The following is a 57,671-nucleotide window of genomic DNA, read 5'->3' as shown; positions in this document are numbered from 1 at the left end:
TGTCTGCCACTACAGCCGCTTTTTTCACTCCGACTCGGGGAACGCAATTGGGCTTCAAAGCCGGCATCGCGATTACCGTTCGCAGTGGTGTTGTCACGAAGATTGCCTATGGCGAGAACAGCGCTATTCCGAAGGACGGTTACGTGCTCGTCTTCCAAGGGAACGAGAAGTTCCAAGCAAATCGCTTCCATCTCGGCGATAAAGTGTCGTATGAAGTTACGTACGAGGACGACCAGGGCAAAGCGTTGGACTGGAGCATGGTGCATACGGCGATCGGGGCTGGACCCCGATTAGTGAAGGATGGCAAAGCAGCCGTCTCGCCAGATGCCGAGGGTTTCAAAGATCCGAAGATTCTGACTGGCGGCGGCGCACGAAGCGGCATCGGGATTCGCAAAGACGGCTCGATCGTGCTGGCAACGGTTGGAGGCGCCACGATTCATCAGTGGGCGCAAATCATGTTGGGGCTCGGGGCAGTCCAAGCGATGAATCTGGATGGCGGCGCTTCTTCAGGCTTGTATGCGAATGGCAAAACCATAACGACGCCGGGACGTGAGCTCAGCAACGCCCTCGTTTTCGGAAATAAACTGAAGTGGTAGCATGTTCAAAAGGCCAACCAGTGCGCTTCAAGCGTGAATGGATTGGCCTTTTGGCATCAATGTGCGTTCGTCCTAGCTTTGTTGAAGCGGCCGATGCCAGCTAGCATCGCGATAATGAGGATCAGCTCGAACACATTGGTAAGCGCCGAACTTTCCACCGGGATCGGAATCGATCGCCCAATGAACAAGATGGCTACGCCAATAAGCAGCCACGGCCATTTGCGTTTGATGGCCAACGCGAGACCGAGCAGCAACAGGATGCCGGCCACGATAATTACCATAATCGGTGCGCCGCTCTCCTTAACGGGCGTATAACGGAGGACGCCATATTCGCTTACAGCTTTCAGCGCACTGACCTCGTCCAAGGCGACCAGGATACTTTGATACACGATCAGTCCCGCCGTTACAAGCCAAGCTAGTATGAAGGAGAGGGACCCTGCATGCCATCCGCGAATTCGGCTAAGATGCATAATCGCCCAACCTACGATGACCAGTAACGGGGTAAACCAGGCATGAAACCAGAACCGGGGGAGGCTGAGGGTCCGCAATAATTCGCCTTCGCCTACGAATTTCCCAATCGCGATAATGGCATTATCATAAAGCAGCCCAAAGATGACGAGCGCAATCAAATGGTGCAAATGGAATGTGCGCTGACGTATGATGTCCCTCAAGGCAATGACGAACAGTACGGTATAAGCGAGAGTCATCGCCAAGTAAATGTAGATATCGATCCGAATCAGTCCTTTCGTATGGATACCATTAATTTACCCAAGGGTCGGTTTTTATTATCAATAATATGATTGGGATTGGAAAAGAATACGATAATCCGCGAACAAAGCTCGAAGGAAAAAAACGTAAAGCGTGTCCACAAAGTGGACGTTAAGCGAGGAATAACTCGTAGTAGCATTCGTGAAGCAACAAAACAGGTCTGCTCCTCAAGGCATAAAAGCCACGAACGAAGCTCGAACGGAGAGCTTTGTCCACGAAAAATGCTGCGATGAGTAAAACTCATGCAGCATTTTTCGTGGACAAGAGCGGGCCAACATCGAAAGGATACATCGAGGACGGCCGCGTTTCGTATCACGCCAATTACGGGTGTCAAGAGGGCCGTGGCCCTTTGTTCCCCTCGGCGGAGGGGGAAGGGGCGAGGGTGAAAAAGGGTGAAAAAGGGTGAAAAAGGGTTTAAGGGGCAGCCCTCCATCCTTCACCAAAGCGGGTTCCAAGGGGCGGACAGCCCCTAGCACTCCCCGAATGGGGTCCAAGGGGTCATACCCCTTCCTGCTCCAGCCGATAGTCGTCCGTCTTCTCCCCGTCTTCCCAAACCTCGACGAATAAGGCGTCGCAATTTTCGAAATCTTCAGGCTTCAAGGACAATGCTTTTTCCTCGTCCGGGCCGACGTACACATTCTCCATCCCGTCTTCGTTAAACGCAAGTATGACATACAGCTTCATCTTCTCATCCCTCCAGCTCATCATGCATCTACGCATTATACCATACTCGCGGGAGAACAGGAGATTATCGCGGTACGAGAGTGAAGTTGCGCACGTCATCGTAGAAACGCGTGAATTCCTCGAAATTAAGCTGCTGCTGGGCATCGGACAACGCGGTGGCCGGATTCGGATGCACCTCGACCATGACGCCGTCAGCTCCGGCGGCAAGGGCGGCTTTGGCGCAAGGGGCGAGAATATCTTTGCGACCGGTGGAGTGCGTGACGTCCACCAGGACAGGCAGATGGCTTTCTTGCTTCAGAATCGGCAAGGCTGAGATGTCTAGCGTATTGCGGGTTGCTTTTTCATACGTGCGGATGCCTCTCTCGATCAGCATGACCTGCGTGTTGCCTCGCGACACGATGTATTCGGCGGCATGGAGGAACTCGTCAATCGTCGCAGCCAGACCGCGTTTGAGCAGAATCGGTTTGCGGATATCGCCGGCTGCCTTCAGCAGCTCGAAGTTCTGCATATTGCGGGCGCCGATCTGGATGACGTCAATGTATTGGCAGGCAAGCTCGATATGGGCCGGATCGACGATTTCGCTGATCGTGCGCAGGCCGAATTCATCGGCGACTTCCTTCAGGATGCGTAAGCCTTCGATACCAAGTCCCTGGAAATCATACGGCGAAGTCCGAGGCTTGAACGCGCCGCCACGCATCACGGTGATACCCGAGGTCTTCAGATGGGCAGCCACTTGGCGCACTTGTTCATAGCTCTCTACCGAACACGGACCGGCGATCATGATCGGCGAACCGCCGCCAACCTCAACTCCGCGGATAGAGACGATCGTATCTTCCTTCTGCTTCTTCCGGCTGACGAGCAGATGTTTGGTATGGTCGACCTGCTGCAGCTTGAGCGATGCTTGAAAAATGTGCTTGAACAGGTGACGGATCGTCTCATCGTCGAATGGACCGTTGTTCGCGCTCGTCAGCTCGGCCAGCATATGATTCTCCCGTACCGGATCGAACTTCGGCACGCCTTGTTTTTCTTTCTCGATGCCGATCTCCTGGGCAATTCGGGCACGTTCGGACAATAGATCGAGCAGGGACATATTCACCTCATCCAGACGTTTGCGCAATTGATCCAATTTGGTTTCGCTCATGTTCATTCGCTCCTTAACATGCAAAAGTAGAATTAAAATGAAAAACAAAAAGACTCCTCCTCCGCAAGGGACGAGAAGTCGTGGTACCACCCTAATTAGCATGGACAATCCGTAATCGCATCACGATTACGCTGGACCTATGCTCACTTTGAACCTTTAACGCAGGTATACGGGCAGCCCTACTGAATACGCGGAAGATACATGCGTATCCGTTCAGGTACCGGCTTGGGAGTGAACTTCGGCAAGGTGCTTCCAGCGGGTGCTCTCAGTCGGCGGCAACCCGTCCCTGTCTTGGAATCCGTCCTGCTTACTCTCTCCGTCATCGCCTGTGGCTTTATGATTGGAATGACTTGAATGCATTCTATACGATCGCAAAAATGATATGCAAGCACACGATTTAACGCTAGATTGCTGCATCGTGATAAAGCATGCGATAAACCATAATTGTAAGAAAGCGGCCTCTCGTATACAATGGGAAGGTGAATACGACAGTTTTAACCATGCACAATCCGCTTAGAATTTCATCCTCGTAATACATCCATTCTGCGTGATAGAGAAGGAGAGTGCCCCATGTCGTCCTCGGGCAGGCAGCTGATGAAGCTGCTATTCAAATACGCTTGCTTCAGTGCGATCATCATCGCTTGTTTTGTCAGTTTAACCGCACTCATCAACGACGGGTTGCGAATACCCAATTTCCCGACTGCCTATAGCAGTTTGGAGCCTGAGCTTAGAAGCGAGATCTACTTGGGCGAAATCCCCGTAAGCAGCGGGCATGTGCAAGATTCGACAATCGCTTGGCGAAGTTTGACATCCGTGCTGGGGACGGAGGAGGCGGCCCGATTTGCCGGCGAATACTGGGTGAAGTTAAGGCCGCATCAGTTAAAATTGCGCGAGCCAAGCTTATGGATCCGCGGTCTCCAGCACTATGAGGTTTATGTAAACGACGAGCGCGTACAGAGCTTCAACATGCGAATGAACCCTTATGTGAAGACGGACAATCATTTTCGGCTTCAGCCCGTTCCGGCAGAGGGCGAAACTTATATTCGCATTATCCAGCCCGAACCCGGCATAGAGCTCTATGAAGCGACAGTGATGATGACGAGCGCGGAGAAAGCGTACAGTCACATTTTCCGTCAGAATGCGGTCAAGATGATGCTTGGCATTATTTTCGTGTTTATCGGTCTTGTTGCGTTGTTCGCTTACGCGGCCAATAGACGACAGCTGTATTATCTGTTCTTCTCGCTAATGGCCCTGGGGCAAGGGCTAGGATGCGTGCTCAATTCTGAGGCGCTCGATTATTTTGTCGATACGTCTACGGCCAATTATTTCTATCCGCTGGTTCTGCCGCTGTCGATGCTGGCTTACATCGCGTTTCTCGAACAGCTTTATCCGGCTGTCGGCCGAGGCAGCATCCGATTCTGCCGTCGAATCGTGCTTGTTTATTACATTGGCTGCGCCATGGTGGCTTGGATCGATCAGCCGTTATTCCTAGCGCTTACCGGTCAGCCATTCCATCTGATGCTAGCTAGTATCTTGCTTGTCATCTCGGTTTCTCTCGTTCGGAACAGCGGCTTCCAGGTAGATGGCAAAATCGAATGGGTGCTGTTCGGCAACGCGATCATGGTCTTCCTCTGGCTGCACAAATGGATGTTCGCCCAATTCCCGTCCGTCTACGTCTGGATGTACGATCATTGGCCGCTCTATACGTTCTACTGGGCCACGGATATTGTCTACGTAGCCGGATTCGTCTTCGTCCTGTGCATGGGGATGGTGCTCGCATCGCATTTTCGCGAAATTCACCACCAAGCGCAAACGTTTGCGGCCGAACTGTCGCATTTGAATCAATCGCTGGAAGAGCAAGTACGCGAGCGTACGGCGGTGCTGGAAGAGACGCATGCGCAGCTGGAAGCCTCGATGAAGGAGACATTCGAAGCGCTGAATGAGGTTGCCATCTGGGAAGAGCGCAACCGGATTTCGCACGAAATCCATGACATTCTCGGTCATAAACTGACAGGAGCCGCCATTCAGCTCGAAGCGGCCAAACGGCTGATGCCCAAAGACCCGGAACAGGCGCAGAACAAGCTCGATGCAGCGCTGGAATCGGTGCGCAAAGGCCTAGTCGACGTGAGGGCCGCCGTTCGCATGATGAAGGACGACTTCAGCCGGGCAAATCTTCCGGACACGCTTAACGAGCTGATGGATGAGACGGAGCAAATGACGGGCATTACGATTACCCGGGATATTCGACCGCTTCCGGAATTGGACGCCAAGCATAAAAAAATCATTTATCACGCGCTGCAAGAGGGGCTGACGAATGGCATCAAGCATGGCCGATGCCACCGATTCGATTTCAAACTGTATACCGATGGCGATATGATCGCCTTCCTGCTGCATAACGACGGAACGCCTTTCGCTGCGGTCCCGGACGGATTCGGCTTGTCGACGATGCGCGAACGGATCAGGCTGCTCGGCGGATCGGTCGAGATGTCCCGCGCGCACGGTGATCCTGCAGGCGCACTGCTCAATATTCGTATTCCGCTGCAAGAGCCGGCTTGAGCGTAATGCGGTGCAATGCTGCGAATAGCAAGGCAAAGCTCGATCTGATCTAGCCGGCGGATCGGGCTTTTTGATCCCACAATGGTCCGTGTGGATGGTTGTCTTACATGTGAAAGGAAGAAATGGATGTACATGGGAATCTATAGACGCGAAACCAGCATTCATGCTATGATCTGTCCGTAAAACGTCTTTCATAGCTTGCGGTTCGATTGGCAAAATGATGTAAAAGGGTGACAATTTATGAAACCGATTACAGTATATGATATCGCGAAGGAAGCGAATGTCTCCGTAGCAACCGTATCCAGAGTGTTGAACAATACCGCACCCGTAAAGAAAGCGACTAGAGACCGAATTACCGAGCTTATTAACAAGTATCAGTTTCAGCCCAATGCGCTGGCACGCAGCTTGACGAAGAAAGAAACGGGCATGATCGGAATTATTTTGCCTGATATCACGAATCCGTTCTTCCCGGAAATTCTCGCAGGCTTCGATAAGGCGGCGCGCTCGAAAGGGTACACGTATTTCCTGTGCGATACCGTATCCTCGAACGAGGACAACACCGATCAATATGCCCGAGAGTCCCAATACTTAAGTCTCTTGATGGAGAAACAGGTGGACGGAATCGTCATGATCGGCGGCCGGATTGACCTGGCTAAGCCGGGACAAGAGCTGACGAACGAAGTGATGGAATTGGGCAAACGTGTGCCCATCGTGCTAGTCAACGGCAATCTGCCCGGAGCAGGGTTAACGAGGGTCGCTGCCGACGAGAAGCTTGGGGCTGAATTGGCCACGCAGCATCTCATTGACCAGGGGCACAAGGAAATCGCCATCATCGGCGGGTTCAAGCACATGTCCAATACAATCGCGCGAACGCAAGGTTTCACTCGCACGATGGAGAAGAACGGTCTCCCGATCCGCAAGGAATGGATGATCAATGGCGGATTTTCGGTACGGAAAGGATTCCGGTTCATGGAGGAGCTGCTGCAAGGTAAGGTACGGCCGACTGCCGTCGTGTGCGTCAACGATCTGATTGCGTTCGGTGCGCTTAAGGCAGCTACGAAAGCGGGGCTGCGAGTGCCGGATGATCTGTCTTTGGTCGGGTATGACGATATTCCGTTCGCATCCTATACGAGTCCGGAGCTCACGACGATTTCGCTGAAGGCAGAGGAGCTCGGCAGCCAGGCGGCCGATATTCTGCACAAGTTGATTACGAAGAACAAGGTGCCGAAACTGACCAAGATTGTGCCGGAACTACGGATTCGCGAGTCGACCGCACCTCCAGCATCGCTGTCAGCCAATTAGAGGGGAGGACAAATATTCCCAATAAAAAGGTTGACAGCACGGAATACAGCGTATAGAATCACAAGTGAAAGCCCTTACATTACCCGAATGCTATTTATGAAACCCGTTTCATTTCATCTTCGTGCTCACCTTACAAGCTTGGTTCGTCATATGATAACTTGTTTCCAACGATTACCAATAAGTGCTTTGGATATGGTTTTATGATTACCGACGCTTCCCTTCTGTATCAGGCAACTCTAACTGAGTCATGCTGCACCCCACATCACTGACCAAACTTACTTCATCGATCCTGCGTGCTAATACGCAAACCAATTGAACAATGCTGCGATACCCATACTTAATCGCAAACCAAATTCACGCTTGAGCGAGCCTCGTACTAGCTCGCAAACCAAATTCAATCTTGACCAATGCTGCGAGCATCGTACTAGCTCGCAAACCAAATTCAATCTTGAACAATGCTGCGAGCCTCATACCAACTCGCAAACCAATGTTCACCTAGACATCCCATTGACGGTTACATGATCTAACTGCAATTGATGTCCTTATTTTCGCATATAATGTAACGGGTTTCATGAAATGGGTTACACAGATCGACAACGATAGCCAAGGGGGTAGCTCGTATGTCTACATCGGTTAACACAGAACCAGTTATTAATCTATCTGCCCAATCCATTCGCATCCAAGGCGAGCCGGTCCTCCTTATGAGCGCATCCCTGTTCTACTTCCGGATCCCGCATCAGCTGTGGCGAGAGCGAATGGAACAAGTAAAAGAAAGCGGATACAACTGCATCGATGTCTATTTTCCTTGGAACTACCATGAGCGCGAGGAAGGCAGCTGGGACTTTAAGGGACAGCGTGATGTGGCGGCATTCCTCCAATTGGCGCAGGAAGTTGGCTTATGGGTCGTAGCGCGGCCTGGCCCTTATATTTGCTCCGAATGGGATGGAGGCGCGCTGCCGGCGTATTTGTTCGCCAAGGATGAGGTTCAGATTCGGCAGAACGATCCGGCTTATCTGGCGCATGTATCTCGCTGGTTCGATCAAATTTTGCCGATTCTCAAAGCCTATGAGGTTGGAGCGGGCGGCACCGTCATCTGCGTTCAGCTCGACAACGAATTAGATTTCTTCGCGTGTGATGATCCGGAAGGTTATATCGGGGCGCTTCGGGATATGGCGATTGCCGGCAGCCTGACGATTCCTCTAATCGCTTGCGCGGGTCAAGGCGGACTATTCGAAGCATCCGGGCTCGCTGACGGCGTCATTCCGACATGTAATTTTTATCCGAATGACCGCGATCCGGAATTCGAGCATAAAGTGCGCGAATACCGCGACAGGCTGGCGAATCAAGATTATCCGCTGATGGTGACGGAGACGAACCGTTCGCATTACCTGCTGCGCCGTCTGCTATCGGCAGGGGCCAAACTGCTCGGTCCTTATCTGCAAGTGTCGGGCACGGATTTCGGTTTTACGAACGCGACGAACAACTGGGGTAAGCCTCTGGCATTCCTAACTTCCGATTACGACTTCCATGGGATGATCTCCCCTGAAGGGCATGTCCGGAAGGAAGCGTATGAAGGAAGGCTGCTTAGCCGGATTATCGATACGTATGGGCGAGCGATCGCGGAAGCGGCTCCCGTCACGGATGACACTTGGTCGTTACAGGCGGCGCAAGACAGCAAGTGGGTGTATGGACCCCATCTGCTAGCGCTTCAAGGCGGCGGTAAACTGATCTTCCTGACGAATGGCAGCGACGATGCGCAATCGGTTACGCTGGCTCACGATGCTCCTGAATCGGAATCGAAGCAGCTCGAGGTTAACCTGCCTGGTGGCCGTTCAATCATCGTGCCGACGGCAATCCCGCTTACATTGTGGGGCATGAAAGGCGAGCTTGTTCAAGCCGGAGCAGAACTATATGACGCCTTGGCGAACGAGTCCGGTGCGGTGCTCGCATTCCATAGCGCAACTTCGTTCGAGATTGAACTGGACATCAATGAGGTCGCGGCGATCGATACCGACTCCGCACAAGCCAATCGGGATCAGAATCGGATTCGAATCACACTGTCGCCAACAGAGGAGAAGGACAGCAGCGCGACGATTATGCTGCAGGATGGCCGCCGAATCATACTGGTCGGAACCACACTTGGGAAAGCGCTTTACTCAACAGGCATTGATGAAACCGGTTCCATTTACTCGTCGATCCCGGAAGCGTTGATCAGCCTGGAGTCCGAAGCAGACACTGATTGGAGGATAGCTGTCGGAGACGGGGCCGCATCTATGAGCGAAGGAACGGAGTCCGGTGAGGCGATCCGGACCGAACGTGCGGATTTTCTGGAGCGCAACGGAATTTATCGCGGTTATGCCTGGTATGAAGGCGTAGTCCCAAGCCTGGCGAAACCGGCGGAAGGATTGCTCGTGCACAGTGGAAGCGATGTCGTATCGCTCTACGCGGACGGGGAATATGCCGGAACGGTAACGCCTGGCGGCAGCAGTCGCTATGTGGCATTTGACGCACCGCGTTCTTTGTCAGCGCTTACCGCGCGAGTCGAGATTTGGGGGCATACGAATTTCGATGATTCGAGATTACCTGGCCTCAAGCTTCATGCCCTGAAGGGGATACAAGGCCTATCCGCCGTTTTGTCGAAGGTGAATCTTACGTCTAATTGGCGCTTCAAGCGGCAGGACGAAAGCGGGATGAGCGAAGCCGATGTCGGCCAGCTCGACGACAAAGATTGGGCAATCGTCAGCTTCGGAGGATGGCTCTCGCCGGCTAATCCGGCGCATGAGGTGCTCAGACGTTCCTACGTACCTTCATCGGAAGCTAGCAGCTTCATCGTTCAGTTCGACGGCGTGGAAGCAACCGGCCAGTTATTCGTGGATGGCCGCCTCGCCGGTTCGATCAACGAATTCGATCCATTCCTGGACATTACGAACCTGGTGCAGCCTGGCGTGCAGACGCAGCTGACGGTCGTATTGGAACGACCGCTTGGCCGTTCGGCAGGACGCGTCTTCGTCTACGAAACGGTGGAAGCGGGGAACTGGAGAATTACCGCAGCGGAGGAAGAGGGGCTGCTTGCACACGCGGCACAAGCGGAATCTTCAGCTGAGAAGGCCGCGTTCCCGCTGCAGCTTGGAAGCGGCGATGTGGCATGGCTGTATGGAACCGCGATCAATTCGGATTCGAAGAACGGATGGCGCGTGCATGTTGCGGGCGAGCATCTGAAGCTGACGGTATTCTTCGATGATACGATCGTCGGAAGACTATGGCTGCCCGGCGGCTTGGCAAGACCGGTGATGACGGGAGGAGATCCGTGCTCCTTCTACCTGCCGGGACCTTGGTTCAACCAGGAGGCCAGCCGTCTGTCCATCATGCTGGAGGCGATTGATCCGCAGACTCCGGGCGTACTGAGCAGCCTGACGTTCCGATCGGTATAACAACATGTGAAGGAGGGAGTTCGATGGCAACTGCTGTCAAAAGCCAAACAGCAGCGATCAGCACCGCGAAGCCGACGAGAAACAAGCTGAAGCGGTTCTGGAACAACAAAACGCTGCTGATTATGTGCATACCTGCCATTCTCTTTTTTATCGTATTCGCCTATCTCCCGATGCCGGGCTTGTACTTGGCCTTTATCAATTACAACTACTCGGACGGGATATTCAAGAGTGATTTCGTCGGACTGAAGAACTTTCAATTTCTTGTGCAGACCGGCGACTTGTGGCGCCTGACGTTCAACACCGTCGCTTACAACATCGCGTTCATCCTGCTCGGCAATATCTTGCAGATTGTCGTAGCGATCTTCCTGAACGAGCTTCGGGTCAAATGGTTCAAAAAAGTGTCGCAGACGCTCATGTTCCTGCCGCATTTTATCTCGGCCGTTCTGATCGGCCTAATCGCCTACAACGTGCTGAGCTACGATTACGGCCTGCTGAACTCGATTCTCGAATCGCTGGGCTACGATCCGCTCAAGACCTATTCGAACCCGGTGCTATGGCCGTTCATTATCATTCTGACGTTCCTCTGGCAATCGACCGGTTACGGCTCCATCGTCTATTTTGCGGCGATCATGGGTCTCGATAACGAGATCGTGGAAGCGGCGGAGATCGACGGCGCCAATGCGTTCCAACGCATTCGCTACATTATTCTGCCTTGGCTGAAGCCAACGTTCATCATCTTGCTGCTCTTCTCGCTCGGCGGCATTCTGAAAGGCAACTTCGGATTGTTCTTCAACTTGGTAGGCGCGAACAATACGGCACTCTATGCCAGCACGGATATTATCGAGACGTACGTATTCCGCTCGCTGATGACGAACTTCAACTTCTCCATGGGCAGCGCGGTCAGCCTGTATCAGTCCGTATTCGGCTTCATCGTGGTCATTACGGCGAACTGGCTCGTACGCAAGACGTCCCCAGAAAATTCTCTCTTCTAGGAGGTGCAAGCGATGGACGAAACAAATACGCATTCAGGCAGTATCCGGACGGATGCAAGCGGGATTGCGGTCAGATGGATCGGAACGATCTTCATTTCAATATTCTCGATCTGCTGTCTGCTCCCATTCTTGCTGGTGCTCGGCACCTCCTTTACGAGCGAGAATGCGATCAAGAAGTTCGGTTTCAACTTCTGGCCTCGCGAATTCAGTACATTCGCGTACGAGATCGTATTCGAGAATCCGCAGCTCATTATCGGCTCTTACGTCGTCACGATTCTGATCACGCTTGTCGGCACGGCGCTCGGCCTGTTCATCGTCGCGATGACCGGCTATGCGCTGCAGCGTCCGGACTTTGAATACCGGAACAAAATCTCGTTCTTTATCTACTTCACGACGCTGTTCTCCGGCGGACTTGTCCCGTTCTACCTGCTCATCACGCAATATCTGAGCCTGAAGGACAATTACCTTGCCGTCTTGCTGCCGGGGTTGCTCAGTCCGTTCCTCATTATTATGATGAAAAGCTTCGTCCGCTCCATTCCGCATGCCATTACGGAATCGGCGAAGATCGACGGCGCAGGCGACTTTACCATTTTCATACGGCTGATTCTGCCGATGACGACGCCGGCACTTGCCACGATCGGATTGTTCATTGCCCTTGGCTATTGGAATGAATGGTATAACTCCATGCTGTTCCTGTCGGCGGATATGAAATACCGTCCGCTGCAGTTGTTCTTGTACAACGTTATTACGAGCGCGGATTATGTCCGCAACTCGGCCGCTTCATCCAATGTCGCGCTGCGGGATGTGCCGTTGGAATCGATGAAGATGGCTACCGCCATTGTCGCGACAGGTCCTGTCATTTTGTTCTATCCGTTCGTCCAGCGCTATTTTATCAAAGGTATTACGGTAGGCGCTGTTAAGGGCTGATGTGCAGAGAGCCTCAATGAGGCTCTTCACATAGCAACACTAATGAGATACGAAAACAGGGGAGGCAGTACACATGTCCAAGTTCAAAAAAGTCACCGCATTGTTGATGGCAACGACGATGCTCTTCGGTCTGACTGCGTGTTCCGGCAACAACAATGGCAACAATGGAAGCGCTAGTACAAATACGGGCACGAAGACGAACGACGGCGGCACTACGACAGGGACGGATGAAGGCAATGGCGTCGACACGTCCAAGTTCGTCAAGATCAGCTACGTGGTACTTGGCGACAAGCCGAAGAACGGCCAGTTCGAGAAAGTCATGGAGAAAGTCAACGTTATCATGAAAGAGAAAATCAATGCCGAGCTGGAATGGAAATGGGTGGAATGGGCCGACTGGCAAACCAAATATAACCTGCTGCTCGCATCCGGCGAGGCGATCGATCTGATTACGATCGGTACCGACTGGCTGGATACATGGGGCAACGCGCAGCGCGGCGCTTTCATGAATCTCGACGAGCTGCTGCCGAAATATGCGCCGGAAACGTTCAAATCCATTCCGGAAGAAGATTGGGCGCAAAGCAAATACAACGGCAAGATCGTCCTCATTCCAGAGAACGATTACACGCAATGGGTTAACCACGGCTTCTTCTACCGCGGCGACTGGGCGAAGGAAGCGGGTCTGACCGAACCGATCAAGAACTGGGAAGAAATCGGTCAATACCTGCAATACGTGAAGGATAACAAAGAAGGCGTTATTCCTTGGGATGCGGCTTCCGGCGCTCAAACATGGGGCGGCTATGTGCAATCGAATACCGACAACCTGGAGCTTCCGATCTCGACAGGCTTCCTGCCGGTCTTCGCAGCTAAGTCGTTCGACGAGAAATACACGGTTACAAGCCCGATCTTCGAAGACACATTCCTGAACTATGCAACGATGATGAAAGAGTGGGGCGACAAAGGCTTCTGGCGCGAAGATGCGCTTAACAACAAGAACGACAACCGCGTAGCGCTGAAGGCGGGGCTGTCCGGTATGGATCAGCACCATACCCAAACATTCTCCGGTCTGCGCGTCGAAATGGATAGAGAACAACCAGGCTCCGACCTGCAAATGTTCCCGTTCGCCCGTACTCGCGGCACGAACCTGATGGAGCTGTCGATCACGCATGGCGGTACATCGGTAGGCGCACACAGCAAAAATCCGGAGCGCGCGCTCATGGCGTACGACCTGATCCGCAACAACGAAGAAGTGTACCATCTGCTTAACTACGGTCTCGAAGGCGTTCAGTACGAAATCAAGGATGGCAAGCGTGCACGTCCGGCAGGCTATAACGAGGCGGACGACAACTTCTACTCCGACTTCTGGGGCGGCCGCGTAGACAAATTCGAGATTCCAAGCGAAACGACATGGGATCAAATCGAAGAAACGTACTATGCCGAGTATGACAAAATCAAAAAGCCTTACGTCTACGGCCAATTTGTCTTCGATAAAACGCCTGTAGAAGCAGAGCTTACAGCCGTGTCGCAGGTTGCGGGCGAACTTGGCCCGGCAATCACGTTCGGTAAAGCAGGCGACCCAGCCAAAGCGGTCGAAGAATTCCGCAACAAGCTGAAAACAGCAGGCTACGATAAAGTACTCGCGGAGCTGCAAAAGCAAATGGACGCGTACAAAGCGCAAATGGGCGAGTAATAGACGAACATACAAGCGAGCAGTACCTGGCATGAGCTGGGTGCTGCTCGCTTTGCTGTGGAAACAAATGGATGGTGCTGGTGCAGCATGGTAGAATGAATCCATCGTAAGTGAACTACACGGGAGAACGAAGAGGAGGAATAACCTGTGACCATCGGTGAACTTGTGGGCAGAGGAAGAACGGCGGACGTCTACGCATGGGGAAGGCATGAAGTGGTCAAGCTGTTCCACGTTCGCCATCATGCGGAGGAAGAAGCCAGGAACATTGAAGCGGTAATGGCGCTGGGCGTACGCACGCCGAAGATGAGCCGGATCATCGAACATGAAGACCGGGCAGGCATCGTGATGGAACGCGTGAACGGCCATACGTTGCTGCAGCAACTGATGCAAGCATCGAGCGCTGAAGAAGTTTTGTTTTGCGCGCGCATCATGGCTCAGGTGCATGCCGGTCTCCATCAAGCGGAGACTGCCCATCAGCCGAACTTGAAGCAGCAGCTGGCAGGACGGATTCGGTATACGCCGCATCTGTCGGAACAGCAGAACCAAGCGGTTATCGATCAACTGGATACGCTGGAAGATGCGCGGTATTTGTGCCACTACGATCTGCATCCGGATAATATCCTTATCACCACGGACGGACCTGTCGTCATCGACTGGGCGAATGCGCTTATTGGCGATCGGCATGCCGATCTTGCGCGTACCTCCATGCTGCTTACTTCGCACGCGGAACCGCCGGGCGTCACGGAGTCGGTGAACCGGCAGGCACGATTGCTGTTTCATCAAACGTATCTGGATGAATACCGGAAGCTGTGCCCGATTGATGAGGAACTCCTGATCGGTTGGCGACTTCCGACCCTTGGCGCGCGGCTTGTCGAGGTGGAGGGGAATGAGCTGGATGAGATGCTGAGGCTCGTCTCCGAACGTTTGTTGAAAGTCTGAACGTACGCACCCCTCTGAAGGTCGGGTGCTGTCAGCATGATCGTGCATTGTGATTTTGTAACAACTTGTACATCTTTTTGTCATCAAATTTTAATAGTGGTACCGTCAGGATTTTACAAAAACTGCATGTAAGCGGTGTTATACTTAACTTACGCTTAGGGAGCTAGGCGGATATCGGGAGGGATATGCTATGAGCGAGAACGAAGAAGTCGTTGTATCGGCGTCCGAAGAAGTAGAAGAAGAGGTCGCTGTAGAAGCAACAGAAGAAGAATCAGTGGAACAAGAAGAGGTCGCAGAAGAAGCGGCGCAAGAAGCTGAAGCGGCAGCCGAAGAAATCGCCGCGGATTTGGAAGCGGTTACAGAGGAGGAAGCCGAAGAGGCATCCGACGCTGACGAGGAAGAGGCGGCTGATGAAGAAGCTGCCGAAGAAGAAGAAGAGGCCGAGGCGGAACCAGAAGAAGAACCAGCGGACTAATACTCGTCTCAATCCCTTCTCCCAAGCAAGATCCCATTCTACACATCGAAGAGAGCCCCATCTGCATGATGGCGACTCTCTTTTTTTATTGGTCATGAACCTTGCGTTAAGCTTGCACGGCAAGTTCACGGATGAATGCCTGCAAGGCACTGCTTTGGAACGAGTCCTTGCGCGTGATGAAATTCGTCCGCATGTACGTAGGCTCAGCGCTCAGCGGGAATGAGGCGATCGTCCCATCCGCGGTATGGTGATCGAGCAGCGACTTCGGCATCAGCGAGATTCCAAGGCCCGCGCTAACGCCTCCGATGATCGCCTCAAGGGTGCCGAACTCCATCAAGACAGGATTCATGATGCCTTTGTCCCGTATCCACTGTTCGAGAATTGTCCGGTACGAGCAGCCGGGAGTAAAAACGATGATCGGCTTGCCGAGCAGTTGCTCTTGATCCTCATTGGGTGATGCGGCGGCGGCAATGACCATCTCCTCCACGAAGACAGACAGTACCGCGAGCTCAGGATGGTCGCAATCCGCGCTAATGAATGCCCCATCTAGCTCGAATTGCAGGACGCCGTCGATTAGCTTCTGCGTATGCCCCGTCGTTACCGACAGCAGCACTTGCGGATGCAGCTTATGATAGTGGGTGAGCAGCTTGGGCAGACGAACGGCCGCTGCCGTCTGCGTGGAACCGATCCGAAGCGGTCCGCCGGGCTCATCCGAAGCGGAGAGCGCTCTTGCAGCCTCATCGAGCAAGCCGATAACTTTGTCCGCATAGCCTAATAGCATGCTGCCGCTGGCCGATAATGACATCCCCCGGTTATGACGCACGAAGAGCTGTGTCCCCAGCTCTTGCTCCAGTTGTTGAATGCGTGAAGTTACGTTCGACTGGACATACCCGAGACGCTGTGCCGCTCTCGTAATGGTTCCTTCTCTGGCAACCGTCTGAAATACGCGCAAATCCCCGCTCTCCATTCTCATGCCCCCTCCGTCGATCTTGGTATTAAGAAATCTGATGGCAACTATCAATATCAATCATTATACAGAAAACCAACCCTCCGCTACAATAAGGTCATCACATAGAGAGCTGGTGGATGGAGCATGAGTAAGAAGCTATATGTCGGTTTAATCATCGCGACGACTTTCATGATGGGCATAGCTTTCCCCGTTGGCAAAATCGGACTGCACTATGCGCCGCCATTCTTGCTGATGGGCGTTCGCTTCGTCATCGCCGGCGGGCTGCTAGCTTGGTTCGCGCGAAGTAAACCGCAGCCGAAGGGAGGCCGCCAATGGTTGCACATCGCCCTGATCGGATTGTTCCAATCGGCGGGCGTGATGGGATGTGCCTACTACAGCATGAGATGGATTACATCCGGCGAGTCGGCGATTATTACGAGCATGAATCCACTGCTTGTCATTATTATCGGTACTTTGTTCATGGGCGCTTCTTATCGGGCCGTGCAGTGGTTCGGCGTGGCGATCGGTTTCGTCGGCGTTGCCGTCTCATTCGGCCTGCATGTAGGGGTTAATCCCGGCAGTTTGTTAGGTTTGGCAGGCGCTCTGTGCTTTGCTACTGCTACGCTTCTATATAAGCGGTGGGGCGCTGCGTTGGACAGGTCGGTCTTGGCGGGGTATCAAATGCTGTTCGGCGGTGCAGCGCTCCTTCTTCTGAGCATGCTTACGGAGACGCCGCGCTGGGACTTCAATCTAAGCTCGATTGCCGTCCTGTTCACGTTGGTCGCGATATGCTCAATCGCGCAATTTACGCTGTGGTACCGTCTGCTGGCAAGCAGCGATCCGGCCAAGACAAGCGCCTTCTTATTCCTTGTCCCGTTATTCGGCGTCCTCTCCAGCTGGCTGCTGCTGAACGAGCAGCTGCATTGGTATGTCGGGCTTGGCGGTGCCTTGATCTGCGGCGGCATTTTCCTCGTCAACTGGGAAGGGAAGCGCGGCACTATTAGCGTCCACACATCGGCAACGCATATGCACGTTAAAGGAGGAAGTACATTATGAGTCAACAACAAAAAGTAGTTTTAGTCACGGGTGGGGGAACAGGGATCGGAAGAGCCGTCAGCCTTGAACTGGCAAGGCGCGGCGCATGCGTCGTCGTCAATTACGCCCGATCTCGATCCGAAGCGGAAGAAACCGCGACCATGATTCGGGACGCGGGCGGTGAAGCCTTGGCGATCCAAGCGGACGTGGCGGATGACGCAGCCGTCCGGGACATGATCGCAAGGACGATCGAAGCCTACGGCAGACTGGATTGGCTGGTCAATAATGCCGGTATCACGCGCCATATTCCGCTCAATGACCTCGAGTCCGTGACGGATGACGTATGGGAGGAGCTGATCGGCGTGAACGTCAAAGGCATGTTCCATTGCGCTCGCGCCGCAGCGCCATACCTGAAGCAAAGCGAGGCCGGGGCCATCGTCAATCTCGGCAGCATCGCGGGCTCCACGGGGTTAGGATCATCCTTGCCCTACGCGGTATCCAAGTCCGCTGTACATGGGTTGACGAAGTCGCTCGCCCGCGCAATGGCGCCCGAAGTGCGCGTCAATTGCATCGCGCCGGGAGCGGTCGAGACAAGATGGTGGAGCGGACGCGAAGCGCAAATGCGGAAGCTTGGCGGACACCTGCCGCTGCAGCGCGTATCGACGGCAGAGGAGATCGCAGCGATGATCGCCGCGGTTCTCGAGCAGCCGGCAATTACCGGCCAGACGATCACCGTGGACAGCGGCCAGACGATGTGATTTAGATTCCTGAAATTGACAATTTAGTTTGTCCGATGGTATGCTCGTAGAGGTTCTATATCGTTAATGAGGAGGAAAGGTATGTTCTTTTTATCGACTGTTCTTGTACGGAAATTGGCTTAGACGGGATACGTCTGCCCATTTGAGGGTTAACGAGCCAACCGAAGAACAGGAGATACAGAACACGATGCCTTTCATGCCAATATCGGTCCGCGCGGCCAAGGGCAGGGTGTGTTCACCTTGCCCTTTTTGCATTTTCCTATCATTCTGAAGCATCCTTGACTAACATGGGGCTTCGATTGTGCGGAAAACATAACCGAATAGCAATGTGTTCTACTTCCTTCTCTCTTCGGTTGGCTTTCGATTCGGAAAGCAAATAAAGGAGAGAGATACCATGAGTTTGTTACAGGTCGAACAACTGAGCCATACGTATGGCGATAAAACGATTTTTCACCAAGCGAGTTTCCGGCTTCTGAGAGGGGAGCATATCGGTCTCGTCGGCAGTAACGGAGCGGGCAAATCCACCTTGCTGCGCATCTTGGCAGGGGAGCTCATTGCCGATGCGGGGAAGTTGGAATGGCAGGCGCAGCTTACGATCGGTTACCTGCAGCAGCATCTCGGGCTGCTGCCGGGCCATTCGATCAAGCAGGTGCTGCAGAGCGCCTTCTCTTCGCTATACCGCATGGAAGAGCGCCTCTTGACGATCGCCGAAGAGATGACCGCCGCCGGCGGCGACCGGCTCGAGCGTCTGCTCGCCCAATACGGAGAGCTGCAGCAGCGGCTGGAAGATAGCGGTTTTTATGAAATCGAGACGCATATGGCGGAAGTGGCGCATGGTCTCGGCCTGCTCGAGCTCGGGCCCGAACGGGATGTGGCGGCATTGAGCGGCGGACAGAGGACGAAGCTGTTACTCGCGAAGCTGCTGCTGGAGCAGCCGGATGTGCTGCTGCTCGACGAGCCGACGAACTTTCTCGACGATGCGCATATCGAATGGCTGATCGGCTATCTGAAGAGCTATGAACAGGCGTATCTCGTCATCTCGCATGACGAGCATTTTCTCAATGAGGTCACGACCGCGATTCTCCATGTCGACCAGCACGCCATTAGGCGCTATGCCGGCAATTATGAAGCGTTCAGGCGGACCTTCGATCTGGGACGGGAGCAGCTGCAGAGCGCTTATGACCGGCAGCAGAAGGAAATTCAGAAGCTGGAAAGTTTCATTCAGAAGAATAAGGTCCGCAATGCGAAGCAAGCCAAGAGCCGGGAGAAGATGCTGGGCCGGCTGTCGATCATCGAGAAACCGGCGCAAGGGCCGCCGCCTCGGTTCCGGTTCCATGTGCATGCCGAACCTGTCCCTCAGGTACTGCAAGCGAATCGGATCGAGGTCGGGTATACGACTCCATTGTTCAAGCCGGTCGATCTGCGAGTCGCGCGCGGAGCCAAAATCGCCATTACCGGCTATAACGGCATCGGCAAATCGACGATGCTGAAGACGCTGCTCGGCGAGTTGCCGCCGCTTGGTGGTACGGTTAAGCGGGGTGAACGCGTGCAAGGGGCGTATTTTGCCCAAGAGACGGTACCTCCCGTCTGCACGCCGTTCGATCACCTGGCCACCTTAAGGCCGGATCTGACGAATAAGGATCTGCGCCGGTTGCTCGCGAGTGCGGGCCTGAACGAACAGCACATCAGACAGCCGGTCGCTTCATTAAGCGGCGGGGAGCAGGCAAAGGTGAGATTGTGCGAGCTGATGGCAGCCAAGAGCAATATGCTGCTCCTGGATGAACCGACGAATCATCTGGACGCAAGGGCCAAGGAAGCCCTTCGCGAAGCGCTCATCCGCTATGAGGGCACGATCATCTTGGTCTCGCACGAACCGTCCTTCTACGAGGATTGGGTGACGCAGGTGTGGCGGGTGCAAGAGTGGGGGCGGGCATAAGCCTGTAAGTTACGATATAACGCGTGCCATAAAACCAAGGTCAGGGTCATCCTGCCTTGGTTTTATTTTTTTAAACCGGCTCATCCTCCGTAAACGCCAGTCCAAGCACATCCGCCATCTGGAACGCGACGCGGAAACGGAGGCTGTCCGAGATCGAGCGCAGCGATCTGCCGGTCAGCTGCTCGCATTTCTCCAACCGGTAGATGACGGTGTTGCGATGGACGAACAGCTGCTTGGCGGTATCGGCAATATGGCAGTGATGGTCATAGTAGGCGCGCAGCGTCCGCTGGAGCTCCCGTCTCTCCCGCGTGTCGAGCTGCAGCAGTCCGCGGAACGTATCGTGGATGAACTCCGTCATGTCCGCGGGAGGCAGCAGCCGAAGCAGGTCGCCGAATTCCTTCACATGGAAGAATTGCACGAATCGCCTCTTCTTGCTGTTATAACCGGTCTGGAGAGCGTCCTGCGATTCGCCGTACGACTTGGGCAGCTTCGTCAGCCGGTCGGCCGCATTGCCGATTCCGATCGATATCGAGACGCCGTGCGCCGTCCAGATCGTCTCCGCCAGATGGTGCAGCTGCGCCTCCAGCACGCGTTCGGCTTCCTCCGATTGTTCCGCTGTTGCTTCCTGCGGCAGCAGCATGACAAGTCCGTCTTGCTTCACGAACATGAGGAAGGCGAGCCCCTCGACTCTTGCTTGCTGCTTCACGATATCGTACAGCTGTTCTTTCTCAAGCTCGGCGGGCTTGTTATCGCGATAGGGCTTTTCCAACAGCGCCGGATCCTTCTTGATGCTGGCGCACAGATAAGGCGTACTTTCCTTCAGCCCGTATTTGCGCCCACGATGCAGAATTTCCTGCTCCGTCGTCACGAGCCCGTCGATGACATCGGAGAAAAAGTCATACTTGTACCGCCGCGAGCGCTCCTTCACCGCCTGCTGTTTCAACAATTCGAAGCTGATGACATTGACGGCCTGCTCGACCGTCAAGTAGACGAGCGAATCCTCCTGCGCATTGTTCGTGAAGGCGAGCAAATAACCTTGAGGCTGATAGGTCTGCACCGGATAACAGGCGAGATGGGAGTAAGGCAGCTTATCCGAGGCGAGCAGCGGGATCGTGACCGGCTTTTGCTCCGGTAAGCGCGACGGGAGATGGGATTTCAATACATGGATGGTCTGGCGATATTCCGCTTGTTCAAAATGATGCGATTGCGCGAGGCTATTCGCGGCCGAGTCGATCAACAGCACGGGCAGACCGAGCAGGTTGGACAGCGCCTCCATCATCTGCTGCAGGCTTTTGCCCTCCAGTATAATGTCTGACAACTTCCGGTGACTCTCCAGCGCATGGCGCATCTCGTGCGTCCGGAACTCCATAATCCGGCCGAGCAGCTGATGTAGCGCTTCGGCGATCGAGCAATCGAGCGACAATTCCAGCAGCGGGACGTGCAGACGGTCCGCGACCTCCTTCACGTGATCGGGGATGCGGTCGATGTAACGTTTGGTCTTGATGCCGATCCCCGCACAATTCTGCGCCGCCATCTCGGTTACGAGTTTGACCAGAATATCGGGTTGGTCCTTGATCGCATAAGCGGTCGTCAGGACGAGCTCGTGGGGCCGCAGATAGTCGAATATATCCGGGGAATCCATCATGTTCACCGAGTGGACGGTCCGTTTCAGTCCGCTTGCGCCGGCGGTTACTCGCGTATTCTTGAGCATCGGGATTTCCAGCAAGTCTGCCAGGATCATCATTACACCTCCGACATATAGATGACGTCGCATGTCAAATATACCTAGATGAAGCTGAAGTCATTGGTTAAGTTAGCTAAAGTTTAGAATTCTTTTCATCTACTATAGCCAATGACAGTATCGCGATCAATCCCTTATGATGAAAAAAACGAATCAAGTGTCATATTACCTGACATAATGGGAGCGGGGCGAAGACGGTGAGCACAACATTAATTTACAATGGCGTCGTCCTCACGATGGATGCAGACCGCCAGGTGTACCATCCGGGATATATTCGTATCGAACAAGAGCGTATCGCCGAGGTGGGACCTTGGCATTCCGGCGCAGAGAACCAAGCTATGATCGACAAGGCGGATCGCGTGATAGATGCGAAGGGCATGGCGGTCATGCCCGGCCTGATCAACGGCCATACCCATTTGTTCCAGACGTTCCTGCGCGGCGTATCGGACGACATGAAGCTGTCGGATTGGCTGCGTCAGATCATTTGGCCGGGGTCGCTGGCGATGGAGGCGGAAGATTTCTATCTGGCGGCGCTCATCGGCTGCATCGAGAATTTGAAATCCGGCGCGACTTACATTATGGATCATCATTACGTTCATACGGATACCGCGAACACCGACGGCGTGCTGAAAGCCATGATGGCTACCGGCATTCGCGGCCAGCTGGCCAGAGGCGGCGTGGACCTGAGCTACGAGCCGCGGCTGCGCGAAACGGAGGAAGAGATCTTCAGCCGAACGGAAGCGCTCTTGGACAGCTGGCAGGGAGAAGCTTCGGGGAGAATCGAGATCGGCATGGGGCCGCTTAATCTGTACGGCTGCTCATGGGGATTCCTTGAGAAAGCGGCCCAATTCAGCCAGGACCGCAAGCTGATCACGCACATTCACGTGGCGGAGACGAGCGACCAGATCGATAATACGCTTGGCCGCTTCGGCCTGCGCAATCTGGAAGTCGTCGAGGCGGTAGGTTTGCTCGGTCCGCGCACGCAGGTCGTGCACGGCATCTGGCTCGATGACAGCGAGCTTGAGCTGTTGGCGAAAAACCAGGCCTCGGTCATTCATTGCCCGGTCTCCAACATGTATTTGGCTTCCGGCGTTGCGCGGGTGCCGGAGATGCGCCGCATGGGGATCAACGTGGCGCTCGGTACCGACGGTCCAGGCAGCAACAATTGTCAGGACAATCTCGAGGTGCTGAAGTTCACGGCTTGCCTGCACAAGGTCAATCAGCTGGACTCGACCCTGTTACCTCCGATGGAAGTGCTCGAGATGGCGACGCTTGGCGGCGCTAAGGCGATGGGGAGAGAAACGGAGCTCGGTTCGATCGAACAAGGGAAGCTGGCCGATATCGTCATCATCGATATGCAGAAGGCGCATATCGCGCCGATCCACCGCTATTCGTCGGCACTTGTCTATAATGCCAATGGCAACGATGTCCACACGGTGTTGGTCCATGGGCGGGTCGTTGTAGAGAAGGGGCGATGCACCTTGATCGATGAGGAAGAGATCATCCGCCGGGCGCAAGCCAGAGTGGACGCGATGCGTGAGCGGCTCTCGCAGCATTATCCGGTATTCCGCATTCGAGACTAGATCGCCGATAAGGGGGAGAAGGCTATGCCCGGTAACAAACTCGCGGCGCGAGCCGTAACGGTATCGATCGAAACGTTGTTCTACCTCATTGCGATTGCGGTGTCGCTGCTTGCCGGGGCGCTGGTGATGGCGGCGGCCGGCGTATCACCCTGGGAGGCCTACCAGCTGATCTGGAAAGGAGCGGCAGGCAGCAGCGGTGCTCTTAAGGAAACGCTGGTTAAGGCGACGCCCTTGCTGTTCGCCGGATTAAGCTATACCTTCGCTTACCGGTGCGGGCTGTTCAACATCGGAGCGGAAGGGCAGATCTATATCGGAGCGCTTATGGGAACGATGTCCGCGCTTCTGCTGCCTTCCATGCCAATCTATATTCATCTGCCTCTGGCACTCTTCTGTGGATTACTGGGCGGCGCGCTATGGGGCGGCATCGCTGGAGCCTTGAAAGTCGGCCGGGGTGCTAGCGAAATCATCAATACGATCATGCTCAACTATGTCGCGATCTTCCTGATTAGTTATATGGTCACAGGGCCGATGAAGGAAGCGGGCGGCAGCCTGCCGCAATCCGCTAGCCTTCCGGATAGTGCAGTCCTCCCTCAGTTGTTAGGATCCCGGCTACACTACGGCTTCTTCCTCGCCATCCTGACGGCAATCATCATCTATTGGGTACTGGAGCGGACGACGTGGGGCTACCAGATCCGGTCAGCGGGCTATAACAAGCGCGCAGCCGAAGTGATGGGCATGCCGGTCAAGCGCAATATGCTGCTCGTCATGATGGTCAGCGGATCCCTCGCAGGACTTGGCGGCTATGTGGAGATTGCGGGCGTGCAGCACAGGCTGATGCAGAATTTCTCGCCTGGTTTCGGTTATGACGGTATTGCCGTTGCTCTGCTCGGCAATACCCATCCGATCGGCAACGTGCTCTCGGCGCTGCTCTTCGGCGGCATGCGCAGCGGTGCCAATGCGATGCAGCGGGTAACGGGGGCTTCGACCTCGCTGGTGTACGTCATCCAAGCGATCATGATCATTGTGATGGTATGCAACCGATACTGGCTTGGCGGAACGAAGAAGAGGCTGCGGGAATGGCTCATCCGGAAGTTGGATAAGACAACGGGCACGATAGAGGCCGGCGCCGCCGGTTCGCTTGAAATATAGGAATTCGGAATGAAGCGCGCTGCACCATCAAAGACGGCGAAAGCCGTTTCACCTTGATCAGATTGGAGGCCGATAAGATGGAAGCGGAGATGTGGGTAAGCTATGCGGCTGCGGCGATCAGGCTTTCCGTTCCGCTCATGATCGCGGGACTTGCGATCCTGTTCATGTCGCGCAGCGGAATTCTCAATATCGGCATGGAAGGCATGATGCTGATAGGCTCGCTCAGCGGCGTCCTAGGGGCTTATTACACGGGCAATGTATGGGGCGGCGTGTTGACCGCGATGGCTGTCTGCGGCGTGGTCGGCCTGATGTTCGGCTTCCTCGTCATAACGACCGGGGCGGACCAGGTCATCATCGGCACCGCGATGAATCTGCTGGGCCTTGGATTGACGACGGTATTCGGCCGCAGCTTGCTCGGCATGGGGACGGAGGCGGTACAGGTGGATTCCATCCCCGTCATTCGGATTCCGCTGCTCGCCGATATTCCATGGATCGGGCCGGCGTTGTTCGAGCAGAATACGCTCACTTACATGGCCTTGCTGCTTGTCCCGGCCGTTAGCCTGCTCTTATACCGGACGCAATGGGGATTGCAGGTGAGGGCCGTGGGCGAGAACCCGCTTGCAACAGACACGCTCGGCGTGAAGGTACACCGAATTCGTTACATGTGCTGCATCATCGGAGGGATGCTCGCCGGCGTGGCAGGAAGCGCATTGTCGCTCGGCATCTTGAACCAGTTCACGGAGAACATGGTCGCGGGAAGAGGTTTCATTGCCTTATCCGCCGTCATCTTCGGCAGATGGACGCCGACCGGCACGATGATGGCTTCGCTGCTATTCGGCGGTGCGGATGCGCTTCAGCTTCGTTTTCAGAATATTGCGATTCCTTACCAGTTCATGTTGATGTTCCCCTACGTACTGACGATGGCGGCGCTCGCCTGGTTCTCCGGCAAAGCCAAGCAGCCTGCCGCGACGGGCTTGTCCTACAAAAGCGCAGCCGATCGTCATGCTTAATCCGGATTTTCCTTATCACGGCAGGAGGTGGCCGACATATCTGAATCAATCAAGTCTAGTCAAGGGTTCCTATTGGAGACGCGTAATCTGGTGAAACGGTTCGGCTCTTTCGTGGCGAACGACCGGCTCAATCTGCAGATCGGGAAAGGCGAAATACACGCGATACTCGGCGAGAACGGAGCGGGGAAGAGCACGCTGATGAATATGCTGTCCGGCTTGCTGACGCCGGACGAAGGCGAGATCATCTACAAAGGCCGGCCGGTCCGGTTCGGCTCCCCGCGCGAAGCGATGGAGAGCGGGATCGGCATGGTGCACCAGCATTTCATGCTCATCCCGGCATTAACGGTGGCCGAGAACGTCATTCTGGGCATGAAGCAGGGAAGCGGCCCTTGGTACCGCCATACCAAAGCGTGCGAGGATATTAAGCGAATCTCGCATAGTTTCGGGCTCGACGTGGATCCCGAGAAACGGGTAAGCGAGCTGTCCGTCGGCCAACAGCAGCGGGTCGAGATCGTGAAGACGCTGTACCGAGGCGCGGAATTCATCATTATGGATGAGCCGACAGCCGTACTGACCCCGCCCGAGGTTGAGGATCTGTTCCGCGTGCTGAGGTCGCTTAAGGCGCAGGGCAAGACGATCGTGTTCATCAGCCACAAGCTGAAGGAAGTCGAAGCCATCTGCGACCGGGTAACGGTGCTGCGTGCCGGACAGCTCGCCGCTTCATCGGCGATGACGGATTCGAACGCCGCGGAGCTTGCCCGGGTCATGGTCGGCCGGGATATTGCGCCGCCGGCAGCTAGGCCGCCGTTGGAGGGCCGAGCCGAACTGCTTTCAGTGAGCGGACTTTCATGCAGATTAAGCGGGGTGCAAGTGCTCCAGGATCTATCGCTTGATCTGAGAGAAGGCGAGATTCTCGGCATCGCCGGCGTGGACGGCAATGGCCAAAGGGAACTGTGCGAAGCGCTGATGGGACTTAGCGCCGGTCAGGTGAGCGGCTCGATCCGCGTCCGCGGCGAACCGGTCGCGAAGCCCCATCCACGGGCGATGACGGAAGCAGGCGTCGGGTATATTCCGGAAGACCGGCACCGCGAAGGATTGATGCTGCCGATGAGCATCGGCGAGAATCTGATCGCCAAGGAGTACCGGAAGCCGACGTTCAGCCGATGGTTCACGCTAAGCCGCAAGCGAATCCGCCAAGCGGCGAAGGCGGCGGTCGAGGATTACCGGATCAAGACGCCGTCGATCGACCACGCCGTTAGCAAGCTGTCCGGAGGTAACCAGCAGAAGGTCATTCTAGCCCGCGAGCTGATGCTTAGACCCAAAGTGCTGCTCGCCATGCAGCCGACGCGCGGCATGGATGTCGGAGCCGCGGATGACGTGCATCAGCGGTTGCTGGCGGAACGCAAGGACGGCTGCGGAATTCTGCTCGTCTCCACGGAGCTCGAAGAGGTGTTCGCGTTAGCTGACCGGATCGCCGTCATGTATAAAGGCCGGATCGTCCATACGGTTGACCGTGCGGAGGCGGATATGGAGCTAATCGGATTGCGCATGGCAGGGCTGTAACCAACAATGACGATAATGGGGGAATTACGATGAAGAAACGTCTCAATCACGGAACATGGGCCATCATTCTGCTGGTGCTTGCGCTTACGGTATCCGGCTGCGGCAGCTCGAACTCGGAAACGACGGCTGCGAATGAAGCTTCATCGGCGGCCTCCGGGGGCGACTTCAAGGTTGCGCTGCTGACGCCCGGCCCGGTGAACGACAACGGCTGGAACGCGGTCGCTTATCAGGGTCTGCAGCAAATCGGCGAAGAGCTGAAGGCCGAGACCAAATATTCCGAGAAGGTTACGCAATCCGACATGAATGAATTTATCCGCGGCTATGCGGACGATGGCTTCAATGTCATTATCGGCCACGGCTTCGAATTCGCGGACGCGATGATGGCAGTCGCGAATGACTACCCGAATACGTGGTTCCTCGTGACGAGCGCTTCGGTCAGCCAAGAACCGAATGTCGCTTCGATCAGCATCAACAACCGTCAGCAAGGTTATCTGATGGGGACCGTCGCCGCGCTCATGTCCACGACGGGCACGGTTGCAGCAATTGGCGGCATGGATATTCCGCCAATCTCGAATTCGGTGAAGGGCTTCGAAGAGGGAGCCAAGGCTGCGGTGTCCGGCATTAACGTTCTTACGGCGATGACCGGCTCCAATGACGATATTGCCAAAGCGAAGGAAACCGCGATCTCCTTGATCGAGAAAGGCGCCGACGTCGTCATGACCAACGCCAACCAAGCCGGCTCGGGCGGGATCGACGCCTCCAAGCAGAAAGCTGTGCTCGCAATCGGCTCGAACCAGGACCAGAACCCGAGCGCACCGGATACGGTCGTCACCAGCGTCATTCAGGATTACCCGAAAGCGATGACGGTCGTGGTGAAGCGGATTATGGACGGCGAGATGAAGCCGGAAGCGCAGACGCTAGGCGTAAAGGAAGGCGCCGTCTACCTGAGCCCGTACCACGGCTTCGACGGCAAGATTCCGCAGGAGACGAAAGACCGGATCGAGCAAACCGTCCAGGGGCTGGCTGACGGGACAATTGAAGTCAGCAACGAATAAGAGCAGCATTCCGCAGAGCTGATTGGCTTGCGGCTAATTAAGATAAGAAGCAGCATTCCGCTATATAAGGAGGAGAACACGATGACAACCGAAACATTATTGCGAGATACGGTACTAGAGAATGAGTGGCATCCCGTTCTGGCGGAGCGCGAGGTGAAGGATAAGCCGGTGTCGGTAATCGTTCTCGGCGAGCGCGTAGCCATCTTCCGCAATTCGAAAGGCGTTCATGCCCTGCGCGATCTATGTATCCACCGCGGCGCGATGCTGTCCAAGGGCTGGGTCGAGAACGAGAAGCTCGTCTGCCCGTATCACGGCTGGCAATACAACGATCACGGGCAATGCGTCTGCATCCCGGCCCAAGGGAAGGATGACCGGATTCCGGCACGCGCCAAGGCGACGAAGTTTCCCTGCCAAGTCAAATACGGCATCGTGTGGGTCTGTATCGGAGAGCCCAAGCAGGAGCTGCCGTCCTTCGAGGAATTCGAGAATCCGGCGTACCGCCCGCTCGTCTGCGGCCCGTACTACGTGAATGCCGCCGGTACGCGCGTGATCGAGAACTTCACCGATTTTGCCCATCTGATGTACGTGCATGGCGGCCTGCTCGGTCACCCGGACTATTCCGAACTCCCGAACTTCGAGGTATTCAAGGAGGACGACAGAGTGTATACCGGCGACGTGCCGATCTTCCAACCTGTCGCCCATTCCGGATCGGATCACCGCGAAGGAACGACCTATGTATATGTGAAGGAAGTGTTCCGTCCGCTCACGGCCCGGTTGTCTAAGCGCGATGCGGCGACAGGCCAGACGCTGTGGATCATGCTATCCGTCCTCCCGGTATCCGAGAAGGAGTGCATCGTCTACATGCCGGTATCCCGCAACTACGCGCATGACGTCGACGACCAGCAATTCATCGACTTCCAGGATACGGTATTCGATCAGGACAAATGGATTATCGAGACGCAGAAGCCGGAGCTGCTGCCGCTCGATCTGCAGACCGAGCTGAATCATAAGGCGGATCTGTTATCCGTCGCGTACCGCCGCTGGATCAACCAGCTTGGCGTCCGGATCGGCACGACTTAGCCGAACGGAGCAACTGAAGGAACCTTATGCGGTCATCGGAACCAGATGGCGGCGTAAGGTTCTTTTTGTCGCATGATGGACAACCGCTGACGGATCCATGGGATAGTTCTGACGCTGGAGTTTCGCGATGTTCTACCCCTTTTCCAAAATATGCTATATATTACTAGGGCGGATAAATCAGATGAAGGCGAGAGGTGAACGCAAAGTGAGCGGATCGGAATGGGATGAGCGGATCGACTACCTGCGCAATACGCGCTGGATGCTGTACAATGAGGACTATCTCGAATTTCTCGCGCGCAAGGTATGGGCGATCGATAGGCCGGTGCGGCTGATTGATTTTGGCTGCGGGTATGGATTCATGGGGCTGGCGTTGCTGCCCTTGCTGCCGGAAGGATCGACATATACGGGCATCGACGCCGGAACGAAACTCATCGCAGAGGCTAGACGCGTGTTCCGGGAGCTGCCGTATCCGTCTGCCTTCATCGAAGGCGATCTCCTTGAAGTGCCGCTGGAACGGCAGTATGATATGGCTGTCAGCCATGCGGTCGTCATGCATATGGAGCAGCCGAACAGCATGCTGCAGCGGATGATCGATTGCGTCGTGCCGGGCGGAAGAGTCGCCTGCTTCGAGTCGCACTGGATCGCGAACGCAGCGAATCAGCACGTGGATGGCCATGAGCAGTCGGACTTGGTCCAATTGGGCGCGCTGCAGCGTCTGTACGAAGCCGATGCCAGGCGTACCGGCAAAGACGGGAATATCGGGATGAAGCTGCCGATTCTGATGAGCAAGCTGGGACTTCAGCATGTCGCATGCCGCGTAAGCGACCGCGTCAATTTCTTGAACCCGCACGAAGAACCGGAGATTCGTAACCAGCTGCTGCAATCGTTAGGTTTCGGTCATCCGGGAGACCGCGAGGCGTATGCGGCAGGGCTGATTGCAAGAGGTTTGACCCCAGAAGAAGCTTCGCTTATGTATGAGGACGAGCTATTTTTCGCTGAACGGCTGGACGCCGATACATTCATGACATATGCCCCGAATATGAAGATCAGTTATGGCATAGTTGCGAAGGAGTCCGGGCTATGACCGTTGCATCGAGGCACTAATAATTACTCTAGGAGGATGATGAGAGATGTTTGAACATTTGGTCGCTTTCAAATTCAATAAGACGTTGCCCCAGGAGAAGCAGCAGGAATTGCTGGACACGTTGTATGCTTTCAAAGGGCAAATCCCTGGCATCGTGGAGCTCACGGCCGGGATTAACGAGACGGAAGAGACGGGCAATATCCACGGATTCACGATCGGCCTTCGCGTCACGTTCGAGGACCGGGATTCGCTCCAGCGGTATGGGCCGCATCCGGCTCATCAACAGTTCGTCAAGCTGCTGGATGGCATTGTGGACCAAGTCATCGTAATTGACTATCCATTCCAATAAGAGAACGGCAAGGTAACGGACGGAACCGATTACTCGGCTACGCCCATTTGTAGTAGAATAGAGGAGTCATTCGACATAGATGCAAGTAAAGCGAGGGAATCATCATGAAAGTAATCGTTGAGGCAGAAGCGGCGCGTTGGTATAAGAAGGAGATGGCGCTGCAAGACGGCGACCAGCTGCACGTCTTCGTGCGTCTGGGCGGCTGCGGCTCCGTACAGCCAGGCATGTCGCTCGGCATCATGAAGGAGAATGCGACTGGACCGAACATTCACCAGACGGTGGAGGGCATCGATTTCTATATGCTTGAGGAACAACTGTGGTATCTGGACGAAAAGGATCTGCATATCCGCTATGACGCCAAGCATGACGAAGCGTATTTCCATGTGGAATAAGGGCGTAGACGATGTACGCCATTGAAGCCTTTAATCGGGTACTGAACTTGGAGATTGTCGTCTATTTGCTGGCTGGGCTGGCCGGCGTTCTCCTCATTCGGCTGTTTATGAGGGGGCAGGAGAACCAGTCCCGTGCGGTCTCGGAAGCCTGGAATGCGGTCATTCTATGGTTGGCGGTATGGAAGGGCAGCCTCGTCCTATTCGACTGGGAGAGCTTCCGGCACGATTGGCGCTCGCTGCTGTATTTCAGCGGCGGGAGCGCCGGTATGTGGCTGGCAGCCGCAGCAGCTGGCGTCTATCTGATCGTTCGCAGCGGATTGCGGCGAGGCTTGGAGCGGCTGTTCATCCTGTCGCTCGGCTGGACGGCAGCGGTTCAGTTCAGTTACGTCCTTTTCGACGCCGGTTCCGCCGTTCGCCATGCAGCGATCGTCCTATTCGTCTTCATTGTTGGATATGCGTTATGGCGCGGGCGAGAACAAGCCGAATGGAGGCGGACCGTCTCGCTTGCATGCTTGTATGGGTTAGGCATGATGGCTCTTCAGTATGTGGATTTCTCCGCGACAAAGGTGAGCTATAGCGCGACTGGCGGTATCGAGCAGGGGGTCAAAGTCGGACAGCGGGCGGCGGATTTCACGCTGACCAATCTGGAAGGCGAATCGGTCCGGCTATCGGATTATGCCGGCCAGCCGGTCATGATCAATTTTTGGGCTACCTGGTGTCCGCCCTGCAAGGTGGAGATGCCGCATCTTCAGAAGCTGCACGAAGATTACGAGGATGAGGGGCTTACCGTTCTGTCCGTCAATCTGACTTCGACCGAGCGCGGCAGCGCGAATGTGGGCAGTTTCGTCGAGAGGGAAGGCTTGAGCTTCCCTGTCCTGCTCGATGCGGAAGGTCAAGTGCAGGAACAATACCGTATCAAAGGCTACCCGACGTCGGTTTTTGTTGGCCGCTCGGGCGTGATCGAGGAGCGGATCCCGGGGGCGCTCGATTACAACGGCATGAAAGCCGTCATTGCTCGGATGCTGGAATAGGAAGGCAATAGGCTGCGAAGTTCGCGGCCTTTTTTGCATGGGCGGAGTGAAGGGATTGTACTTCCTCGGCGGCTGACGTACAATCTACACGGATGGAAAAAATTACATAAGCGATCGTGTTTCTATGCGTATCTTTTGTCCTTCTCTGTTCGTTTACGTCTCTAGCAGGTAATTTGACCGATTCGGGAGGCTGATAGAATGAACATTCTATTGTTGGGCGGGACGAAGTTTCTTGGCCGTTATTTGGCGGAGGCGGCGCTGGAACGGAATCATGAGGTGACTTTATTCAACCGCGGGTTGAGCAATCCGGGATTGTTCCCGGCGATCGAGCAGCTGCAAGGCGACCGGGACGGGCAACTGGATGCGCTGCGTGGCCGCCAGTGGGATGCCGTAATCGATACATGTGGCTACGTACCGCGCGTCGTCAGGCAGTCGGTGCAACTGTTGGCCGGGCAGACCAGCCATTATACGTTCATCTCTAGTATTTCGGCCTATGCGGATTTTGCGCAAGGTCCGATCGATGAGAATTCCGCATTGGGGCAGCTGGAAGACCCGGATACCGAAGACATCGGCGCCTATTACGGACCGTTGAAAGCAGCGTGCGAGCAGGTGGTGGCGGAACAGTTCCAGAGCGGGACGCTCATCATTCGTCCGGGACTTATCGTCGGTCCGCACGATCCGACGGATCGATTCACCTACTGGCCGCAGCGTTACGCTGAGGGCGGCACGGTGCTTATGCCCGGCGCGCCTGGCCGGCCGATCCAGTTCATAGACGTGAGGGATCTCGCGGAATGGACGATCCGGATGGTGGAAGTGAAGGCAGGCGGCGCGTACAATGCAACCGGCGTTCATCCTTCGCTAACGATGGGCGACTTGGCGGAAGCTTGCGAGCGCGTGACGGAGACGAATGCGAAGACGGAATGGGTAAGTGAAGCGTTCCTTCATGACCAGGGCGTCGGGGAATGGATGGATTTGCCGCTTTGGGTATCGGAGCGGATGAATTGGCTTTATTTTATGAACGTATCGATCCATAAGGCGCTTGCCGGCGGGCTGACTTTCCGACCGCTCGAACAGACGATCGCCGATACGCTCGCCTGGCATCGCAGCCGCCATCCGTATACCGAATGGCGCGCAGGATTACGGCCGGAACGCGAGCAGGAGCTGCTTCGCGCTTATGCTGCCGTCGAGAAGGCATAACCTGTAACGCGGGGCTCAACAGCAGCTGCCAGCGGCAAGCAATCGATAGCGAACTTAAGGAGGATCAGCATGAATCCGATACGGAATTCGGCCAAAGCGATCATTATTCAAGCTGGCCAGGTATTGCTTACGAAGAATAAGGACGCAACCGGGTATTTCTACATTTTCCCTGGTGGCGGGCAAGAACGAGGTGAAACCTTGGTGCAGGCCGTGAAGCGGGAATGCATGGAGGAGATCGGACAGGATGTCGAAGTCGGCGAGCTGGCCCATGTCCGGGAGTATATCGGCAAGAATCATGAGTATGCGGAGTGGGACGGAGCCACGCATCAAGTGGAGTTTTATTTTCAATGTACCCTCAAGTCGTCGATGCCCGGCGAAGCGATCGGCAACGGGATAAACCCGGACGACTATCAGATCGGCGTCGAATGGGTGCCGCTGGATCGGCTTCACGAATACAGCGTGTACCCGAGGGCGCTCATCCCGATTCTGCAAGGTGGCGCCGCGGCGATATGTTACTTGGGAGATACGAATTAAGGAGGCGCGAATGCGATTCGAGGAATATCAAATTTTACAGCTCGTTGACCAGTTGTCGCCACAGGAGCGGAAGGACATGCGCGATCGAGGCCAACAAGCGCTCAACGTTCCGGTTGACTTGTCGGCCGAAACGCTGTCTTCTATGCGAATGGAGCATTTAATTCCGCTGCGGGACATGATCCGCGGCTATATTCTTACGAAACGATATGTCCCGGACATCAAGGGAGCCTATGAAGCGATGAAGTCGACGAAGCTGCCTAACAGAATCGGATTCGGCCGAATGGAAGAAGAGGACTAAGGCGTCCCGTAATAAAAATGAAGAACCCCGGAGCAAGTTTCCTCCGGGGATTTCGTCGCGCGCATGAAATGAGCTGCGCTATGCTTGTCGGCTTATTGCTCAGCCGAGCCAATGCGTTAGTCCGATCATGGTGAGCGTGCCGATGATGAAGGCGAAGGTAGACGGGATCTCGTGCCCGTCGCCGTGGCTCTCAGGAATCAGTTCTTTATACACAATATACAGCATCGCTCCGCCGGCAAAAGCCAGTCCATACGGAATGAGGAATTCGAGCGTGTGGCCGAACGAATAGCCGACGAGGGCGGCCAGCCATTCCGCAGCCGTCACGCCGCATACGTAGAGAAGCGGCTTTAGCAGCCGTGATCGGGCAGAGGCCATGACCAGCGCGATAAGGAAACCTTCCGGCACATTCTGCACGCCGATCGCGAAGGACACGATGGCGCCAAGCTGCCCGTTCTCATTGGCTAGGCTTATCCCGGTGGACAGCCCTTCCGGCAGGTTATGCAGCGTCATGGACATGAGCAGCAGGATGCGGGAGCTGGCCTGAATGGCCGAAGCGGTATCTTCGTGCGGCGGATCGGTATGCGGGACGTATCGCTCGAGCATGGTCAGAAGGACGGTGCCGAGCAGGATGCCGGCGGTCAGCACATAGAAGTTCGATAGCTTGAGCGCCGAAGGAATGAGCCCGTAAGTCGACGCTGCCACCATGACCCCTGCGCTATAGGCGAGCAGCATATCTTTGCCAAGGTGGGACAGATTACGGATGAACAAGGCCGGAATGCTGCCGGCGATCGTGCCAAACGCAGACAGGGCAGACAAATAATAAAAATGTTCCATATAACCTCCAACAATGCGTGCCTATCACAGTATATGTGGCGCGTCGGGAGGCATGTCCGCCTAGGAGTTCAAAAATTTATCTTCGGCTTGCTTGCGCTTATCCAAGCTGAGCTTAATGAATAAATTCGTCATCTCATGCGTCGGGTTATCAATGATCAAGTCATGGTTGTTCATATGCAGATGCTCGATCGCCCAACTGTGGAACAGCAGCTTGCCTTCGCGCTCGAGGTTCTCGAAGGAGAAGTCGCCCGCGTATTGATAGATGCCCTGTTCATCCTTAAGCAGCAAGTCCAGCCGCATCGAGCTGACGTGGACGCTGAGCAGCACCGTCTCTCCCATCTCGATCAGCATCGTTCCGCCCCGGACGCCGAAGCCGAGCTTGTACCACTTGCCGGACAGTCCTTCTTGCATGGAGTAGTTCTCCGGGAATTCGCTCATAACCAAGCCCCTTTAACGTTTTTTCTTATTGTACCTTCGTCGGGCAGGGAAATAAAGGGCGCGCCATTCGGCCAAAAGAACGGTTGACTTTGACGTTACGTAAAGCTGTACAGTTAAGGTGTCAGGAGGCGTTATACATGGAATACACCGTTCGCAAGCTTGGTCAGCTCGCCGGGGTCAGCACCCGAACGTTGCGCTATTACGACGAGATCGGCATTCTGAAGCCGGCCAGAACGAACTCGTCCGGTTATCGTATCTATGGGGCAAAGGAGGTTGATCGGCTTCAGCAGATTATGTTCTACCGGGAGCTGGGCCTTCCGTTGGAACAGATCAAGTCGATCATTACCGACCCCGGATTCGACGGTACCAAGGCTTTGTCCGAACATCGCGACCAACTCCTGAACAAACGAAGACAGCTTGATGCCCTTATCGAAACGGTAGAGAAGACGATCGCTTCAAGCGAAGGGAGAATGGATATGACGGATAAACAGAAATTCGAAGGCTTCAAACAGAAGCTCATTGACGAGAACGAACAGAAGTACGGGAAGGAAATCCGGGAGAAATACGGCGATGAAGCGGTCGACCGCTCGAACGCGAAACTGAAGCATATGACGCAGGAACAACACGAGGAAGTGACAAGGCTCGCGAATGAAGTGACGGAGACGCTAGCGCAGGCTTTCGCGACCGGCGACCCGGCCGGCGAACTGGCTCAGCGGGCGGCTGATCTGCACAAGCGATGGCTGATGTTCCATTGGAACGCGTACAGCAAGGGAGCGCACGCGGGACTTGCGCAGATGTACGTTGACGATGAGCGGTTTACGGCCTACTACGATGCCGAGCAGCCTGGAACGGCCGCATTCCTGCGTGATGCCATCCATATCTATACCGGCGTTACGTCGTCAGCTGAATAGGATCGGAAATGGAGGTCGCGAAGCGGCCTCTATTTTTGTGGATATCGAGCCATTTCGGATTTTACATCCGATAATCGATATGGTATTTTTTACCTAGCATGACGAGATGACTGATCCTTACTTAGCGAAAGAGGGATGCCCTTGCACTTGATCCTCAGGCTGTTGTCGGCAGCGTCGAAATTGAATGGGCGCTGGCTGACGGGAACGGCGGTAGTCTTTTTTTCGTTCAGCTCCATCTTGATTCATCTCATCGAGCCCGAGAAGTATACGACGGTCTTCAAAGGTTTGTGGTGGACCGTTGTTACCGCTTCGACCGTAGGCTATGGCGATTATTTTCCCGAGACGATTCCAGGCATGATTCTCGGTATTTGCGTTATTTTCGGCGGACTCTTCATTATCGGTTCCTCGGTCGGCAAGATCACCGAGCAGATTATTAGGCTTAAGAAGAGCAAGGAGGAAGGCCGCGTGGCGTATTTGGGGAAGGATCACTATGTGATGATCGGCTGGTCGTCGGAGAAAAGCATGGTAACCGTACAGGAGCTGCTGGAGGCGGATACGAAACGGGACATCGTGCTTATTGACCGCATGGCGCATACCCCGTTCGTCCATGAACGATTCCACTACATTCAAGGCGATCCCACGATCTTCGCGACGCTCGATCATGCAGGCGTGGACCGGTGCAGCAACGTCATGATCTTCGCGCCAGACAAGGAGACGGATCCGCTTAAGGCCGACGGACAGACGTTAATCATCGCGACATCAATTGAGAGCTTCGGCCAAGAACGGCAAGTCAAGGACGGCCGCGACGGCAAGGGCATCTACACGATCGTCGAGCTGGTCCATGCGGCGCACGAGCGCAACTTCAAATTCGCAAATGTGGACGAATTCGTGCTGTCCCATCAGTCGACCTCGTTCCTGATGGCCAAATCGTCTCTGCACAAGGGCTCCTCGCAGCTGTTCAAGCAGCTGCTCGATCATGCTTATGGCGAAGATCTGCATGAGCTTCAGCCGCGGGCTGGATGGAGAACCTACGGCGACGCGCACGAGCAGCTGAAGCGGGAAGGGGCCAACCTGATCGCCGACCGCAAAGATCTGACGATTATCCGCAAGCTGAATGAGCCGATTCCGCCCGATGCGCGGCTGTTCGTCATCTGCGACGATGCGACCTACGAAGCGATCAAAGACAAGAAATAACGAACCGGCAAGAATCGAGTTGACATCGGCTGTGCGGATTGGGTAAAGTGTTCATAGCGAAAACAAGCTACAAGCGATGAAAGGGATCAGTAGTGTTCCTCTCCACGATGCAGAGAGCCGGCGGTTGGTGCAAGCCGGTACGTGAAGGCGCATGAATTACGTCCTGGAGCTTCTGTTCTCCGAACCTGCCGCTGCGGCAGAAGGGGAAGACGGCCGTCAACCGTTATCTGACTTTAAGAGGAAGACGCAGCATGACCAATGATGCGCTTCAATTAGGGTGGTACCGCGATGACTCGTCCCTGTCGATGACAGAGGACGGGTCTTTTTTCATTGTGGCGGATGAGGGCTGGAACGATCGTCTTGGAAGCAGTCTCGTAAGCTTGGAAGTTAAGCATGAAGAACGATATTGTTGGAGGGGTTAATCGTGTCGACGAACACTGTAACGAATTTATTAGATGATCTGGAGTACCGCGGTCTGGTTTACCAGATGACGGATAAAGAAGGCCTTGGCAAAAAGCTTCAGAACGAGCGCGTCGTGCTGTACTGCGGGTTCGATCCGACGGCGGACAGCCTGCATATCGGCAGCCTGTTGCCTATTCTCATCCTGCGCCGCTTCCAGCTGGCGGGCCATATTCCGCTTGCCTTGGTCGGCGGCGGCACCGGTCTGATCGGCGACCCCAGCGGACGTTCCTCGGAGCGCTCGCTCAACACGGCGGACACCGTCGCGTCGTGGACGGACAGCCTGAAGCGCCAGCTGTCCGGGTTCCTGGACTTCGACGTGCAAGATAATCCGGCGAAGCTTGTCAGCAACTACGATTGGATCGCGCCGCTTGACGTCATCTCGTTCCTGCGAGACGTGGGCAAGAACTTCACGGTCAACTACATGCTGGCGAAGGACTCGGTCGACTCCCGTCTGGCGAACGGCATATCGTTCACGGAGTTCAGCTACATGATTCTGCAAGCTTATGACTTCCACAAGCTGCACACCGAGCATGGCTGCGCCCTTCAAGTCGGCGGCAGCGACCAATGGGGCAACATCACGGCCGGCCTTGATCTGATCGGCAAGATGGGCGGCGGCGACGCATTCGGCATGACGATGCCGCTCGTGACGAAGAGCGATGGCAAGAAATTCGGCAAGTCCGAGACGGGCGCGATCTGGCTCGATCGCAGCAAGACGTCGGCGTACCAGTTCTACCAGTTCTGGATCAATACGGACGATAATGACGTGATCAAGTTCCTGAAATATTTCACGTTCCTGACGCGCGAGCAGATCGAAGCGCTCGAAGAAGAGCTGAATTCGCATCCGGAGAAGCGTACCGCGCAGCGCGAGCTTGCGCGCGAAGTGACGAAGCTGGTTCATGGCAGCGATGCGGTCGTCAGCGCGGAGAAAATTACTCAAGCGTTCTTCTCCGGGGACGTGACGCAGCTTAGCGAGTCCGAACTGGTTGAGGCGCTGGCGGATATGCCGACGACGGTCGTGCCGGCGAATGAGGAGAGCAAGCTGATCGATCTGCTGATCCAAGTCGGCGCCGCGCCATCGCGCCGCCAAGCGAAGCAGGACATCGAGAGCGGAGCCGTATCCGTCAACGGTCAGAAATTCACGAGCATCGACGATGTGATTCAAGCTGAGCAGCGCTTGCACAGCAAATACGCGGTGCTCCGCCGCGGGAAGAAGAATTACTACCTGGCACGTTTCGAATAATCGACGCGTATATAGACTGTCCGAGCAATCGGACGGTCTTTTTTTATGCCTGCTTCCCGCTTAGAAGTGGCTGTTTTAAGCTACATTCCTATTTGTCATCTATTAGGCGTCAATGTTAAGGTGAGAATAAGGAAACACAGGGGAAAGGAGCTGATCATCATGACAAGACGCGGCAAAGCAATCGGATGGCTCATGGGGGCAGCGGCGGTTTCTTGTATCGTCTGGGCGGGCGGTCTTGCCTGGACGATGACCGATTATTTCGGCGATTCTCCGGCTGTCGTAGCCGAGAAGCCGCCGGCGGAAGAGGAACAACCGGCCGCCCCTATCGTGGCTGATGATGGGCGCCTCCGGATTGCGGCGCTTGGCGATTCCTTGACTCGCGGCGCGGGCGATCCCGAAGGAAAAGGCTATGTCGGTTATATGACGGACCTGCTGCAGGACAAGCTTGATGATGAGATCGAGCTTACGAATATGGCCGTTAACGGTCAAATATCGAGTGAACTCCTCACGCTGTTGGATCAAGATAGTAACGCAGCCAGTCAAGTGAAGGCCGCGGATATTATCGTGCTTAGCATCGGCGGGAACGATTTGTTCCAAGGCGGCCAGACGCTTAAGCGGCTGGATGAAGCGAATATCGAAACGATCGAGCTTGCTTATGAGCAAGACTTGACGACGATCCTTACCAAGCTAAGGTCGCTTAATACAACGGCGCGCATCTTCCTGATCGGCTTGTATAACCCGTTCATGGAACTCGAGGATCATGAACGAACGAGCGAGATCGTGCGCGAATGGAACTTCAACGCGGCCGAGATCGCCGCAGCCTATCCAGATACGGTGATGGTGCCGACATACGATCTGTTTCAGCTCCAGGTTTTGGATTATTTGGCCCGGGATCTGTTCCATCCGAATGCGGAGGGCTACAAGTTGATCGGCGAGCGGGTCGCGGCGTTGATTACGGAGTGAGGGGGTGCGCAATGAGCGAGATAACGCTGGCGGTTAAGGGACTGCGCAAGGTAATAGGCAGGAGGGAAATTATTCATCAACTCGACTTCGAGCTGCGGCAGGGAGAGGTATTCGGCTTCCTCGGCCCGAACGGGGCAGGCAAGACGACGACGATCCGCATGCTGGTCGGCCTTATCAAGCCGACGACCGGATCGATTCATGTATGCGGCTATGATTTACATAAGCAATTCCCGGAAGCGATGCGTCAGATGGGGTGTATCGTCGAGAATCCGGAACTCTACCCTTACTTGAGCGGCTGGAGCAATCTGGCTTATTTTGCCCGGATGATGGATGGGGTGGATGAGTCGAGAATTCGAGAGGTCGTTCAATTAGTCGGTCTACAAGCCCGGATTCACGATAAAGTGAAGACCTATTCGCTGGGGATGCGACAACGGCTTGGCATCGCGCAGGCGCTGCTCGGCAGGCCGAAGGTGCTCATATTGGATGAGCCGACGAATGGTCTTGATCCATCCGGCATACGCGAGATGAGGGAGTTCATCCGAACGCTTGCAGAGCGGGAGGGGCTGAGCGTGCTCGTATCCAGTCACTTGCTCAGCGAGATCCAGCTGATGTGCGACCGAGTGGCGATTATATCCAAAGGACGAGTCGTGCAGGTCGGCACGGTCAGCGACTTGCTCGCCAGCCAAGAAAGGGTCATTTGGAGGCTGACGCCGCTTCAGGCAGGCTTGGAGTTGCTTAGCCGGCTTACGCCTGACGCTCAGTTGGCGGGCGATACGGTCATTACGCCATATGACGCCGAGCGTATCGGACAGTGGAATACCGCGTTAGTCGAAGCCGGTATTACCGTCATGGAGATGAGCCGCAAGCTGCCGTCCCTCGAGGATCTGTTCATTGAACTGACAGGGGGGCAGAGCATTGATTAATTTGGTCTATAATGAGATGGTGAAGCTAACCGGCAAGCGGCGATTGGTGGTCGTGACCGTCATTATCGCCATCCTGATCTCCTTGTTCACCTATGCGCAATATCAGCAGGCGATCGAGAACCGCGAACGGTACGGCGATGTAGATTGGCGCACGGCGCTGGAACAGCGGATCCAGATGTGGGAAAGCCGTCTGGAGCGGAACCGGACGGCCGAAGAGACGCAGGAGCTGGAGATTCGGATCGCACAGCAGCGTTACTATCTGGAGCACGACATCAATCCGTCCGAGCCCGGTGCGCCTACTTTCGTGCGAGGGTTCGTCGAGAATGGGATCAACTTGCTGCTGCCACTGATGGTCATGGTCGTTGCGGCCGATATCGTCTCTTCCGAGCACAGCGGCGGCACGATGAAGGTGCTGTTGACCAAGCCGATCAGACGTTCTCGGATCCTGCTCAGCAAATATGTCGCGCTCACCTTGTCGGTGTCGGCCATCATTACGATTTTCGGCTTGCTGTCCGCGGTTATATCGGGGCTGGTATTCGGATTCCAGGGCTGGAATGCGCCCGTGTTGACGGGCTTCGCCGTCAGCGGCGGAGAACTCGACGCTACGTCGGTAAGGACGCTTCCGCAATGGGAATATATCCTCATGGAGCTTGGGCTTGCCTGGTATGTTTCTCTCATCATCGCTACCATTACGTTCATGCTCTCTGTTCTAGTGCGCAGCACGGCAGCCGTTATGGGAATCATGCTTGCCTGCCTGATAGCCGGCACGATTCTAAGTTCAATGGTCGCCTCTTGGGAGACAGCCAAGTATTTGTTCATGGTGAACCTGGAGCTCATCGATTACTTGGAGGACGCGGCGCCGCCGATCGAGGGGATGTCCCTCGGCTTTTCCTTCATCGTGCTCCTCGTGTGGGGGATTTCGGCCCTTGCGGTCGCCTTCGTCTCCTTCACGAGGCGCGATGTGTACTAACGATTCGAACATCCGTCTACCGTCTTTGATATTGCAGCGCTGAGGAGGAGTCCAGTGAAGGCAGCTAGAATCCTGTACGTAATCGGGTACGGGTTATTCGGAATAATCGCAATTCTGGGGGAGATCATCTGGATCGCAGACCCTATCCGCATCGGTGACTACTTCTGGATTGATCAGATGGAATGGCTCGTCAAGCTGCTTGCCGCGATACCGTTCCTATGGATGATCGGCGCGTGGAAGCTGCGGCCTGAACGAGGCAGCAAGCAGCTAGTTAGGCGGATTGTCAACTGGCTGGTGCAGTTGAGCAGCTTGGCCGCTGCCCTGATGATTCTGGTGAACGCGTACCAACTTGTGTTGATCGGAGTTGCGCTTGGGGCTGCTTGGCTGTTCACGCTGCTTGATCTTACGTTGTCCGAACGCGATGCAGGCGTCAGCTGGCGATTGCGGCTCTTGCGAAGGGTCGTCGTTATCACCGCTACTGCGGGGATTCTGTTCTGGCCGACCGCGTATCAAGTCACGACGCCCGGGTTTACCTTTAATATGAACCGATATGCGCAAGTCGAAGGAGGTGCGGAGAAAGGCAATATCGAAGGCGTGCTGGTCATCGACAGGCCGGCCTTCCCGATTGACTGGGTGTATGCCCGCATGTTCCCGCATATCGCCATCAGCAAACGGGATACGACGCAATCGATCGGCGAGCAGCTGCAAGCGGCACACAGCCAGCGGGTCGGCGCGAATGAGGTCGGCAGCGCCGTAGCCTTCCAGCGGGTCGGCATTGGCCAAGGCATTATCCCGACCGGCGTCTATGTGCTTGCGATCATGAAGGACAGTCCAGTGGTCGATCTCCTTAAGCCCGGCGATCAAATTACGGCAGTCGGCGGCAAAGCCGTCGCTACGGCAGCCGAATTGTCCGAGGTGATGTCGGATGTGGCGCCCGGGAAGACGCTGAACCTCGCCATCAAGCGTGACGGCGAGGAACTGAAGATTGCCGCGATGACCAAACCGAGCGCTGATGATGCTGAGCGTGCGGTGTTCGGCATCCAGATCGAGGACAGGGTGCATGCCGATCTGCCTCGCGAAGTGGACTACCGCTCCTATCTTGTTTATCAAGGCGGGCCGTCGCATGGCGCTATTCTGGCTCTTACGCTAATCGATCAGTTAACTCCGGGCGGTGTGACCTACGGCAACCAGGTAGCCGGCACGGGAACGATCGGCGCCGACGGAACGGTCGGACTGATCGGCGGGATCGAGCAGAAGGCGTATGTGGTATGGCGCTCGGGCGCGGACGTATTCTTCGTGCCGGACGAGCAGGCGGAGGAAGCGCGGAAGGGGGCGCCAGCACTCAATATTGTTCCGGTCCGAACATTGGATGATATGTTAAACTGGCTTCGCACGCATCCCGTCAGCGATTAACGGCATTATGGTTCCAGGGGGCTTCGACGTCAATGGCTCAGGCTCCCTGGCTAGATGCGGGTCCCAGAATATAGCATTTCCGTAAGCGTCGGTGCCAAATAAAGTTCGCTGATAGCTAGGAGATTGGTAGGAAAAAGGAAAAGGATGTCGAATGTAACGTCATTGCCCATCTGACCATATCAAGGGAGTGCACGCCATGTTCTTACATTTTCTGCAAGAGAAAGCGCATAAGCTGGCTTTCCTGGAGCTTGCCCACCTCATCGCGAACGCGGACGGCTTCGTCAACCGCAAGGAGCAACTGTCGCTAAAGACCTATATGGGCGAGATGGATTTGCCGGACACCTTCTTCGCCGTGGGCCAGCCGAGGGAGATCGGGGCCATTATCGGCGAACTTCAAGACGAGCAGGTCAAGCACATCATCTTTCTTGAAATCTTGCTTCTTATTTTCGCCGATGGTGACTACAATGAGAATGAGAGAAGCATGCTGTCCGAGCTGAAGCACCACTTCGGCGTATCCGAGGAAACCTATGACGTATTCAAGGATTGGGTCATTCGCATGGATCAGCTCAAGATCGAAGGGATGAAGCTTATCCTGGGTTCGTTCCGAGCTACCCCGGGTCGTTCGGGCAGCGCGAGCAAGTAAGACCACTTTATTCAAGAGGAGTTTGAAAGTATGAATTACAGTTCTTCCCCAAGTTACCGCAATCCGATGCAGAAGCTGATGCTGACCTTCTTCTTCGCCCTGATCGTTTCGGTTGCCGGCATGTTTATCGGCACGCAGCTGCCGGATGTGGCGCGTATCCCGCTCTATATCGTCGAGCTGGTGCTGTTAATCTCGATCTTTTTCTTAAGACGTTCGACGAAGATCGGCTACCCGCTCATGTACGGCTTCATGCTGGTATCCGGCGCCACGCTGCAGTTCTCGCTTAGCTATTACATTGCGGCTATCGGATCTACGGTCGTCATCCAGACGGTGGCCGTCGCCGTAATCGTGTATGCGGGACTTGCGATCTATGCAAGCCGGACCAAAGAGGATTTCCGCTTCTTAGGCGGCTTCCTATTCGCTTCCGTCATTGGTCTGATCGTCATCGGTCTGATGCAGTTCTTCATTCCATTCGACGGCATGATGGAGACCGTCTACTCCGGCTTCGGTCTGCTCGTCTTCATCGGCTACACGCTCTATGATTTCAACCGGATGGCGAAGGAAGGTTTCGACGAGAGCGAGATTCCGCTCATGGTCGTCAACATCTACCTCGATCTGATCAACATGGTGCTGTTCGCGCTTCGTTTCGTAAAGTCGCTTATCGAAGATTAATCGTGTCAGTTGAACGCTTCCCGCTCCATGCGGGAGGCGTTTTTTATTTTTTTTGCAACCGTCTGTAACCTTTTCGAAACTAGCGGCGTCTAGTAGGGCACAGCAGGTTCAACAAGCCTGACAACTTGATAAGAGCAGAGGAGAATATCCGATGAAAAAACAAAATTGGATTATACTTATGACAGCAGCAGGCGTACTTACAACTTCGGCAATCGCGGGAGCGGGAGGCGTCGTCGAGAAAGTCAGCGGGATGCTGCGCGGCGATGTGTCCGTGACCGTGAATGGCGAATCCACTTCGCTTCATCCGGTGTACATTAACGGCAAAGCGTATCTGCCTGTCCGCGATACGGCCGAAGCGCTGGGCTATGAGCTGAGCTGGAGCGGCAAGCAGATCGAGCTTCAGAACCAGGAGGCGGAAGAGGACATGGATTACGTGATGATCTCCGGCGTCATCTCGAGCGTGACGCAAGTGGAAGATTCGTATCGCCTCGAAGTCTACGGGCTTGGCACGAACAGATGGATCATTCTGAGCGCGGACAAAGATACCGTGTTGACTGACGCGGAAGGCAAGAGCTTCCAAGCGAAGGATCTGAAGGCGGGCATGCAGATTACTTCCGAATACGGACCGATCATCGCGATGAGCTACCCGGGACAATCCCACGCGGCGACGATTCAAGTCGGTACCCAACGTTCGATTATCGAGCAGGCCGTGTCCGCGGTAACGAAGACGGATGAAGGCTGGAAGGTGCAATTCAGCGAGGTGAAAGACGGCGTAGAAACGCCAACGCTTACGCTTAATACAGGTAAAGAGACAATGGTGATCAACAAGCAAGGCCAGCCGGTCGACTGGACGCAGATCAAGCCGGGCACGAATGTACGCGCCTACTACGGTCCGTTCGAGACGAAGAGTCTGCCGCCGCAAAGCCCGCTCTTCGTACTGGTCGTCACGGATGAGCAGCCGGATATGGAAACCGTGAAAGAATACCGCGAGCTTTCCTGGTCGCTCCTGTCGGCAGATCAGAAGAGCCACATCAAGACGGCAAAGGATGAAGCGTTGGTCTCCATCATTGACGCAAGCCATGCCGCGATCATGCCGGTTGACGACAAGCAAAAGGAAGCGTTGGCCGACCTCGTCGCTAGCCAAAGCAAGCTGATCTCGGTCACGTACAACACGGACCAAGACGAGCTGCTCGGACCGCTGACGGTGGTATTCAATCAAGAAACGAAAGAAGTAATCGGCTACTTCATTCGCAAGTAATTGCAAGCTCTAATAAGTAACGAAGCAAAAAGCTCCGTGCGTCGCACGGAGCTTTTTGCTTTATGTCGATAGTTGATCTGCTGGTTTGTATGAGAGTAAGCGTGTCCGCATAAGCGGACGTCAAGCGAGAGTCAACTGACAAGCGCGAGATCCCCTCTTACCATTGAGTCTACACCCCAAGGCACACAGCCGCGTACGAAGCTCGAAAAGAGAGCTTTGTCGCCCGGAAGGTTAAGCGTGGCTAGCAGCCAGCCTAACCTACAGCGACAAAAGCGGGCCAATCGCGAAAGGACACATCGAAGACGGCCGCGTCCCGAGTCTAGCGATTACGGGTGTCCTCAGAGTTTTCCGGATGGAAAACTCACTTCGGAAGCATAAGCTGGGCGGTTGCCCTCTGGTTCTCCTCCGATGGAGGGGGAAGGGGGAGGCGAAAGAACGGTGCCCTTAAAGGTGGTGGCTTTGAAAAGTCGGAAAAATGGGGTCCCCAGGGGCAAAGCCCCTCTACTGCTTCTCCCACCATTTCAACCGCGTGTAAGGATTAAGCGCCTTCCAAGTCGCCGTAGTCGAATCGTACATGCCGAAGTGAAGATGGTTGATGAATTTGCCGGAAGTGCCGGCAGGGCCGTACCCTGTCGAACCCACATAGCCGATCAGCTGCCCTTGCTTGATCTGCATCCCATTGGTTATGCCCTTGGCATATGCCGCGAGATGGGCGTAATAGAAGACCGTTTTCTTGTCCGGCGTCTCGATGGAGAGCCGCCAGCCGCCGAGGGTGCTCCACCCTTTGCGGACGATCCGGCCGTCATAGACGGAGAAGATTGGCGTCCATTGATTGGCCTCGATGTCGTTGCCCTCATGGACACGCTCCGTCTCGCCCAACGTATAGCTGCGGGTATCACCGTACGTATTGCCGAATGGACCATACGTGTCGTTGAGGAGCGGGAAGTGGCCATCTGCATAGGTGCTTGGCGGTGTGACGGTTTGCTCAGTCGGGATATAGAGCAGCTGGCCGAGAGCGATGAGATCGCTGGTCAAGTTATTGGCGGACTTAATCGCCGCAACTGTCGTCTCATATTTGGCCGCGATGCTGTAGAGGGTATCGCCCGACTCGACGATATAATTCGGATTCATCGTGTAAATATGCTCGCCCGGCAGGATGCGGTCGGTGGTCAAGCCGCTCCATTCTTTCAAGTTCGCCACGCTGACTCCGTATTTCTTGGCAATGGCGGAGAGCGTGTCGCCCGATTGCACGATATAGTGATGTTCGTCGGCGTTATTCTTGGCGAGCGGATAGATGGCGTAGACGGAGATCATCGATAGATTCGTCTTTTTATCAATCGTGATCGGCGTATCCATCGTAATGGCTACGCCGTTCTTATAGGCGATGCGGGAACCGGGAGTGAACAGCAGACTAACGCCTTCCCGAGTGACGGTAATTTGATTCGTGGACGGGTTCCATCCTACTTGCGCATCGATCGTGCGAAATACGTTCCGCAGGCTTACCGTCGGAGAAGCCGCAGAAGCAGACGGGGCAGGCATGCAAAGGAGGGAGGCGGTGAATAGCCAGGCCGCTGCAGTTTTCTTCATCGAGACACCTCTTTGCTCTTTTATACTAAGGTGTCTAATGGGACGGTATTTTATCCAAAACCTGACGGTTGGCGATTGAACTTGGGTTAGGTGACAGGGTCTGTATTATAGCCGCAGTAGATCTGAAGGCTGCCGTTGCGCAGATCCGTCCATATCCCGATATAACCGCCGGGCGGGACGCTGATAATGTCGATGTAGTCGCCAATAATGGGGACTGGCGTAGGACTACTGCCATTAGGACTGAAGGACGTGGTCGTCACGCGGGAGTTCGTAAATGTGGCGCCTCCATTAATAGATCTGGCGACGAATACGTCGAGGTCAAAGCCGTTCAGCTGATTGCTGTAATAGATGACATTGACGACGCCAAGCAGCGGGTCTACGTCGATGGCCGGGAAGAAGTTCTGCGAGCCTGGAGTCGCATTCGTGATGCTGACCGGTACGGACCACGACTGACCGCGGTCATTAGAGATCGACATGAAAATATCCGAGTAACCGAGCTGGAAATCCTGCCACACCGCATAGACGCGGTTGGTGAAGGGGCCGACCGAATTGTCGGTGGCAATATTCGCGAAAGTGAGCACCCGGAATGCATAGTTCGGCACGGGCAGAACCGTCGGAACGAGGACGACCGGAGAGACGATGACCTGTTGATTATAGGTCGTGCCGCCATCGTCGGAACGGCGGACGATGAAGTTCGTGGTCGGCGCATTCGTTATCCAGGCCCCGTACACTTGACCGACCAGATTCACGGTAACGTCCGGCCGTTCGACGCGGGTAGATTCGGAGGAGAGCAGATCGGGCTGGTCCCAAGTCGTTCCCCCATTATTGGAGCGATTCACGAAGGCGGTCGAGTTACCGTTATTTTGGACATTGAACTGATGGTTGTAGGACACGTAGACGTTGCCGAAGTAGGGGCTGGATTGGCCGTTATCGACGGTAACAAGCGTTTCGTCATTGTTAATGTACGAGCCGTACCCGCGATTGACGATGACAGGCGGATCGAAGTCGGTTCCATTGTTGGTAGATTTATATACGATGCAGGTTCCATCCGATGTGGTATCGAATGCATGAGCAGTGACATAGAAGGTATTAGGGAAAGCGTAAGCGACAAAAGGGGCTTCCGCTGAGGTAAATGGCGCCGGAAGCGGAAGAATATGAATGGTCGTCCAGTTTGCGCCCCCATCGACAGAGCGATATACGCCGGTTTGCGGGGTATTGCCAGGATTGTTCGTGTCCACTGCAACAGCAATCATGATCGCCGGATTGAGCAGGTTGACCGCAATGGCGGGCTCGAACTCCGGGAGACCCGGCGCGGTGACCGGGAAATTAAACGCTGGCATATAGGACAATCTCCTCTCTAGTAAATATATTCCTCCCTACTATATGTCTTCTATTAGCATACGCCTGTACAATACGGTAACTTCGAGCAAAAAAGGCGAATGGACTCTTTCATCTCCCCACATTCCGTTACGGCTTCGACATAGTCTGATAGAAGTTAAGTATGGAGGAGGTGAGAGCATGCCTTATACAACTGGTATTGTTACGAACACACGTGACTTTGGCACAGCGGCTACGAATGTTATCGTCAGCACGCATAACATGGACCAGAATGCATCGGCTACGATAATCGTTCACATTTTCGCGGTCCCAGAAACTACGCTGGTGCTTACGCCCGTCTATCAAGTCAGCTACTCGGTGGCTGCCGATTCGGCGGACATTCGAAGCTTCAACATCGCAGGCAATGTCGCTTATGTCGTACAGATGAGCATCATCACGCCTATCCCGAACAGTATCTTCTCGGTCTTCGGCTTGGACGAGTTCGGCAATTTGGTCACGAACCAAGGCATCTTGCAATCGGAACTGACGTTCATTCCGGCCTTGACTCCGATTCCGTAAGTGGCGATACGCCGATAATTCAGGAATAGCGAATGAACGCGCGGCAGCTCCGGAGTCCTTCCGGCTCCCGCGTTCATCTTGTTACATATGGGAAGACGCACAAGCAAACCGCCCCGGGATTCATACGATGTATGGAATGGATTCCTTTTCCACTTTGGAGGGTGTATGAAAAAGATGGTTGATGTAGGTATCGTCATGCCGGTCTATAAACAAGTTCCCGCCTATCTGGAAGCAGCCATCCAATCGGTACTGTCCCAGACGTTAACGACTTTCCGTATGGTGATCGTGATAGACGGTGCGCCGGAGATGGAGCCGTTCGTTCGCGAATACGTACGGGGAGACGAACGCGTTAAGATCGTGTCGTATCCGAAGAACAAAGGCGTAGGTACAGCGCTCAATACCGGATTTGACGTGTTAAAAGACGATCCGAAACTCCGCTACTGGACTTGGGTATCCAGCGACAATACGTACCATCCGCAGTTTCTGGAAGTGCTGCGTCGTGCCCTCCACAACGGTCCGGACCAGCTGGGACTCGTATACAGTTCCTTCCACTCGATTGATAATGACGGCAATCGCATTCTGAACGACAAAAGCCTCATGCTGCAACGGCAGTATCAATCTCAGCCCAAGGAAGAGCTGATGAATGGCTCCATCGTCGGCGTCTCATTTATGTACAAGGCCCAATACGCGAAGATGATCGATGGCTATAAGATGGAACCGGTCGAAGATTATGAGTATTGGCTTCGGCTGTCGGAGTTGTGCGACATCCGATTCATCCCCGTCGAGCTGATGAATTACCGGGTGGACTCCACGCTAAGCGTATCGTCAACGCTCAAATCGATTCTGCAGCATCGCAAGTGGCGCTACGCGTTCCATCTGGCAAGGCATCAAGCCCGGATACGCCGCAAAATCGAGCCCGAGGTATCGATCTTGTGCCCGCTCCAGGTAGCCGACGCCCAGGCCATCGAGAGAATCGAGAATCTGTACGAGCAAGTGTACAGCAACTATCACTTCTTCGTCATAGATCTCAGTTTGGACCAGCAGGTGACGCGGGCGGTGTCGCAAGTATCCCATCCGACAACGATCATTCGTTGGCTGCCTAAGCGGACGCAGATCAAAGCCATTAAGGAAACACTGCCTTACGTCAAGACGCCTATGGTCATGGTATTAGGAAGAGACCATTTTGTGAATACATTGGATCTGCAAGTGCTCACCCGGCAGCTGAACCGCATGGGGCGGAATTACATGTCCGGTTATTACACGCCTGACCATCGGGACGTTGGTTATCGGACGAGTGAAGCTCCGGTGAGACCGGGGTATACCGAGGAACTGTTCTGGACGGACGCGTTCAGGAGTCTTATCGAATCAGGCACCTTAGGGCAGGAGTGAGGTTAACGGATGAAGATCCTTTTCACCTTCTACAATCCAAGCGGCGGCATGGAAACGTTAAACCGCATTCGATGCGAAGCGCTGCAGGAGCAAGGCGTCGAGTGCCATCTCCTCTACAAAATAGACGGCAACGGCAAAAAAAACATCAAGAACATCAAAACCTTTATCTTCAATGATGACGCAGAGCTGCAAGCGCTGCTGCAGCGGGAACAATACGACGTCATTGTCGTCTGTACGGACAGTTATCTGATGGAATCGATTCGGGCGCTCGGCTATAAAGGCAGCCTGATCTACGAGGTGCAGGGGCTCGGAACGCCGGAGACGGCCAAAGAAATTATAACGCGCTTCGAAGCTTCGATTCGCGAGCATGCCACTGCGATCCTATATCCACAGACGAAGCATCTGAAGGAGCTGATGGAGGCGCATTTGGCGGACCTGCCGCAGTTCTGCTTCGACGACCCGCTGCCCGTCGGCAAATTCGGTTATGAGTCCTATCCGGCGTATCATGCTCCGATTATGGCTTGGGTCGGTCGCATCGAAGCGAACAAAAATTGGCGGGAGTATCTGGAGCTTGGTCATCGGCTGTCCGCCCAATATCCAACCCTGCAGCTGTGGATGTTCGAAGATCAGTCGTTGTTCGATCCTCAGGAGAAAGCGGCATTCGACCAGTTCGTCGCTATGCTCGGCCTTGAGCCGAGGCTATATCGTTACGATTGCGTCCCGCATGACTTAATGGCGGATTATTATTCCATCGTCGGCGATTCCGGCGGTTTCTTAGCCTCCACCTCGATCTTGGAGGGCTTCGGCTACGCGGTCGCGGAAGCGCTGCTATGCCGATGTCCGGTGCTGTCGACCGATTCGGACGGGATCCGCCGCTTTATCGTGCATAACGAGACCGGCAAAATCTATCCACGCGGCAATTTATTGGCGGCGATCGACGAAGCCGTTGACCTGATGCGTAACGTACCGGTGCGGGAATCGATCCGGACAGCGGGAATGGCGCGGATCCGGAATCATTTTTCACCTGAACAATATACGAAATCATTCATGGGAATGATCCGCAAGCTGCATAATGACGGCAATCGGAACCGAATCATGAAACACGGCCAGTCGATCGTATCGCGCGTGCTTCGCAGCCGTTCTGGCGCCTCACAACAGTAGGGGCGCTTTGTTGTTTGTTCGGGGGAACAAGGAAAAGGGAGCGTTGCCGTCGAAGGTTCATCTTGGAAGGATGAGATGGACAGGAGGGAACGATGAGATGGAATTTGGGTTGAACGGGAAAGTGGCTCTGGTGACGGGCGGCAGTAAAGGTATCGGGTATGCGACGGCGCTGACGTTAGTCAAAGAAGGGGCCAAGGTGGCGATTCTGGCGCGAACGGAAGGACCGCTGCAGGAAGCGGGCGCTCGTATCCGCGAGCAGACCGGAACGGATCCGCTCGTGCTGGCAGCCGATGTCGCGGTCGAGCAGGAAGTACAGCGAGCGATAGAGGCCGTCATCGCCCAATTCGGTCGGATTGACATCCTCGTCAACAATGCGGGCACGTCAGCGGCCAAGCCCTTCGATTCGGTAACGAACGAATCCTGGGATGCGGATCTGGATCTGAAGCTGTATGGCGCAATCCACTGCGCGCGTGCCGCGATTCCGCACATGCGCAAGCAGGGCGGGGGAGCAATCGTGAACGTGACGGCCATTGGCGGCAAGACGCCGTCCGCCTCTTCGCTGCCGACCTCCGTTAGCCGAGCTGCCGGCCTTGCGCTGACGAAGGCGATGAGCCACGATCTGGCCCGGGATCAGATCCGGGTTAATGCCGTATGCATCGGTCTTATCCAAAGTGATCAGATCATGCAGCACTGGAAACGGGTTGCGCCGGAATTAACGTGGGAACAATTCGCCCGGGACGACCGCCATGGCATACCGCTTGGCCGGATCGGACAAGCGCAGGAAGCCGCTAATGTCATTGCGTTCCTCGTCTCTGGCGCCGCTTCGTATGTGACAGGCACGGCCGTGAATATCGACGGCGGCAAAGCGCCGGTGCTGTAATCATCTCGAATGATTGGCGCGGTATTTAATAAGCACGGGCGCGTTTCGTACCCGCGTACTAATAGCAAAACATAATAAAGGACCGCAGATGCGGTCCTTTATTATGTTTAGCAGGTGTTAATCGTGAACATGCTGGGATTCGGTCAGCTGCACGAGCGGACAGTTCGTAGTGGCATCCTTGCTTACCCGAGGCAGAAGATCCCTGAGCGACTTGCTGCGTGCGGCGGCTTTACCTTGGCCGAACCCGTTAATAACGAGGGCCAGCTGAAGCACCGTAATCGGCATGGAAGCGGCTGGCGCGACAAGATAGACATCCTCCCACACCGGCGCGAACTTATTCTTATATTCGTACAGTCCCTTGAAATTATACAGCTTGTTGCCATATTTGTAGATCAGGCGCGCCAGCTTTGATTCGCAGGCCCCTGCTAGCGGAGCCATGCCCAAGCTGCATACCTCATATCCTTGTTCTTTGCCCCATGCGAACAACAACAGGAAGAGGACGTCCATCGTGCCGTGCGCGCTGCCGGCTCTGTGACGCATCAGATCGACCGTCAACCGGCGCGGCAGCGCGTCGGGATTGCGGCCAGGTTCGCTGACGTGGTCGCCGCCAAGCGACGCGAAGGCGTCTATCCGTCCGTCTGGCGAGCGCAGTAACGAAACGGGGAACCGATTCGCATAGTCGAGCGAGAAGGCGCCGACGGAGAAACTTTTCTCTTTTCTTTTGCCGAGCCACTCATCCGAGATGTCCGCAAGCTCTTGCAGAAGTTCAGTCGAGAATGGCGGTTGGATGACCTCGAACCGATGGCCGTTGCGCTCGAATTTGTTCAGCCGCGTACGCAGCTTCAGCCAGGCCTTGCCTGCTGTATGGAAGCTCGGGAGGTTGATCTGCGCTTCTTCTCCGAGTTTGACCGACTGGAGGCCGTACCTCTCATACAGCGCCAGACCAGCCGCTTTCACTTGATAAAAGACGGGAACGGAGCGCTCCGATCTGCACTTGCGGATAAATTGATCGATGACGCGAAGGACGGCTTCGGCTTCTCCGATCGGGTCGCCCAGAACGATACGGCGATTGCCGGCTTTGCGGTAGACGATTAAAGCAAAGCCTTCCGCCTCCCAGAAGAATTGCTTATCCCCCATGAAATATAAGTGGGTATGGGCATTATGTCCGTATGCGTGAAGGAAGTGTTCCAGGCGTTCCGCGTCGATGTTCGTAATCACGATGATGTCCCCCATTAAAGATTGATAGCTCGTCGGTTCGATATCTGCATTCGATATCTATTTCTTCGGCAAACAAGCCTCTTCATTCGACGGGAATTTGTGGAAGCTATACTTGCGCCTTAACCATTTACGCTGTTCTTCGCTCTGCGTTTCATCCACCAGAGCGGCAGCAAGGCCAGCAGAAGGACGATGACAAGCGCAACAATGAACTGCTTCCCGATGCCGGCGTGCAACGAGCTGCCCAAATAACTGTAAGCGACCGTAACCGGAATCGTTCCGAGCACGGTTGAGACGACATACGGCAGGAAAGGGAGCCTGGATAATCCTGCAGCCAGACTCGTGACGTCGAACGGAATGACAGGAATGAGCCGCAGGGTGAATACCGTCCAGAAACCGTGTCGCGACAACCGCTCCTTCCACATGGCCAGCTGCGGATGTTCGCTGCGTATGAAGCGGTTGCCGAATCGTCTGGCGAGCAGGAAGACGAGAATCGAATCGCCTGTGAATCCGAATAGCGTATAGATCGTTCCCCACACCGGCCCGAACGCAAGACCGCCTGCCAGACATAGGATCGACGCCGGGAAGAACAAGAGCGGACGGATGGTATACACGAGAATATAAATGGCCGGAGCCCATACGCCGAACGATAGAATCGCATCCCGCACCCCGCCGGGGGTGAAGTGAAAATAATGGTGGTTGAGAAGCCATAATGTGACCGCGAATAGAATCAATAATGCCGCTTTCCAGTTTTTCATCCCATGCTCCTCATGCCTTAATATCCCTTGGGAAGACGTACCCCATTACTATTGCCATGTTGAACTTGTTCTACAATGTGACTTAGGCGCATTTTACCGCAATCGAGAAGAAATGGGAACCGATTCGACATGATAAAATGAAGAGGTCTTATGTAATGACAAGAACTTAATAGATGAGGTGACCCGGGCATGGCGGTAACAGTGGATCAAATCTTTGTCAATTTGCCGGTAAAAGATCTGGAGAAATCAAAGGCTTTCTTCAGCGCCATCGGCTTCGAATTCAACGCGCAGTTTACGGACGAGAATGCGGCTTGTCTGATCATTAGCCAGCATATTTATGCGATGCTGCTGGTAGAACCGTTCTTCGAATCCTTCATCAGCAAGAAGATCGCGGATGCTTCGCAAACCACGGAGGTTATCCTGGCGTTGTCGGCGACGAGCCGCGCGCAGGTGGACGAGCTGGTGAATAAGGCGCTTCAAGCAGGGGGGCTGGCATACAACGATCCGGTCGATCACGGTTTCATGTACAGCTGGAGCTTCCAGGACGTCGACCATCACCTGTGGGAGATCGTCTATATGGAGCCGAGCCATGTTGAAGGGCAAGAGGAAGCTGCCGAGGCATAATCGTACGGGGAATCGTAATAGGATAGCAAGCAGCGCCCTACCTTCGGTGTGGGCGTTTTTTGACCGTGTTACGATCATTACTTCGGATTCGATGCAAAACCTTTCGTCCTTCCGCTGCGTTATTGTATAGCATAGCAATTTATTCAGCTAAAGGATGATCATAGGTGCATACAGCTTCAATAAAAGCAAGACCGCCTCGCAGAAAGTCGCGGATGCCGAGGCTGCTCGGCTGGCTGGTCGTCATGCTGCTCCTCGGATACTGGCTGACGGACCGCTACTTCCCGGTTGATCTATTCCGGCATGCGCCTCCGGTCACGGCGCTGCATCCGGTCGTCGCGGCGAAAGCAGCCGAACTCGTCGAGCTTAGCCAACAGAAGGGAATCACTATCCGCATAACGGATGACTTCCGCTCAACGGCTGCTCAGGATTCGCTATATCGTCTTGGCCGGTCTGACCCCGGTTCCGTCGTAACGAACGTCAAGGGCGGGTATTCCTACCACAATTATGGCCTTGCGATCGATTTTGCCTTGGAGTTGGAGGGGGGCAAGGTGGTCTGGGATCTGGATGCCGACGGGAACAAGAACGGGGAGTCGGACTGGATGGAGGTCGTTCAGCTGGCCAAACAACTCGGCTTCACATGGGGCGGCGATTGGGCGAATTTTCCGGACTATCCGCATCTTCAAATGGATTTCGGGTACTCGATCCGGGAGCTCCGCCAAGGCAAACGCCCTCCGGACTCGATAAGCGAATGATGGAACCATTCCGGAAATCATACGTTATATTCCTAACTAGCGCATATTAGCTTACACTAGGTGATAGGCTACAACAGCTACTGGGGGGATAGGTATGTTTTTCTGGTTTGTTGTGTTTACAATCGCTTTTCTGCTGCTGACGCCTACGTTATGGATGAGGCGGCATTACGGCTGGCAGGCGATTAAGCTGTTATTGGCATTCGTCTACGGCGGCATATTCGTCGGATATTTGTGGCTCGTGGATCAGACGGCAAGCGCGGTCATCATGCAACTGGCCTTCCTGTATCCGATCGCGCTGACACTGGATTTGACAATGTTGATGATGGGAAGTGCCGCAACTGGCAAGAGGCGTCCGAAGGAAGCAAGCCAGCGTGCCAATCGCTCATCCTTGCCAACGCTTGGATTCAGCGTTGCGGGGATTCTGTTCGCGGCCTGGATCGTACTGGTGGCGGTCTATCCGTTGTTCGTCAAGGATGATCTCTACGATATCGTGAAGGCGCAGGAAACGAGCGAGAAGATCGCGGCTACCGATATCCAGCACATCCCGACGGTACCGAAGGAAACGGCGGAATATGTGGCGGATAAGCTCATCGGCGGCATCCCGAAAGCTTCCTATTATCAGCTTGGCGAGCTGACGAGACAGAAGATCGGCGCGGAAGAATTCTGGCTTGCGCCGATTGAGTATAAGGGATTCTTCGAGTCGTGGAACGCGAAGTCGCTGCCCGGTTTCATTAAAGTGAGCGCGGAGGATAAAGACCGTCCGGCTGAATTCGTGGATCAAGAGAGCTTCACGTATTCGCCCTCCGCGTATTTCGGCGACGACCTGATGCGGAAAGTGCGCAGCCAATATCCGAAGGACATTCTGCGCTTCGCGGGTTTCGAGCCGGATGAGAACGAGAAACCTTACTGGATCGTCTCTTATGGCCATTACAAGAACTTCCGAAACGGCTTCGTGCTAGACGGCGCGATCATCGTGGACGCGAGGACCGGCGAGATGACCAAATATAAGTTGAGCGACCTGCCGCCGTTCGTCGATTTTGCCGTACCGCCGAGCGTAGCTTTCGATTACAACCAGTGGCATGCCAAGTATAAGCATGGCTGGTGGAATACGCTTTTCGGCAAGAAGGACATATACGAAGTGACGGAATGGAATACCGGCGAAGAAGTAATCGGCCTATTCGGTCCGGACAAACAGATGTACTGGTTCACGGATCATACGACCCGCGGGACGAATTCGATGGTCGGC

The 57,671-nt window shown here is 54.9% G+C and carries 53 protein-coding genes and 1 other annotated feature (2 of these 54 only partly in view); of the genes, 42 read left to right on the top strand and 11 right to left on the bottom strand.

Features of this window, described 5'->3' with window-relative positions; translation table 11 throughout:
• Positions 1-596 carry the 3' end of a phosphodiester glycosidase family protein gene (locus FHS18_RS11515; protein WP_246427592.1) on the top strand. 808 nt of this gene lie to the left of the window's left edge, so only the last 596 of its 1,404 coding nucleotides appear in the window; its start codon lies beyond the left edge, outside the window; it ends in the stop codon at positions 594-596.
• Between the two features lie 56 nt (positions 597-652).
• Here the strand turns inward: FHS18_RS11515 and FHS18_RS11510 are convergent, their stop codons facing one another.
• The 3 genes from FHS18_RS11510 to FHS18_RS11500 form a co-directional block, all read right to left on the bottom strand.
• Complete coding sequence (locus tag FHS18_RS11510; protein ID WP_183600159.1) at positions 653-1,309, bottom strand: hypothetical protein; 657 nt, start codon at positions 1,307-1,309, stop codon at positions 653-655.
• 553 nt (positions 1,310-1,862) lie between these two features.
• Positions 1,863-2,048 (bottom strand): hypothetical protein, encoded by a 186-nt coding sequence (locus FHS18_RS11505; RefSeq protein ID WP_183600157.1) that lies wholly within the window; start codon positions 2,046-2,048, stop codon positions 1,863-1,865.
• A 64-nt stretch (positions 2,049-2,112) separates the two neighbouring features.
• Positions 2,113-3,189: a bifunctional 3-deoxy-7-phosphoheptulonate synthase/chorismate mutase gene (locus FHS18_RS11500; RefSeq protein WP_183600156.1), complete on the bottom strand. Its 1,077-nt coding sequence runs from the start codon at positions 3,187-3,189 to the stop codon at positions 2,113-2,115.
• Between the two features lie 570 nt (positions 3,190-3,759).
• Between FHS18_RS11500 and FHS18_RS11495 the strand changes: the two genes are divergently transcribed.
• From FHS18_RS11495 to FHS18_RS11460, 8 genes are all read left to right on the top strand, one after another.
• The gene (locus FHS18_RS11495) at positions 3,760-5,745 is read left to right on the top strand and encodes a sensor histidine kinase (RefSeq protein WP_183600154.1); all 1,986 of its coding nucleotides are present in this window, start codon (positions 3,760-3,762) and stop codon (positions 5,743-5,745) included.
• Between the two features lie 240 nt (positions 5,746-5,985).
• Positions 5,986-7,047 carry a LacI family DNA-binding transcriptional regulator gene (locus FHS18_RS11490; RefSeq protein WP_183600152.1) on the top strand — a complete coding sequence of 354 codons (1,062 nt, stop codon included), beginning with the start codon at positions 5,986-5,988 and terminating at the stop codon, positions 7,045-7,047.
• A gap of 620 nt (positions 7,048-7,667) precedes the next feature.
• A complete protein-coding gene (locus FHS18_RS11485; RefSeq protein ID WP_183600150.1) occupies positions 7,668-10,478 on the top strand; it encodes a beta-galactosidase in 2,811 nt (936 codons plus the stop codon).
• 122 nt (positions 10,479-10,600) lie between these two features.
• Positions 10,601-11,470: an ABC transporter permease gene (locus tag FHS18_RS11480; RefSeq protein WP_246427617.1), complete on the top strand. Its 870-nt coding sequence runs from the start codon at positions 10,601-10,603 to the stop codon at positions 11,468-11,470.
• Positions 11,471-11,482: 12 nt separating this feature from the next.
• A complete protein-coding gene (locus FHS18_RS11475; RefSeq protein WP_183600146.1) occupies positions 11,483-12,397 on the top strand; it encodes a carbohydrate ABC transporter permease in 915 nt (304 codons plus the stop codon).
• A 73-nt stretch (positions 12,398-12,470) separates the two neighbouring features.
• A complete protein-coding gene (locus FHS18_RS11470) occupies positions 12,471-14,084 on the top strand; it encodes an ABC transporter substrate-binding protein (RefSeq protein ID WP_183600144.1) in 1,614 nt (537 codons plus the stop codon).
• A 147-nt stretch (positions 14,085-14,231) separates the two neighbouring features.
• Positions 14,232-15,023, top strand: coding sequence for a phosphotransferase (locus FHS18_RS11465; RefSeq protein WP_183600142.1), 792 nt, complete (start codon positions 14,232-14,234; stop codon positions 15,021-15,023).
• A gap of 190 nt (positions 15,024-15,213) precedes the next feature.
• Positions 15,214-15,498: a hypothetical protein gene (locus FHS18_RS11460; protein WP_183600140.1), complete on the top strand. Its 285-nt coding sequence runs from the start codon at positions 15,214-15,216 to the stop codon at positions 15,496-15,498.
• Positions 15,499-15,604: 106 nt separating this feature from the next.
• Here the strand turns inward: FHS18_RS11460 and FHS18_RS11455 are convergent, their stop codons facing one another.
• A complete protein-coding gene (locus FHS18_RS11455) occupies positions 15,605-16,465 on the bottom strand; it encodes a LysR family transcriptional regulator (RefSeq protein WP_183600138.1) in 861 nt (286 codons plus the stop codon).
• Between the two features lie 126 nt (positions 16,466-16,591).
• On the opposite strand from FHS18_RS11455, the gene FHS18_RS11450 reads away from it, so the two are divergent.
• The 3 genes from FHS18_RS11450 (at position 16,592) to FHS18_RS11440 (ending at position 20,176) form a co-directional block, all read left to right on the top strand.
• Complete coding sequence (locus FHS18_RS11450; RefSeq protein ID WP_183600136.1) at positions 16,592-17,503, top strand: DMT family transporter; 912 nt, start codon at positions 16,592-16,594, stop codon at positions 17,501-17,503.
• Positions 17,500-18,240, top strand: a complete 741-nt coding sequence (locus FHS18_RS11445; protein ID WP_183600134.1) for an SDR family NAD(P)-dependent oxidoreductase — start codon at positions 17,500-17,502, stop codon at positions 18,238-18,240. Before FHS18_RS11450 ends, FHS18_RS11445 begins: the two co-directional genes overlap by 4 nt.
• Before the next feature lie 394 nt (positions 18,241-18,634).
• Positions 18,635-20,176: an ABC-F family ATP-binding cassette domain-containing protein gene (locus FHS18_RS11440; protein WP_183600132.1), complete on the top strand. Its 1,542-nt coding sequence runs from the start codon at positions 18,635-18,637 to the stop codon at positions 20,174-20,176.
• Between the two features lie 70 nt (positions 20,177-20,246).
• On the opposite strand, the gene FHS18_RS11435 is transcribed toward FHS18_RS11440, so the two are convergent.
• A complete protein-coding gene (locus tag FHS18_RS11435; RefSeq protein ID WP_183600130.1) occupies positions 20,247-21,920 on the bottom strand; it encodes a PucR family transcriptional regulator in 1,674 nt (557 codons plus the stop codon).
• Between the two features lie 194 nt (positions 21,921-22,114).
• Between FHS18_RS11435 and FHS18_RS11430 the strand changes: the two genes are divergently transcribed.
• From FHS18_RS11430 to FHS18_RS11370, 13 genes are all read left to right on the top strand, one after another.
• A complete protein-coding gene (locus FHS18_RS11430; protein ID WP_343060500.1) occupies positions 22,115-23,500 on the top strand; it encodes an amidohydrolase family protein in 1,386 nt (461 codons plus the stop codon).
• Positions 23,501-23,524: 24 nt separating this feature from the next.
• Entirely contained in the window at positions 23,525-24,649 is a 1,125-nt protein-coding gene (locus tag FHS18_RS11425; protein WP_183600128.1) for an ABC transporter permease, read from the top strand.
• Positions 24,650-24,726: 77 nt separating this feature from the next.
• Entirely contained in the window at positions 24,727-25,659 is a 933-nt protein-coding gene (locus tag FHS18_RS11420) for an ABC transporter permease (RefSeq protein WP_183600126.1), read from the top strand.
• A 90-nt stretch (positions 25,660-25,749) separates the two neighbouring features.
• Positions 25,750-27,222, top strand: coding sequence for an ABC transporter ATP-binding protein (locus FHS18_RS11415; protein ID WP_343060499.1), 1,473 nt, complete (start codon positions 25,750-25,752; stop codon positions 27,220-27,222).
• Positions 27,223-27,251: 29 nt separating this feature from the next.
• Complete coding sequence (locus FHS18_RS11410) at positions 27,252-28,277, top strand: BMP family protein (protein ID WP_183600122.1); 1,026 nt, start codon at positions 27,252-27,254, stop codon at positions 28,275-28,277.
• An 81-nt stretch (positions 28,278-28,358) separates the two neighbouring features.
• Positions 28,359-29,357 (top strand): aromatic ring-hydroxylating dioxygenase subunit alpha, encoded by a 999-nt coding sequence (locus FHS18_RS11405; protein WP_183600120.1) that lies wholly within the window; start codon positions 28,359-28,361, stop codon positions 29,355-29,357.
• Between the two features lie 181 nt (positions 29,358-29,538).
• Positions 29,539-30,441, top strand: a complete 903-nt coding sequence (locus tag FHS18_RS11400; RefSeq protein WP_221401280.1) for a class I SAM-dependent methyltransferase — start codon at positions 29,539-29,541, stop codon at positions 30,439-30,441.
• A 46-nt stretch (positions 30,442-30,487) separates the two neighbouring features.
• Entirely contained in the window at positions 30,488-30,790 is a 303-nt protein-coding gene (locus tag FHS18_RS11395; RefSeq protein ID WP_183600118.1) for a Dabb family protein, read from the top strand.
• A gap of 104 nt (positions 30,791-30,894) precedes the next feature.
• Positions 30,895-31,182, top strand: coding sequence for a HesB/YadR/YfhF family protein (locus tag FHS18_RS11390; RefSeq protein WP_183600115.1), 288 nt, complete (start codon positions 30,895-30,897; stop codon positions 31,180-31,182).
• An 11-nt stretch (positions 31,183-31,193) separates the two neighbouring features.
• The gene (locus tag FHS18_RS11385; RefSeq protein ID WP_183600113.1) at positions 31,194-32,213 is read left to right on the top strand and encodes a TlpA disulfide reductase family protein; all 1,020 of its coding nucleotides are present in this window, start codon (positions 31,194-31,196) and stop codon (positions 32,211-32,213) included.
• A gap of 198 nt (positions 32,214-32,411) precedes the next feature.
• A complete protein-coding gene (locus FHS18_RS11380; RefSeq protein ID WP_183600111.1) occupies positions 32,412-33,410 on the top strand; it encodes an NAD-dependent epimerase/dehydratase family protein in 999 nt (332 codons plus the stop codon).
• Positions 33,411-33,479: 69 nt separating this feature from the next.
• Positions 33,480-33,944 (top strand): NUDIX domain-containing protein, encoded by a 465-nt coding sequence (locus FHS18_RS11375; protein ID WP_183600109.1) that lies wholly within the window; start codon positions 33,480-33,482, stop codon positions 33,942-33,944.
• A 10-nt stretch (positions 33,945-33,954) separates the two neighbouring features.
• The gene (locus FHS18_RS11370) at positions 33,955-34,242 is read left to right on the top strand and encodes a hypothetical protein (protein WP_183600107.1); all 288 of its coding nucleotides are present in this window, start codon (positions 33,955-33,957) and stop codon (positions 34,240-34,242) included.
• 99 nt (positions 34,243-34,341) lie between these two features.
• On the opposite strand, the gene FHS18_RS11365 is transcribed toward FHS18_RS11370, so the two are convergent.
• On the bottom strand, positions 34,342-35,076 hold the full coding sequence (locus tag FHS18_RS11365) for a ZIP family metal transporter (RefSeq protein WP_183600105.1): 735 nt from the start codon (positions 35,074-35,076) through the stop codon (positions 34,342-34,344).
• A gap of 60 nt (positions 35,077-35,136) precedes the next feature.
• Positions 35,137-35,514, bottom strand: a complete 378-nt coding sequence (locus tag FHS18_RS11360) for a hypothetical protein (RefSeq protein WP_183600103.1) — start codon at positions 35,512-35,514, stop codon at positions 35,137-35,139.
• A gap of 137 nt (positions 35,515-35,651) precedes the next feature.
• Here FHS18_RS11360 and FHS18_RS11355 point away from each other — a divergent pair, with 137 nt between their 5' ends.
• The 10 genes from FHS18_RS11355 (at position 35,652) to FHS18_RS11310 (ending at position 46,163) form a co-directional block, all read left to right on the top strand.
• Entirely contained in the window at positions 35,652-36,425 is a 774-nt protein-coding gene (locus FHS18_RS11355; protein WP_183600101.1) for a MerR family transcriptional regulator, read from the top strand.
• Between the two features lie 147 nt (positions 36,426-36,572).
• Positions 36,573-37,619, top strand: a complete 1,047-nt coding sequence (locus FHS18_RS11350; RefSeq protein WP_183600099.1) for a potassium channel family protein — start codon at positions 36,573-36,575, stop codon at positions 37,617-37,619.
• Between the two features lie 67 nt (positions 37,620-37,686).
• Positions 37,687-37,923: a binding site (T-box leader), on the top strand.
• A gap of 120 nt (positions 37,924-38,043) precedes the next feature.
• Positions 38,044-39,321 carry a tyrosine--tRNA ligase gene (gene tyrS, locus FHS18_RS11345; RefSeq protein WP_183600097.1) on the top strand — a complete coding sequence of 426 codons (1,278 nt, stop codon included), beginning with the start codon at positions 38,044-38,046 and terminating at the stop codon, positions 39,319-39,321.
• 159 nt (positions 39,322-39,480) lie between these two features.
• Entirely contained in the window at positions 39,481-40,284 is an 804-nt protein-coding gene (locus tag FHS18_RS11340; protein WP_183600095.1) for a GDSL-type esterase/lipase family protein, read from the top strand.
• Between the two features lie 11 nt (positions 40,285-40,295).
• Positions 40,296-41,207, top strand: a complete 912-nt coding sequence (locus tag FHS18_RS11335; RefSeq protein ID WP_183600094.1) for an ABC transporter ATP-binding protein — start codon at positions 40,296-40,298, stop codon at positions 41,205-41,207.
• Positions 41,200-42,177 carry an ABC transporter permease gene (locus FHS18_RS11330; RefSeq protein ID WP_183600091.1) on the top strand — a complete coding sequence of 326 codons (978 nt, stop codon included), beginning with the start codon at positions 41,200-41,202 and terminating at the stop codon, positions 42,175-42,177. Before FHS18_RS11335 ends, FHS18_RS11330 begins: the two co-directional genes overlap by 8 nt.
• A 54-nt stretch (positions 42,178-42,231) precedes the next feature.
• On the top strand, positions 42,232-43,590 hold the full coding sequence (locus FHS18_RS35145) for a PDZ domain-containing protein (protein WP_183600089.1): 1,359 nt from the start codon (positions 42,232-42,234) through the stop codon (positions 43,588-43,590).
• A gap of 196 nt (positions 43,591-43,786) precedes the next feature.
• Positions 43,787-44,233 carry a TerB family tellurite resistance protein gene (locus FHS18_RS11320; RefSeq protein WP_183600088.1) on the top strand — a complete coding sequence of 149 codons (447 nt, stop codon included), beginning with the start codon at positions 43,787-43,789 and terminating at the stop codon, positions 44,231-44,233.
• Positions 44,234-44,263: 30 nt separating this feature from the next.
• The gene (locus FHS18_RS11315) at positions 44,264-44,905 is read left to right on the top strand and encodes a Bax inhibitor-1/YccA family protein (protein ID WP_183600086.1); all 642 of its coding nucleotides are present in this window, start codon (positions 44,264-44,266) and stop codon (positions 44,903-44,905) included.
• A 151-nt stretch (positions 44,906-45,056) separates the two neighbouring features.
• Positions 45,057-46,163 carry a stalk domain-containing protein gene (locus FHS18_RS11310; protein ID WP_183600083.1) on the top strand — a complete coding sequence of 369 codons (1,107 nt, stop codon included), beginning with the start codon at positions 45,057-45,059 and terminating at the stop codon, positions 46,161-46,163.
• A 501-nt stretch (positions 46,164-46,664) separates the two neighbouring features.
• On the opposite strand, the gene FHS18_RS11305 is transcribed toward FHS18_RS11310, so the two are convergent.
• Both FHS18_RS11305 and FHS18_RS11300 read right to left on the bottom strand, forming a co-directional pair.
• Positions 46,665-47,750: a LysM peptidoglycan-binding domain-containing protein gene (locus FHS18_RS11305; protein ID WP_183600081.1), complete on the bottom strand. Its 1,086-nt coding sequence runs from the start codon at positions 47,748-47,750 to the stop codon at positions 46,665-46,667.
• 86 nt (positions 47,751-47,836) lie between these two features.
• Positions 47,837-49,090: a sialidase family protein gene (locus tag FHS18_RS11300; RefSeq protein ID WP_183600079.1), complete on the bottom strand. Its 1,254-nt coding sequence runs from the start codon at positions 49,088-49,090 to the stop codon at positions 47,837-47,839.
• 178 nt (positions 49,091-49,268) lie between these two features.
• Here FHS18_RS11300 and FHS18_RS11295 point away from each other — a divergent pair, with 178 nt between their 5' ends.
• The 4 genes from FHS18_RS11295 to FHS18_RS11280 all read left to right on the top strand — a co-directional run bounded on the left by FHS18_RS11295 (position 49,269) and on the right by FHS18_RS11280 (position 53,076).
• Positions 49,269-49,646, top strand: coding sequence for a hypothetical protein (locus tag FHS18_RS11295; protein WP_183600077.1), 378 nt, complete (start codon positions 49,269-49,271; stop codon positions 49,644-49,646).
• Between the two features lie 165 nt (positions 49,647-49,811).
• A complete protein-coding gene (locus FHS18_RS11290) occupies positions 49,812-51,035 on the top strand; it encodes a glycosyltransferase family 2 protein (RefSeq protein WP_246427591.1) in 1,224 nt (407 codons plus the stop codon).
• 9 nt (positions 51,036-51,044) lie between these two features.
• Positions 51,045-52,196 (top strand): glycosyltransferase family 4 protein, encoded by a 1,152-nt coding sequence (locus FHS18_RS11285; RefSeq protein WP_183600075.1) that lies wholly within the window; start codon positions 51,045-51,047, stop codon positions 52,194-52,196.
• 97 nt (positions 52,197-52,293) lie between these two features.
• Positions 52,294-53,076 carry an SDR family NAD(P)-dependent oxidoreductase gene (locus FHS18_RS11280; RefSeq protein WP_183600073.1) on the top strand — a complete coding sequence of 261 codons (783 nt, stop codon included), beginning with the start codon at positions 52,294-52,296 and terminating at the stop codon, positions 53,074-53,076.
• A 117-nt stretch (positions 53,077-53,193) separates the two neighbouring features.
• Here FHS18_RS11280 and FHS18_RS11275 read toward each other — a convergent pair whose 3' ends face one another.
• Both FHS18_RS11275 and FHS18_RS11270 read right to left on the bottom strand, forming a co-directional pair.
• Positions 53,194-54,294: a phosphatidylglycerol lysyltransferase domain-containing protein gene (locus tag FHS18_RS11275; protein WP_183600071.1), complete on the bottom strand. Its 1,101-nt coding sequence runs from the start codon at positions 54,292-54,294 to the stop codon at positions 53,194-53,196.
• 119 nt (positions 54,295-54,413) lie between these two features.
• Positions 54,414-55,049, bottom strand: a complete 636-nt coding sequence (locus FHS18_RS11270) for a TVP38/TMEM64 family protein (protein ID WP_183600069.1) — start codon at positions 55,047-55,049, stop codon at positions 54,414-54,416.
• A 189-nt stretch (positions 55,050-55,238) separates the two neighbouring features.
• Between FHS18_RS11270 and FHS18_RS11265 the strand changes: the two genes are divergently transcribed.
• From FHS18_RS11265 to FHS18_RS11255, 3 genes are all read left to right on the top strand, one after another.
• Complete coding sequence (locus FHS18_RS11265; protein ID WP_183600067.1) at positions 55,239-55,673, top strand: VOC family protein; 435 nt, start codon at positions 55,239-55,241, stop codon at positions 55,671-55,673.
• A gap of 242 nt (positions 55,674-55,915) precedes the next feature.
• A complete protein-coding gene (locus tag FHS18_RS11260) occupies positions 55,916-56,425 on the top strand; it encodes a M15 family metallopeptidase (protein ID WP_246427612.1) in 510 nt (169 codons plus the stop codon).
• A gap of 94 nt (positions 56,426-56,519) precedes the next feature.
• Positions 56,520-57,671, top strand: partial view of a hypothetical protein gene (locus FHS18_RS11255; RefSeq protein ID WP_183600065.1) — the 5' portion only. The gene runs 570 nt beyond the window's last position; 1,152 of the gene's 1,722 nt are visible here — the first part of the coding sequence; the start codon lies at positions 56,520-56,522; its stop codon lies off the right edge, out of view.

This window comes from Paenibacillus phyllosphaerae (assembly GCF_014192105.1).
Classification (GTDB): Bacteria; Bacillota; Bacilli; order Paenibacillales; family Paenibacillaceae; genus Paenibacillus_Z; species Paenibacillus_Z phyllosphaerae.
This window is presented reverse-complemented; position numbering and strand designations above follow the sequence as displayed.

Bases quoted from the DNA above. Each gene is read 5' to 3' on its own strand.
- FHS18_RS11505 (WP_183600157.1), bottom strand. From the start codon at position 2,048: ATGAAGCTGTATGTCATACTTGCGTTTAACGAAGACGGGATGGAGAAT.
- FHS18_RS11500 (WP_183600156.1), bottom strand. From the start codon at position 3,189: ATGAGCGAAACCAAATTGGATCAATTGCGCAAACGTCTGGATGAGGTG.
- FHS18_RS11495 (WP_183600154.1), top strand. From the start codon at position 3,760: ATGTCGTCCTCGGGCAGGCAGCTGATGAAGCTGCTATTCAAATACGCT.
- FHS18_RS11490 (WP_183600152.1), top strand. From the start codon at position 5,986: ATGAAACCGATTACAGTATATGATATCGCGAAGGAAGCGAATGTCTCC.
- FHS18_RS11485 (WP_183600150.1), top strand. From the start codon at position 7,668: ATGTCTACATCGGTTAACACAGAACCAGTTATTAATCTATCTGCCCAA.
- FHS18_RS11480 (WP_246427617.1), top strand. From the start codon at position 10,601: ATGTGCATACCTGCCATTCTCTTTTTTATCGTATTCGCCTATCTCCCG.
- FHS18_RS11475 (WP_183600146.1), top strand. From the start codon at position 11,483: ATGGACGAAACAAATACGCATTCAGGCAGTATCCGGACGGATGCAAGC.
- FHS18_RS11470 (WP_183600144.1), top strand. From the start codon at position 12,471: ATGTCCAAGTTCAAAAAAGTCACCGCATTGTTGATGGCAACGACGATG.
- FHS18_RS11460 (WP_183600140.1), top strand. From the start codon at position 15,214: ATGAGCGAGAACGAAGAAGTCGTTGTATCGGCGTCCGAAGAAGTAGAA.
- FHS18_RS11455 (WP_183600138.1), bottom strand. From the start codon at position 16,465: ATGGAGAGCGGGGATTTGCGCGTATTTCAGACGGTTGCCAGAGAAGGA.
- FHS18_RS11450 (WP_183600136.1), top strand. From the start codon at position 16,592: ATGAGTAAGAAGCTATATGTCGGTTTAATCATCGCGACGACTTTCATG.
- FHS18_RS11445 (WP_183600134.1), top strand. From the start codon at position 17,500: ATGAGTCAACAACAAAAAGTAGTTTTAGTCACGGGTGGGGGAACAGGG.
- FHS18_RS11440 (WP_183600132.1), top strand. From the start codon at position 18,635: ATGAGTTTGTTACAGGTCGAACAACTGAGCCATACGTATGGCGATAAA.
- FHS18_RS11435 (WP_183600130.1), bottom strand. From the start codon at position 21,920: ATGATGATCCTGGCAGACTTGCTGGAAATCCCGATGCTCAAGAATACG.
- FHS18_RS11425 (WP_183600128.1), top strand. From the start codon at position 23,525: ATGCCCGGTAACAAACTCGCGGCGCGAGCCGTAACGGTATCGATCGAA.
- FHS18_RS11420 (WP_183600126.1), top strand. From the start codon at position 24,727: ATGGAAGCGGAGATGTGGGTAAGCTATGCGGCTGCGGCGATCAGGCTT.
- FHS18_RS11410 (WP_183600122.1), top strand. From the start codon at position 27,252: ATGAAGAAACGTCTCAATCACGGAACATGGGCCATCATTCTGCTGGTG.
- FHS18_RS11405 (WP_183600120.1), top strand. From the start codon at position 28,359: ATGACAACCGAAACATTATTGCGAGATACGGTACTAGAGAATGAGTGG.
- FHS18_RS11400 (WP_221401280.1), top strand. From the start codon at position 29,539: ATGAAGGCGAGAGGTGAACGCAAAGTGAGCGGATCGGAATGGGATGAG.
- FHS18_RS11395 (WP_183600118.1), top strand. From the start codon at position 30,488: ATGTTTGAACATTTGGTCGCTTTCAAATTCAATAAGACGTTGCCCCAG.
- FHS18_RS11390 (WP_183600115.1), top strand. From the start codon at position 30,895: ATGAAAGTAATCGTTGAGGCAGAAGCGGCGCGTTGGTATAAGAAGGAG.
- FHS18_RS11385 (WP_183600113.1), top strand. From the start codon at position 31,194: ATGTACGCCATTGAAGCCTTTAATCGGGTACTGAACTTGGAGATTGTC.
- FHS18_RS11380 (WP_183600111.1), top strand. From the start codon at position 32,412: ATGAACATTCTATTGTTGGGCGGGACGAAGTTTCTTGGCCGTTATTTG.
- FHS18_RS11375 (WP_183600109.1), top strand. From the start codon at position 33,480: ATGAATCCGATACGGAATTCGGCCAAAGCGATCATTATTCAAGCTGGC.
- FHS18_RS11370 (WP_183600107.1), top strand. From the start codon at position 33,955: ATGCGATTCGAGGAATATCAAATTTTACAGCTCGTTGACCAGTTGTCG.
- FHS18_RS11365 (WP_183600105.1), bottom strand. From the start codon at position 35,076: ATGGAACATTTTTATTATTTGTCTGCCCTGTCTGCGTTTGGCACGATC.
- FHS18_RS11360 (WP_183600103.1), bottom strand. From the start codon at position 35,514: ATGAGCGAATTCCCGGAGAACTACTCCATGCAAGAAGGACTGTCCGGC.
- FHS18_RS11355 (WP_183600101.1), top strand. From the start codon at position 35,652: ATGGAATACACCGTTCGCAAGCTTGGTCAGCTCGCCGGGGTCAGCACC.
- FHS18_RS11340 (WP_183600095.1), top strand. From the start codon at position 39,481: ATGACAAGACGCGGCAAAGCAATCGGATGGCTCATGGGGGCAGCGGCG.
- FHS18_RS11335 (WP_183600094.1), top strand. From the start codon at position 40,296: ATGAGCGAGATAACGCTGGCGGTTAAGGGACTGCGCAAGGTAATAGGC.
- FHS18_RS11320 (WP_183600088.1), top strand. From the start codon at position 43,787: ATGTTCTTACATTTTCTGCAAGAGAAAGCGCATAAGCTGGCTTTCCTG.
- FHS18_RS11315 (WP_183600086.1), top strand. From the start codon at position 44,264: ATGAATTACAGTTCTTCCCCAAGTTACCGCAATCCGATGCAGAAGCTG.
- FHS18_RS11310 (WP_183600083.1), top strand. From the start codon at position 45,057: ATGAAAAAACAAAATTGGATTATACTTATGACAGCAGCAGGCGTACTT.
- FHS18_RS11305 (WP_183600081.1), bottom strand. From the start codon at position 47,750: ATGAAGAAAACTGCAGCGGCCTGGCTATTCACCGCCTCCCTCCTTTGC.
- FHS18_RS11300 (WP_183600079.1), bottom strand. From the start codon at position 49,090: ATGCCAGCGTTTAATTTCCCGGTCACCGCGCCGGGTCTCCCGGAGTTC.
- FHS18_RS11295 (WP_183600077.1), top strand. From the start codon at position 49,269: ATGCCTTATACAACTGGTATTGTTACGAACACACGTGACTTTGGCACA.
- FHS18_RS11290 (WP_246427591.1), top strand. From the start codon at position 49,812: ATGAAAAAGATGGTTGATGTAGGTATCGTCATGCCGGTCTATAAACAA.
- FHS18_RS11285 (WP_183600075.1), top strand. From the start codon at position 51,045: ATGAAGATCCTTTTCACCTTCTACAATCCAAGCGGCGGCATGGAAACG.
- FHS18_RS11280 (WP_183600073.1), top strand. From the start codon at position 52,294: ATGGAATTTGGGTTGAACGGGAAAGTGGCTCTGGTGACGGGCGGCAGT.
- FHS18_RS11270 (WP_183600069.1), bottom strand. From the start codon at position 55,049: ATGAAAAACTGGAAAGCGGCATTATTGATTCTATTCGCGGTCACATTA.
- FHS18_RS11265 (WP_183600067.1), top strand. From the start codon at position 55,239: ATGGCGGTAACAGTGGATCAAATCTTTGTCAATTTGCCGGTAAAAGAT.
- FHS18_RS11260 (WP_246427612.1), top strand. From the start codon at position 55,916: ATGCTGCTCCTCGGATACTGGCTGACGGACCGCTACTTCCCGGTTGAT.